This is a genomic window from Corynebacterium sp. HMSC05D08 (genome assembly GCF_001807215.1).
Taxonomy (GTDB): domain Bacteria; phylum Actinomycetota; class Actinomycetes; order Mycobacteriales; family Mycobacteriaceae; genus Corynebacterium; species Corynebacterium striatum.
Genome location: NZ_KV788328.1, coordinates 1 through 55,504 on the forward strand (window position 1 = coordinate 1; position 55,504 = coordinate 55,504).

Genomic DNA, 55,504 nt, shown 5'->3' on the forward strand with positions numbered 1-55,504 from the left:
GACTCCGTGTCCAAAAAGCCCATGGACATAACACCACTAGGCCAGTAACGAGCGAAAGGCGCCACCGCAGTGGCGCCCGAGAAGCCCAACTTCCCCTACTCCCAGCAATCTCGGAGACTGGGGACGGTTGTTCTTGATCGGAAGCCTCCACGCCTGGCGTGGGCTTCCTCAGAATCACGTTCTGTTCTCCCTAAGCACGTAACCGACGCCGCGCACGGTATGGATTAGGCGAGACTCACCGCCCCCTTCAGTCTTCTTACGCAAGTAGCCGATGTATACCTCGAGCGCATTTCCGGAGCTAGGGAAGTCATATCCCCACACCTCTTCGAGGATGGTGTTTCGTGAAAGAACCTTGCGGGGACTTTCCATCAACAGCTGCAGAAGCGCAAATTCCGTGCGGGTCAAAGAGATCGCACGCTCGCCACGTTTAACCTCGCGGGTATCTGCATTGAGATGCAGATCCTCAAAGGAGAGCTGGGTTTTGGATGCTGTCTTTACGCCAATCGAATTAGCAGCAGCGCGGCGAACCAAAGAACGCACGCGAGCCAAAAGCTCCTCAAGCGCAAAAGGCTTTGGCAGGTAATCATCAGCACCAGCATCGAGACCTGCGACACGGTCAGAGACACCATCGCGTGCTGTCAGAACCAAAATCGAACGGTCCCAGCCTTCGCTACGCAGCGTACGGCACACCTCGAGCCCGTCCATGTTGGGCATCATTACGTCGAGGATCAAGAGCTCAGGGTTTTCACTACGAACGGTCTCGACAGCTTCAACACCATCGCTAGCAATCAGGACATCGTAGCCATTAAATCTGAGAGAACGCCGAAGCGATTCACGCACGGCTTGCTCATCATCTACGACAAGAATTTTCATAGATTTAATTATGAACTATTTTGTGGGATTTTCGAAACGTAGGCCATATGCTCCCCATACACTCCCGCAAAGCAACGCAAGGTGATACCCCGCCTGAAGCGACGAAGAAAGGTCAGAGTAAATGGGCACAATAAAAGCCCGCACGATTTAGCATTTAATCTGCTAAATTGCGCGGGCTCGAAATTCAAAGTGTTCCTTTATATAGGATTACTCCAAATTAGAACTGCTCTACGTCAACCAGGCCGAGCTTTGCAGCCTTGACGAGACGACGCGGGATGCGCACGGTCTGGCCATCGATGGTGACTTCCTGGAGGGCGACGTTGTCAGCCTTCCACTGGGAGCGGCGTGCACGGGTGTTCGCACGGGACATCTTGAACTTAGGAGTTGCCATTTTCTTCTATCCTCCTTACGCGTTCTTCTTCTTGCGACGAGCCATGGCACCGAAGCGCTGGTTGAACTTCTCAACGCGGCCTGCGGTATCCATAACGCGCTGTGCACCAGTCCAGAACGGGTGGGACTCAGCGGTCACGTCAACGACGATCAGCGGGTACTCGTTGCCATCTTCCCACTCAACAGTGCGGTCGGAAGTAGCAGTGGACTTGGTCAAGAACGAGTGGCCGGTACCGGCATCCTTGAAGACCACCGGGTGGTAATCCGGGTGGATATCCTTCTTCATATTTATTCCCTCAGGGTTGAAACTACGGGTCGGTTCTACGCTCTTTTGCCTGGCAAAGCCCTAAAACTTGCAACTTACTTACAGTAATCGGCGGCGCAGATCGTGCCCGAGTTGGGATGTGCAGATTAATAAACGGCGTCAACTCCTCCGCCCCTGCTGGGCGCAGACGTCGACAACTCGGAACATATTACACCCGACCAGCAACTTTCCCAAACCCCGGATCGTGTCCCCAAAACCGTGTCCCAAAAAGATGAAAACCGTGTCCTAAAAGAGATGTTGAAACGAGTGGAAACGATTCGGTGCTAACAACTAGTGAGTGTTACAAAGCCGATTATTCACATCAACCACACCCGTTAACAATGCTAAAGCCCAAGCTCCGAGCCGAAAGAAACCTCCGGCGCACCGCAATCCGGTAGCCACAGGGGCGATTAGGTAATTCGCGCTTTGGGCTGTAAGATTTCCCCTTGCTGTTGTCAAAGTATACGTTTTACGCCCCGTCTACTGGTGTTTGACGGTCTTGCCCTCCAAGCTCAACCTCACTTTCCGAGCGCTGCGCCTCACCGCAGATAGGCATAACCGTCAGTAGCCACGATGTGGGCGGCTAGGAGAAAGAAGACCCATGTCGGCTATTTGCCAGGTAACGGGCCGCAAGCCGGAATTCGGCAAGCAGGTCTCGCACTCGCACCGCCGTACTTCGCGCCGTTGGAACCCCAATGTGCAGCGTCGTCGCTACTACCTGCCCTCCGAGGGCCGTACCATCACCCTGAATGTCTCTACAAAGGGCATCAAGATCATTGACCGCGATGGCATCGAGTCCGTCGTCGCCAAGATTCGCGCACGTGGGGAGAAGATCTAAAGATGGCACGTAATGACATCCGTCCAATCATCAAGCTGAAGTCCACAGCGGGCACCGGTTACACCTACGTGACCCGTAAGAACAAGCGCAACAATCCGGATCGCATCTCTTTGATGAAGTTCGATCCGATCGTCCGCAAGCACGTCGAATTCCGCGAGGAGCGATAATCTATGGCTAAGAAGTCGAAGATCGCCAAGAACGAGCAGCGCAAGGAAATCGTCGCCCGCTACGCGGAGCGTCGCGCTGAGCTCAAGGCCATCATCAAGAACCCGAACACCCCGGACGAGGAGCGTCTGGATGCACAGTTCGAGCTGAACCGTCAGCCGCGCGATGCTTCCCGCTCCCGCATCCGTAACCGCGACGCAGCCGACGGCCGCCCACGTGGTTACCTCCGTAAGTTCGGCCTGTCCCGTGTCCGTATGCGCGGCATGGCTCACCGTGGTGAGCTGCCAGGCGTTCGTAAGTCCAGCTGGTAAAGGGGTAATTGCACAATGGCTATCAAGCGCAATAACCAAAAGAAGTTCCGCATGGAACAGACTCGTCGCCCGAAGAAGAACCCGCTGAAGGCTGAGGGTATCGAGACTGTCGACTATAAAGATGTTAAGACCCTGCGTCTGTTCATCTCCGACCGTGGCAAGATCCGTTCCCGTCGCGTAACCGGTCTTACCCCACAGCAGCAGCGCCAAGTCGCTACCGCTGTGAAGAACGCACGCGAAATGGCTCTCCTGCCGTTCACCGCCCGCTAAATCAGTAGCTGGGTTTCTCAACAGCGCACTTTTGCCGCTGGCAAGTGTGACACGGTAAAAGAACCTACAAAGCCGCTTGGCTTTCAACAATTCTCGTTGAAGGCTAGGCGGTTTTGTTTGTTTTCATTTGTTCGTTTTAACCGGCACGCATTGAGGCCAATGCCTTACTTAGCACCATGCAAAAGGGCAATAATTACAGATTCTGCCATCAGCCCCTTTCGAGTGAGTGATAGATTGGTTCTATCCAACAACCGATTACATTGAAAGGGCTCTTCATCGCATGCCACTGCACCAATCACTGGCTGATCTCAGCGAGTTGGCTGCGCACTGCCAATCCCCTGCCACAGCCCGCGGTCTTCTAGCTGAGGCCCAGGACCTGTTGCGCAACTCGCTCGATCACCGCGCAGACGAGCTTGAGCTGGCTGCCTGGTTCTCGCGTGTTATTACTGACATCGTCCGCTCCCCTGGCGTTTCCAGCCCAGTCCGCCTATCTGGCCCGGCTGCTCGCGGTGACGCACTGCCCTCGATGGTTGTCACTTGGCTAGGTGATGATTCTGAACTAGAGTCCATCATCAGCGATGCCGGACTCAAAGGCTCTTCTGTAGCCGAATCAACGGCTAGTCGTGCCGACGCCGGTCTTCCACTAGGCGCGGGCAGCGAGGCCGAGCTCCTCAGCGCTGCACTGGACCAACGCCCGCCGGCACTGCGCCTCGTAGATGGTTTGCCCGACAGAAATGCACCTGTGGATGTGCAGGCAGGTCTACTCGCCCCCATTGCGGCCATCGCTCGCTGGGCAGCACCCGCCCCACGCCCCACCCCAGACCGCTTAGCAATCGGCGTGGAGCGAGAGTGGCTCGAAGCCTCCGAGGCTGAGGCCTTAAGTCTTTCCTGGGGCACAGGCATTGCATTGGAGCTGCGCAGGTGGCGCGACGGCGTCGACAGCCACAGCGCTGTCTTGGAAGATCTGCCGCCCTTGGACCGCACCGCCTATGGTTCGGCATGCCGAACTGTCTCCGCGATTTTTGAGTCCATCACTCAACGGCACCCCGAATATCACCCAATCACCAAATAATTAGTTGCTTCGCATACTAGCGAGTACACTTAACTGGCTTTATGAATTAACATTCATTCCAACGAAAGGAGGCGTCCTACCATATGGCTGGAACTGTAGGTAGGCCGCGCAAGAACAGCCCGCGCCGCCGTGGAGCGACTGCCCGTGAAGAAATCCTCGATGCATCATCCGAGCTCTTCACCACGCAGGGCTTTGCTACGACCTCGACGCACCAGATCGCTGATGCGGTCGGCATCCGTCAGGCCTCGTTGTATTATCATTTCCCATCCAAGACGGAAATCTTCTTGACCCTCCTGAACTCGACCATCGAACCTTCTTTGGAACTCGCTGAAGAACTCGCGGCTTCCGATGCATCCGCAGAACAACGCCTGTGGTCTCTGGTCGCTGCCGAGTCGCGACTGCTGTTGACCAGCGCTTGGAACGTCGGCCGCCTCTACCAGCTGCCGGTGGCAAATTCTCCGGAGTTCTCGGAGTATCACGAGCAACGTGACGCCCTCCAAGGCCACTTCCGCGCTATCGCCGCCTCCATCGTTGGCAAGGATGACCCCCGCATCGAGCTCCCCTTCCACATCGCACTCTCTGTGATCGAGATGCGCCCAAATAATGGCACGCCTCCTTTCGACGCATCGCAGCGGGTTCCAGAAACTGCCGCCATGCTTGCCGACGCCGCGCTAGCCGTTCTCGGTGCAAAGGTTCCGGACAACGCAGAAGAGACCACTCTTGAGCTGCTCAAGAACCGCCACGACTCCATCTCCTCTGCCGCTGCTGCTGCCGCGGATCGTAAGAAGAAGTCCAGCAATTAATTAGTGTGTGCAGCGTGGTGCTGCCAAGCAAGCACCTATCGCTGCCAGTAGTCGTTCCAGGTGACGCTTTCTACGGCCACGTTGTCTTGGTAGACGCGCAGACCGTCAGCATTGACCACGATGGAAGAAGGATAGGCATCAACCTGGTAGGTGCCTTCGTGACCTTCGGCGGGCAGCTCCAAGGTGCCACCGAACATATCGGAACGGTAGGTAGCGCCGCCCGAGTTGCCGCAGACAACGACCTTGCCGTCATCACTGGTGCCGGCAAGGATGAGGTCCTCGCCCGCGGTGCATGAGGCATAGCTTCCGGACCAGCCACGGTCAGTTAAAATGCCGCCACTAACCGTGGACTTATCGCGCCCGTGGTCGTAATGCTCTTCCGGGTTAGGCGCTGTTTCCGTCACGGTTACTACGGACGGGCTTGGGCTTTCTTTGGTGCTAGACGCTGCGGAAGTCGTCTCTGCCGTAGCGGCAGTTGATTCCACCGGCTTAAATTCCTGCTGCGCAGTCTGCTCAGTTTTCTCGCCGCCACGCCCGAGCAAGAAGAATGCAGCGGCGGCCACGATTGCGACGAGAATGACGATTCCGACGACGATAGGCACCACGCCAGACTTATCTTTTTGCTGCGGATACGGATAAGTCATAGTGTGCGCTTTCTTTTTCAGTGTCGATACGAGAAATACTCTAGATGCTAGGTGCGCTAGTCTTCCTAGCACTTAACGATAGCGCTGAACCGCATAGTGAGCCAAGCAGTTCTTATAGGGCTTATATACCGCTTCCCCATCTTCTTTCAGGTTCTCAATCAGACGGTCGATCTTCTGATTGGTCTTCTTCTCAGTCCAGCCAAGCGCCTGCGCTAGCTCGCGGATTGTGGGGATATTGGCATCCGTGGCGCCCGGCGCGCGAAGGCAACTTGCCAGTTGACGCAGCAACAGCTCCTGCTCGTCATTCGGTACGTGGCGGGTACGCGTCTGGCCCCTGCTTTCATCCAGTGGACGCGGGGTGCGACGAACCATGTCATTGTTTTGAACGTCGATGTGAATCTCATACACGCAATCTGGCGTGGTGAATGTTACGGCGGTCGGCCCTGGCGGAATGGGCGACAAGCCGCGCGGACCGACCTCGATGCGCGAATGCGAGCGAACATTGCGCTGGCTTATATAAAGAGGAATATGGCGGCCCACGTTGGCGAGCATCCAGCCTTGACCGGAGTACCACAGCTGGAATAGCTGGCGGTGCAGGTCCAAATCCTCAGCGCCTACTACAAAGTCACCAGCACGGCCTACTATGAGCTCGTCTCCCGGGCCCATCCGGTGTATCTGCCCGACCAAATCATTGATCTGAAGCCATGGTCCAGAGTTTGCCGGCGAGCTGGCATTGGGCTGCATAGATGAGACGCTTTCGAAGTTGAGGATAGATGGATAGGGGGATTTTTCAAAAGTCCATACTAATATCTACAAGCGCGAAAGTTAACTGGTTACTAGCGCAATCGTAGTGACGGCAATAGCAAGGATGATGAGAATCGTCGCTGTAATCATCAACGCATTGTTGTTGTCCTTCTGCGGCCGCGCGAGCTGCGCCGGCCGAGCAGGCTGTGCCGGCCGAGCAGATTGAACCTGCTGAGGCAGTTGCGCAGACTGAACGGGGCGCGCTGAGGGCATAGACGCGCCCGGATTGATTCCTGATCTAAACGGCGCATTACTAGAACCGCCATAAGAAGGCACCGAACCCATCGCGGGGTTGCTCCAATTCTGCGCACCTCCGGCGAGGTTATGCGCGCTGCCCATTCCAAAGCCCATGGCGGGAAGCTGGCCGCTTGCCGGATAGTTGGTTGCTTGGCTTTCTGGAACTGCGGATCGCGCATTAAGTTCGGCTCCACCTTTTCCACAGGCCTCCAATGCGTCAATGAACTGGCAGGCTTCTGGGAAACGCTTATACGGAGTGTTATCCAGTGCCCGTTCCATCACTGCATCAATCTGCTGAGTGACCATTGCCGCCTGTGGATCAAGCCGTGCCATGATAGCCGGGGTGCCCATCGCCGGGACTGTGCGTTTTGCACGCCAGGCAGAATCCGGCACCATCTCTTTAAGGTGATACATGGTCAGCATCTCAAACGCGATGAGTGCTAGCGCATAGTTATCACCTGAAAAGGATGTTTCTTGCCCGCTGTAGTCACGGGAGTTACTTTCCGGCGAGGAGTAGTTTTCGGTTCCGATGACGTTACCGATAGCAGTCAGGCGCGACTGCCCCTCCGAGATCGCGATACCGAAGTCGCTCAGAACGCTATAACCGCTATCGGTGGGCCGGCGGCGTAGCAAGATATTGGCCGGTTTTACATCCCTGTGAATCCACCCATCCGGGCGCATCGAATGCATCTGGTCCAGTGCTTTGGCCACGGGGCGCAAGTACTTGACGACGTCGCTGATGCTAAATCCCGGCTCGTTATTATGGCGACGTTCACGGATGAGCTCTTCCAACGTGCCGCCTTCGAAAAGCTCCATCTCGAAGCCAAGATTGCCCTCGTTATCGGCCAGCTTCTTATTTATGTGCGTGACATAGGAGCTATGGATGGCCGCCAGCGCCTTCATTTCATTGTAGAAGCGCTTGAGCCCTTCTTCGTTGTGTAGCTCCGGCAACACCGTCTTGATTGCAACGTTGCGCCCTAGATCAATATCGGTGGCTGCGAAGACGGTTCCCATGCCGCCGCCCCCGATGCGCCGGACGTTTACGTATCCTTGACGCTCCAGCCAACTCACTACACGGGAATCATTCACGCGTATATTTCATCACACCCGATGCAAATGCAGATCTTCAGAATCACCCTATCTACCCCGCTTATGGGGTAGCATATCCGCTCGTAGAAGACAGACGCTAGTGCTCACTGCTCAAGCATCGAATAGTTTCTGCCTGCAGTTATTTCCTATCGCCGATTACTTTGCCGAAGGATGCAATGACCAACCCTAACCAAGGCCCAAATCACTACCCTTCGCTGCCCCCGAATATGTACTCGGGCGCGCAGTCGCAATCCCGATTTGGCGAGCAGAATCCCTTTACCAACCCAAATGTCCGCTACCAGTCGACGCAGCCGAGGGGTTTTACAGCGCCCGCCGCGCAGCCCTCGCGAAACTGGGTTCCGATCCTATGCATCTTGGCAGTCATCCTGGCCATGCTGATTGGCGGCGGCGTGGTCTGGGTGGATAAGAAGAGCGACGAGGCTCAGCAGCCACCTGTCGCTCCAGCACCGCCGTCGACGGAGGTTGCGGAAGAACCCGTCACGAACTCGGAAGAAACCGAGTCTGGCCCAACGCCTACCCAGGTTTCTTCTTCCCCGGCGCAGAATAATTCGCCGCGCTATCAGCACAGGCAGCAGCCGCGCCAGAAAACCCACACCGCTACGCAGCGCGAGGATTATCCGGCAGGGCTTAGTGCCAATGGCTGGGACGGAATCCCCGGCGCGCAGTGCAACGGCGGCGAGGCCGTGTACGCAGCCAAGAAGTCCGCACCATCAGCACACATCGTCATCTGTGACGAAGGCTCCAGCTTGGTCTACCGCGGCAGTTGGTCCAGCGGCCCAGCCGTTGGCACTGCCTCGGGAAGCGGCACCTCCTACACCGCTACATTCAACAACGTCAGCCAGCTGCTGATTAATGGCAGCGAGTTCACAATCGTCCCAGACAGCACCTCTTCTGACTACAGCCAGCGAGACACCGGCCAGTTCAGCACCGTCTGGAGCGCCAACTAGCAAGCCGCTTTAGGCCACTTAACCTTTGCACCTGCGAATTCGGTGGCCAATGCACTGAGCATTTGTTGCGCCGAGCCATAGGCGCCGCTTGGCGACGTCGCGTAAATAGCAACTGCAATCTTCTCGCCACTGAGCTCTACCGTGCCCATCTGCCGTGCTTCATAGGCGCCCGAAGTATCTGGGCCCCAACCGCCCTTAAAAGATGAATTATCGAGACTGCCTAAGCCATAGCTTTGGGCAGGATCAGAGGAAGCCATAGCAGTGAGCACCCCGCTGCCCTGTGCGATACAACCCAACTGCCCCATAAAGCGCGCTTGATCAGCAACTGTCCATTGGGTCTGTCCGAAAGCGGAGAACCCCGGACGCGTAATCGTGGGCTGTACCTGTACGTCTAGCCCCGTTTCAGCCAGAACCGCGCTCGCAGCACTAGCTGCGGACTGTCCTCCACCAAGGGATTGCCAGAGATTTTCTGCGGCTGCATTATCGGAATAGGTAATGGCCTGAGAAATCATCGAAGGATCTGCCGAACCAGCGCGCTCTGCGGCAATGGCCACCGGCACCTTCGAGGTAGACCATGCGGCTCGCGGTTCAGAAATACCAGCGCTATAGACCTTGTCTTGACCAGCAACGGCGATTCCTGCGGTACCGCCGTACTTGCTTTCCACGTCTTGGACGATCTTCTGCAGTGCTTCCTGGACGTTCTCCCCCGCTGGAGCAGGAACTGGGTCCTTGTCAGACTGTCCATCATCGCCTTTAGCATCTGCATCGGGCACCATCGTCTGCCCGCTCAAAGTGGGGCGTGGGTCCACATCCGTGCTGGTAGTCATGCTCACTTCCGTTCTTTCCTCCACATCACCGATAGTGCAAGCGCTTGCAGTCAAAGCCACGCATAGAAGGCCTAGGCCGCACAGGTTCTTTTTCTTCATCTAGTTGGGTCCTGTCTCTCTGCCGAAGCTGATTAAACGATGTACACAATGGCGTTGTTGCCGCCCGTGCAGGTGACATATTCGCCGTTGTCACGGCAATCCATCGTGTAGGTGATGCCAGTAACCGGGCTATACGCGGTGATGACCGCGTTATATTCCTTGGTAGATAGGTAATGCTCTACGTATGCATCGCGGACGGCGCGCGCGAACTCAGGAGAGGTCATCGTGGAATCACGGTAGACGTTGTTCAGGTCTCCGCCCGCAGCTCCAGACATAGCTGCCTCGTTTGCGGCCACCGCACCGGCCGGAAGCGAGGGATACGCTGGGCGTTTCGGAACCTTGGCCGCTTCTTCGGTTGGTGGCGCCTCGGTGGTTGTTGCTGCAGAGGTTGTCAGCATCGGGCTGGTGTTCTTCTCATCGCTGCCGCTCTTAAGAAGGAAAAATGCCAAAGCAGCGCAGAGCGCGATGACGGCAAGCACAATGAGAGCAATGATTGCCCACCTCGTACCGCTCGACTGCTTTTCTTGGTACACCGGCGCCGCCTGGCTGTAATCCGCAGGACCATACTCAAGACCATACTGCTGACCGTATCCGCCTTGCGCATAGTACGGCGCGGAGTCACCAACAAATGGTGAACCCATGTTGGACTGCCCGTACTGGCCGTTGTCCTGCGGCGGGTACCCCTGCTCTGAGTAGCCTTGCGGGAATTGCTGTTGTGGTTGATCCGCCGCGTTCTGCCCGTCTGACTGTATTGCCCAAGGGTTGGTATTGGGTGCTTCGTTTGCGCCTTGGTGGGGGCCAAAGCCATTGTTTTCGCCAGACAAAACGGTCTCCTCTATGCAGGGATACGGTAATTACTTAGATTTCTGATTATGACACACGCGTGCCCTTCGACCAGCTAATTTTTGTGCCGAACTCCCCCGAAGTAGGCGGATCTGGGGAAATTTCCTTGGCAGTAGGTGAAGTAGCCAAATCTTCGGTTACATTGTCACTATTGCTATCACTTCTTATGTGATTCGCCACCGTCTTTGTTGAGGAAAGGCCGTTTTAGAATTCCCTATGACGAACTATCCAGGTTTCGGCTCGCAGCCTAATAACTCGCGTCCTAATTCATCGCCCCAGTTTGGCTACCCACAGTTTTCTGCGCCACAATCATCGCCACAATTTGGTTGCGGATCTTTTGTCCCCGGTACAAACCCCACGCACCCACCATCGGCTACGCAACCTAATAACTTCGGCGCGCAAATGCCAGCGCACAACGGCAAAGGATTGATTAGCGGCGCAATCATAGGTCTGATTGCCTCCTTCCTCTTCCTCTCCATTGTCTTAGGCGCCGCGGCATATTTTCTGCTGTCAAAAGACGCTCCAGACGCCCCAGCAGACACGGTGTCGACGCCAACCTCAACTGCGTCAACGACCATGAGCGACGTTCCATCCGAAAACGTCTAAAGGGGCCCAGCAACCATAAACTGCCAGGCCCCTCAGCTAATTAGCGCTGCGCCTAATTAGCGGCGCAACCTACTAATTCGCGATAGCGAATTAGTGGAAGAAGTGACGGGTACCGGTGAGGTACATCGTTACACCAGCCTTCTTAGCGGCCTCGATGACTTCTTCGTCACGGATGGAACCGCCTGGCTGCACAACAGCCTTGACACCAGCGTTGAGGAGAACCTCCAGGCCATCTGCGAACGGGAAGAATGCGTCGGAGGCGGCAAACGAGCCGCGTGCGCGCTCGGCGCCATCCTCGGCTAGGGCGTTAGCGCGCTCGACGGCGAGCTTGGCGGAGTCAACGCGGTTGACCTGGCCCATGCCCACGCCCACGGAGGCGTTGTTCTTGGACAGCAGGATGGCGTTGGACTTCACAGAGCGGACGGAGCGCCATGCGAACTCAAGCTCAGCGAGGTCAGCGTCGTTGAGCGGCTCGCCGCAGGCCAGCGTCCAGTTCTCCGGATTATCGCCCTCGGCCTGGTAAGTATCCGGCTCCTGGCACAGAACGCCGCCGGAGATGTGCTTGATTTCCTCTGCCGGAGCCTCGTGCTCGGCAACGAGGATACGGAGGTTCTTCTTCTCCTTGAGGATATCCACGGCACCATCCTCGTAGGACGGAGCGACGATGACCTCGGTGAAGATGTCCCTGACCTGCTTGGCCATCTCGACGGAGACCTCGCGGTTGACGGCGATGACGCCACCGAATGCGGAGAGCGGGTCGCACGCATGCGCAGCGCGGTGTGCCGCAGCGATGGACTCATCAGACACGGCGATACCGCACGGGTTGGCGTGCTTGATGATGGCAACACACGGACGCTCATGATCCCAGGCGGCGCGCCACGCGGCGTCAGCATCCTGGTAATTGTTGTAGGACATCTCCTTGCCGTTCAGTTGCTGCGCGTTAGCCAGGCCCTTACCGGAGCCATCGCGGGTAACGGTGGCCTTTTGGTGGGAGTTCTCGCCGTAGCGCAGCGTCGTGGTGGCGCCGCCCTCGGTGAGCTGGTCCACGAACCATGCGGAGACGGCCGCGTCGTAGTCAGCGGTATGCAGGAAGGCGTCGCGAGCAAGAGCGCGGCGCTCCTCGAGGGAGAAGCCACCGTTCTTGGCAGCTTCAGCGACGTCGCCGTAACGAGCCGGGTCCACAACGATGGCCACGGATGGGTGGTTCTTCGCAGCAGCGCGGACCATGGATGGGCCTCCGATGTCGATCTGCTCAACGCAACCATCGAAGTCAGCGCCGGAGGCAACGGTCTCACGGAATGGGTACAGGTTTACAACAACCAACTGGAAAGCCTCGACGCCCAGCTCCTCGAGCTGCGCGAGGTGATCCGACTTGCGGGTATCAGCCAGGATTCCAGCGTGGACCTTCGGGTGCAGCGTCTTCACGCGGCCTTCGAGGCACTCTGGGAAGCCGGTGAGCTTCTCCACTGGGGTGACGTTGATGCCAAGGTCTGCGATCTTGGCAGCGGTGGAACCGGTGGAAACAATCTCAACGCCAGCTGCGTCGAGGGAACGAGCAAGGTCCTCGAGTCCGGTCTTGTCGTAGACGCTGATCAGGGCGCGCTTGATTTGCTTACGGTCATCGCTCATAGTGCGGAGAAAGCCTTCCTAAAAGTTTTAGAGCTGAATCGAAATGGTTTTGTCGGATTCCTGGGAAACCTGGGCGGAACGCAGGACCTTAACAATGAGTTGGCGTTCGACCACCTTGATGCGTTCGTGCAGGCTGGCCTCATCATCGTCAGCGCGGACCGCTACGGGTTCCTGCGCGATGATGCGACCGGTGTCTACGCCGGCATCGACAAAGTGGACGGTGGAACCTGTGACCTTCACTCCGTATGCCAATGCGTCGCGGACGCCGTGGGCGCCCTTGAAGGATGGCAACAGTGCTGGGTGGGTGTTGATGGTGCGACCCTCAAAGCGGGACAGGAAGTCTGCGCCCAGGATCTTCATGAAACCAGCTGAAACAACAATGTCTGGTTGCGCAGCATCCACTGCGGCAACCAGACGCTTATTCCATTCGGCGCGGTCTTGGCCCATCTCCACTACTTCTGCGGCAATGCCTGCGGCTTGGGCGCGCTCGATTCCCTGGCAAAGCACGTCAGCGACGACCTTGACCACACGATAGTTCTCATCCTGTGCATCGATGATGGCTTGCAGGAGTGAGCCGGTTCCGGAAACCAGAACCACGATTTCATTCGGACGGGAGTTACGGGCGTTTTCACCTTGTGGCTGATGCTGTGAAGTCACGGCACTTAGCCTAGTCCTTTGACCCCTTTTGCGGGAATTCTTCGACGATTTCTCCCTCCACTACTTCAAGATCTTCCTCTACGGCTTCGGCGCCTTCCTTGCTTACGCCCACGTCGCCCTGGGCTTGGTTCGGCTGCTCGTCTGCCGGCTCCTCCGCAGCCTCTTCCACAGGTTCCCCCGCAGCCTCTTCAGTCTCCGAGGAGGGAGCTCCCGCTTCGCCAACCGTGCTTTCCTCTATATCTTCTGTTTCTTCAGCATCGTCAGCACCTTCGGCTTTCCCTGCATCACCGGTATCACTGGCATCAGATTCCTCTATCTCTGCGTCCACTACGTCCGCATTCACGACGTCGTCGGGCGCTGCACTGGCCGCAGCTTCAGCCCCAGCGTCAGCCCCAGCGTCGACCCCAGTGGTGTCACCATCAGTCAGGGCCGCTTCCCCTGCAACCTCTTCTGCTTCATCAGCAGCTGCGGCTGCAGAAGCAGAAGCGCTGCGGGAAGCATGCCATGCGCCGATCGCAAAGGCACAAGCAAAGGCGAACGCAATGGCCGCGAACCACAGTGCCACCAGCCCGGTAGTGGACCAGATGTTCAGACCGGTCGCACCATATGTACCGAGGGTGCCAGTCACAAAGTAGCTTGCAATCAGAGTAAAGAAAGCAACGAACACAGTCGCTGCAGCCGCGAAAGCAAAGCTCACATGACGGCGTGCCCGCCAGACCACCACAATGGCCGCGCAGATGGGCAGCGTCAACAAACCGATTGCCCACGAGGACACAGCCCCCGGAACCACGCCGACGATAGGCAGCGGTGGCAAAGGCACCATGTGAATACTAAACAAGCTCACGCTGCTCTCAGGGCCAAACTGGAATTCGGAGCCAGCAAGGACGCCACTAGTCCCCACGATCGCATTGGGCAAGTAAAGCAGGCTCAGGCAATACAGAAGGAACGTTCCCACACCGTCGATTGCCGGGTAAGAATCCATCAACTGCCCTTGGCGGGACCAACCCAGGATCCCCACGATGACAAAAACTAACGCGGCGACCGCACTTAGCGCGCCAAGGTAACGCAGGGCGGTAACCGCGGCGTCGACAAGCATGCGCGGAAAACCGAATCGCTTCGCCAGCGCCTTCCACAAGCGTGGGCCCATGCCGCCCGCCAAGGCCACAAGGTGTAGCAGCAACATGCGTGGCAGAACGGCGAAGAAGTTCGGCGGGGAAACGTCATAAACCTTGCCCGCGTCCCACAGCATCAGCCACGCGATGATCGTCAGAACCAATGGGACCGCCACCACGCACGCCAGCAGCACAAGGAGATCGTTGATGCTCACCTTATGCTTGATGGCCTGGCGCACCCTATGCCCCACCACAAAAGCGAGAAGCCCCGCGGGCAGCAAAGGCATGACAGAGAGCTCAATGCCCCCTGCCGATACAGGCGCGAGATTAAAGACCATCAACGATTCCGCGACGATGGTGGGCAGCCACGCCAGCGGCGAGCTGGTCAACAACAACGCAGCCAGTGTTACCGAAAGCACGATGAGGACAACGACGACATTGGGGATAGCCACGGTCCAGAGCATGCGGCGAATGCGCCCGGCCATCGTGGTCGGTGCAGTGGCGCGGCGTGCTCGTGCCTGCGAGCCGACCTTGCTGGCAACGCGCGCAGCGGATTTAGAACTAGCGGTTCCACCCCGCTCGCGCACTTGCGCGCGCGAGCGGGAGGCCGACCGCGTTTGAGGGCTGGTGTTTTTGTTCATCGGCTCCACTTTGCCACGGCACCAGGCGGTTATAAGGTTGGCACGACGACAAGGTACGCAAATCCTTTAACCCTCTACAAGAAGGCAGCGCTTTCGCCTGGTTTTAAGACGCCAAAACTCTCATGAAAATCATGAGATGCGCAATAGGCCTATATATAAGGAAAGGAAAGAAGAGACACACAGTGCGACTCTTCCAAGTGACGATTTATTTCCACCCCCGACAAATAGCAGCTGATGGAGCCAAATGTGATCCAAAATTTTTCTGCTATTTCCTGCGAATTTCACCGACTTTCCCGAAAAATCCAAAGAACGGGTTGCTGTTACTTTTTCGAGACGCTACTCTTACATCTCGTTGGTAACAGGAAGGTCACAATCGCATAACCAACCTCCCAAAGCTGTAACGCGAAACTTTGACTGATTTTATTGCGGGTGCGATTGGGTGATTGTGAAGATAATGGAAGAAGAATTCATGCGAAGCAAGACTCAGCGGAGCGCAGGCCGTCACCGCAAGATCACCACCTCGCAGACGGCGAAGGGTCGCCTAGCCCTGGTGACCATCGCTGCAGGAGCAGTGTCCACCGCAGGCGTTGGTGGCGCAGCAGCTGCAAACCTTCAGGCAGAAGATGCTGGCACCAAGGCACAGACTGTTGACTACAACTTGGCTAACGAGTCTGACGCCCTCGAGAACGTTCAGAACGGTGCCAAAGCGGCAGCTGATGCCGTGGCAGCCGCTACCCCACAGATCCTCGCTGTAGCTGAGGCTAAACCGGTCACTGACCTCACCGAGCAGCTCAACAAGGCAATTCAGGCTTCCGAGGCTCGCACCGCCGCTGACGAGGCTTCTCGCGCTCCGTCCGTAGCCCGCCCAGCAGAAGGCGCTTTCACCTCCGGCTTCGGCCCACGTTGGGGCTCTTTCCACTCTGGCATCGACATCGCTAACGCTGTCGGTACCCCAATCCTCGCCGCTATGGACGGCACCGTCATCGATTCCGGCCCAGCTTCCGGCTACGGCCAGTGGATCCGCATTCAGCACGACGATGGCTCCATGACCGTTTACGGCCACATGCAGACCCTCGACGTTGCTGTTGGTGAGCGCGTCCACGCTGGCCAGAAGATCGCCGGCATGGGCTCCCTCGGTTTCTCCACCGGTTCCCACCTGCACTTCGAAATCCACCCTGCAGGCCAGGGCGCAGTTGACCCAATCTCTTGGTTCGCTGAGCGCGGCATCGTTATCTCCTAAGACCGCTCAAGCCCCCAAAGTTTCTTCTTTTCCCACCCCTTCCCTTAATCTCGCAATGGCAATGAGGCACTTAGCTTCATTGCCATTTTTAAGCTTTCAGCCGCTTTCTTTGCCTTTTCTCTGCCATGAAATAGATCTCTTTTAGAGAATGTCTTTCAACTACAGCGAAATACTTGGAAAAAGCCCCCTTCCACCTTCGTTTCAAAAATTCTAAAACCCGAGTTTGTGGGATCGTCCCCAAACGGAGACCGCTACCCTAATGATTGCCCCAAGAAGGCCGGACCATTGCCCCTTTAAAGCTTACCCGGTAAGCTCCAAAGTGATTACCCGGTAACCATCGAGTTTTTCAGATATCGCATACCAGCGCCCTCACTGTCCTTCCCAAAACTCTCCCAAGAACGGGCACCGACCATGTCAATGAAACATTCTTTGCTATCGCTTCTCAGCGCCAGGCCAGCCACGGCCAGCCAATTACAGCACGAGTTTGCCGATGCCATGGAGGGCCTGTGGCCCCTCAATATCGGCCAAGTTTCCCAAACCCTCAAACGTTTGGAACGTGACAGCTTCATCGTAGAAAGCGGCGAGGTTACCGGCCCCACGGGCAGAAAGGCCGTTGAATACTCCATCACTGAGGAGGGCCGGAGCGAGCTTGCAGCGTGGTGGACACGCAGCGTCGACAAGCAGCCCATCGAGCGCGACGAGCTCGTGCTCAAGATTGCACTCGCCGCCGGCCGCAGCGACGTTGATGCCCTAAGAATCTTGGATTCGCAGCGCTTTGCCACGATGAAGCAGCTTCGCATCCTCAATCAACAAGCCTCCGAAATGCCAGAAGAGCGCAGCGCACGAAGGTTGGCTCTAGAGAGGGAGATTTTCGACCTCGAAGCGCTCTCCCGTTGGCTCGATCGCGCAGAGTCTTTAGCCACTCCAAGATCTTTGTCCCCCACTACCAAGCCGGAAGAGGATTAACAATGAACGCCACCACCAACGCTCATGCACCGTTCCCCCTGGAGTTGCAGGAGGTCACCCGCGTCTTCGGCACGGGCGCCCGGCAGGTTACGGCCTTGGACAACATCGATCTCCAGCTGCGCCCCGGCGAGCTTGTGGCAGTCATGGGGCCATCGGGTTCCGGTAAATCCACTCTGCTCAACGTTGCCGGGCTCCTACTCCCGCCGACCTCGGGCAGGGTGCTTATCGACGGCGCGGATGCCGCCGATCTCTCCAAGTCAGCGTCTGCCACCATGCGCCGCCGCCATTTGGGTTTCGTATTTCAGAACTTCAACCTGGTATCCACGCTGACGGTCGGTGAGAACGTGACACTGCCTCTAGAGCTCGACGGCGTATCCCGCGAGAAGTGCCGAGAGGCCGCCGAGGAAGCGCTCGCAGAGGTCGGCCTCGAGGGCGTTGCTGACCGCTTTCCCGAAGAGATTTCCGGCGGCCAAGCCCAACGAGTGGCTATCGCACGCGCACTCATCGGGCCCCGCAAAGTGCTTCTGGCAGATGAGCCCACGGGCGCACTCGATACGAGTACGAGCGATTCGATCATGAAATTGCTGCGCTCGCGCATCGACGCCGGAGCGTCCGGACTGCTGGTCACACACGAACCACGCTTTGCCGGCTGGGCCGACTCCGTGGTCATGGTCCGCGACGGCAAACTCAGCAAGGAGGGCAACTAGTCATGTCTTCGTTCTCGGCTGTCACGCGCCCCACGAGGCGCGACATGGTCAAACACCCGTGGCGCTCGCTCGCGGGTCTGTTACTGGTGGCTCTTCCGGTCGCGGCACTCATCGCGTTCGGAATCGGTACATCCTCTGAAAGCCAGTTCAGCTCGCTGATGTACAGCATGGATCGCACCATTAGCCCAGCTTCACCAGAATTCGACAACGGTTCGGAGCGAAACTTCCGCGACGTTGCGAACGAGGCCCTTCCTGGTGACCTGCAGGCTAGCCCTGTGGTCAATTTCTTCCATGGTCCTGTTCGCTTTGGCTCTAAGAGTGCTGGAACGACCTTTTCTCAGTTCGACGTAGACAATCCGCCCGCTGAGGCTGCGGTGCTTCTGGAGCACTATAAATTGCAACCTGGGCAAGTACTTCTTTCTGCTGATACGGCCAAGAAGATCGGCGCCGACGTTGGCGACGTGGTGGAGGTCAGTGGAGGAAAAGAAGCTAAGGTTGCGGGCATCGTTCCCGGCGTTGATAGCTACGCCACGGCACCGGCTTTGGTAAGCGACGAAGACTTGGACCACAATCCTGGCCAAGCCATGTGGGCGATCGTGGGCAGCCACCAGCTCACTGAGGATGACGCAGAAGCCCTAGCCAAGAAGGGCCTGGCGCTGTACGACAGCCACCTTGATTCCAACAGCGATGTGACACCCAGCCTAACCGGAGATGAGATCCTCTTCTTGCTTTTCGTTGCGAGCGTTTATTCCTTCGCAGCGTTTCTCGTTCTGGTCCTCGTTGCGCCAGTCTTCAGCTTTGCGTTGGGTAAGAACCTACGCCTTTATGCGCTCATGGCCTCGCAGGGTGCCTCACCGAAGCACATCGCCGCTGCCGTGCTGGCATATGGCTTCCTCACCGGAGTAGTGGGCGCGACGATTGGTGCAGTCTTGGGCTTTGCCATCGGTATCGCGGCCTGGTGCATTCGCTTCCCAAGTCTACCCCTCGATATCCCCTGGCTGATGAGCGCGGAAATCTGGGCGATTGCGGTCCTTGGCTCTACGTGCGCTGCAGCAATTCCAGCTTGGTTGGCGGCACGCTCGGCGCTGACGACCGCAATCCAAGGCGGCAGACCTGACCGCATAGTGCACTGGCGTAAAGAGATGGCGTACGGGCCAATGGCCCTGCCAATCTTGGTTCTCCTTTCCCTAACACCAGCAGGACAAAAGCTCTTCGGCCCTTTGGGGCTTTTGGCCTTCATCGCCGTCGGGGCAAGTGCGCCCGCCCTCATTTTTGCGGCTTCCCGGCTATGCAGCCACGGCGGCCTCGCTCTCCGCCTTGCCGGGCGAGGTCTACTGCGACGTGGCATGCGCACCATTCCCACTGCGGTGGCGCTCCTAGCAATCACGTTCACCGCAGCGGCGGGCTCTGTGATTTCCTTCCTCGATGCCGCCAAGTGGGAGGAGCAATCCACCTTGGTCAACCCAGGTTCAACGGCGATCATCGCCACCGATGACTATTCAAACGCCGTTGATAACCCCAACTCAAGTGCTGAAACAGCCGCCGCCGATGCCGCGCTTGCTCAGAAACCCGGCCACGCGATGGAGTTGCGCGGCTACGTGGACCCTTATTCCGCGCATCTGCCGGACTCGCAGGTACCCAGCGTCAAACTCACGATGGAATATGACTTCGTCTGCGAGCAGACGGATCCAACAGACAACGTCGAAGAAGCGACCTTCATCGATAGGCAAGGTCGAACAACTGATACTTCAGCTGAGGCTCGCGAGGCCTGTGCGCATGAAATGATGACATGGCTTCCCACCAGCGATCTGATGAAGTACGGAAGAACCCTTGAGGCAACGCCGGAGACACTCGATCTCTTCAACTTCGACAGTCCGGCAGACAAGGACAAGGCAGCTGCCACCCTTGAACAGGGCGGCATCGTCTTAGCCCACGGTCGCCACTTGGAAGGCCGCAGCGAAGCACGCTTCACCGCAGAACGCGCCGAGCAAAGAAATGGCAGCGTCATCGGCAGCGCTACTGCAAAGCTTCCGGCAGTTGAGGCATTGCCTATTTTTGCGCGCGACGTAACACTGATTAGCCCTGGCGCCGCGGAAAAGCTGAATATTAAAGCAGCTCGACTAGGAACCGCAGTAGCTTTTAACGAGACCCCTACGCCAAAGGAGCGGGAGGGCATCTCCTTTGCTGTCGAGCAAGCATCAGGTGGAACCCACACTATTTCCTTCACCGGCACTCCGCAGAGTGATGAATGGGCCCCAGCTGCAATCCTCGCTGTGCTCAGCGTGCTGGCCTTGGTCTTCATCATTGCGAATACCGCCGTTGCCATGCGGCGCGAAGCAGATACCTATAACTCGCTGGGTGCGCCGCTGAGCTTGATGGCCAAGGTTAGTGCGTGGCAGACATGGATCATCGCCGGAGTCAGCATGCTGACGGGATATGTGTTGGGCCAAGCTGTCGGCGTGTTCCTCAGCGAAGCTCCCCGGAATCTCTATAACTCCAATCCGTATTCAATTAACGGTATCGAGTACTTCCAACCGGACCGGTGGATGCTTCTGGTGGTTATTGCAGTGCCCTTGGCCGGTGCCGCAATTTCTGCGCTGAGCCAGGCACGGGGACGTGGCGGTGACATCACTGCCCGTGATCGCGACGAGCAGCGAGCCCTCGCCTAGAAAGCGGTCTAGGCACCAGCCTTGTCGCAGCTCATCCAGCGTTTCTCAGCACGTAGGAGGATTCACCCCCACAACACACCCCCACACATTAAACCCAAACTTCACAGTCATAACTTCTTTCACATCAGTAACACGCGCAACATGCTGGCATGTTCGAATGATTTTCGAAAAATTCCGGCGTTTACCTGCAATTTCAGATATTGCAGTTCACGGAAAAGACCGATAGCTTTATCTCGTTGCCACAAACAGGCCGCCAAGCCGGGATTGAACTTTCCCGGCGTGTCGGACTTGAAATCAATGGCATCCCGCAGGCTTAACCGAGCCACCCCGAACATGCTCCGTCATGAAAAGGACTTGAAGTTATGAAGCGCAATTCCCGCGCACGCAAGATTGTGACGCTCACGGCTCTATCCTTGAGCACTGCACTTGCTACCACCATGGGCGCTAACGCCTCCGCCGCGCAGCCGGCAGCCAGCGTTGACGTCTCTGATGGCTCGTCAAAGCCAGAAGTTACAACTAATGCAGATAACACCACGCTTATCGACGCCTTCGTTGGACTCACCAAGTCCACCGCCGGCGTCTTGGCGGGCGCAGTCTCACCTGAGATTTCTAACAACGGCGGCGCCCTGAACATCGTTCTTGACCCATCCAGCATCCCAGGCCTCGCTGAGGCTTATGCCCCAGCGGGTGACCACTCCGGACTGACCCCAGTCAAGGGCCAGGATAGCTCCGGAAACACCGTTGTGTTCCCAACCTCCGGTACCTTCACCTCCGGCTTCGGCCCGCGTTGGGGCACCTTCCACAACGGTATCGATATTGCCAACCCGATTGGCACGCCGATTTACTCCATCATGGACGGTGAAGTTATCTCCTCTGGTCCGGCGCAAGGCTTTGGCCACTGGATCCGCATCCGGCACGACGATGGAACCATCTCCGTCTATGGCCACATGCCAGGTGACCAGCTCCTCGTAAACGTCGGCGACCGAGTCTCTGCTGGACAGCAGATCTCCGTCATCGGCAACGAGGGCCACTCCACCGGCCCGCACCTCCACTTCGAGGTGCACCCAGGTGGCGGCGCAGCCGTCGACCCGGTTCCGTGGTTCGCTCAGCGTGGAATCATCATCTAAGCGAGCTCCCCCTAGCGCCTAAAGCTTTTCCATCGGAACACCGCCGATAAGCATGAGGCGCACCTTGCCTGCCGATCCGAAGTCCACCGTCACGGTGGCGCGTGGACCGGAGCCGGAGGCATCGATGACCGTGCCCAGTCCGTATTTAGCGTGATTGACACGGTCCCCCACAACTAAATTCAACTGGTTGTTCTTTGGCATTGAGGTCGAAGAGGCAGGTTTCCGCGTGCGTTGCGAAGGGGAAGACGTAGCGCGCGGGGAGGTCCTGCCCCACCCAGACCAATCCGAACCATAAGAACGACCGTATTGGTAGGAGTCATCTCCACCCCATGCACTGGACAGCGAGCTGTCTGGTTCTTCACGGCGCCAGTCGATGAGGTCCTCTGGGACCTCGGCGAGGAAGCGGCTGGCCGGATTCGTCATCGGATTGCCCCACGACGAGCGAAGAATCGCACGGGTGAAATACAGCTGCTCACGAGCACGCGTGATGCCTACGTACGCCAGGCGGCGTTCTTCACTGAGTTCCTTGGGGTCCCCCAAAGAACGCATGTGCGGGAATTGGCCGTCCTCCCAGCCGGTGAGGAAGACGACTGGGAACTCCAAGCCCTTGGCGGTATGCAGCGTCATCAGCGTGACCACTCCGGACTCATTGTCTGGGATTTGGTCAGCGTCAGCTACCAACGACACCTTTTCCAGGAACGCCTGGAGCGAGCCGGGCAGGGCCTCCCCCTCGGCGAGCTCCGGGCTTATGTCGTTTTCAACATCGGCACCAGTGAATGCCAATTGGTTCGCGGCCTCGGAGCTAAACTCGCGTGCTACAGAAACCAACTCATTGAGGTTGTCCAAGCGGGCGCCATCTTGCGGGTCGTTGGAGTTTTCCAGCTCTGCGCGGTATCCGGTGGCGTCCAGTACTGCGCTCAACAGCTCGCCTAGGTCTGGCTGGTGCGTAACTTCATTGGTCATGCCCGGAATCTGGGCCCGGATACCTTCCATCATCTCGTTGAACTTCGACACCGAATTGACCGCGCGGGTACCCAGGCCCGCAACGTTGCCAGCTGCGGCATCATAAAGCGCCTTGCCAAAGCTGATGCCGAGGTTCTCCGCATGCAGTGCTATCTGGGCCTGGGCTTTGTCACCAATAGCACGCTTCGGCACGTTGATGATGCGGCGCAGGCTCACCGTGTCATCCGGATTATCGATGATGCGCAGGTAAGCCACCATGTCACGAATCTCCCGGCGCTCGTAGAAGCGCGTACCGCCAACCACCTTGTACGGAATGCCGGAGCGAACGAAGATGTCTTCCAGTGCGCGGGACGCGTTGTTGGTGCGGTACATGATCGCGATGTCCGAATAGTCGCGGCCCTTGTCAGACAAGGAATCGATCTCTGAGGCAATAAAGCGCGCCTCATCGTGCTCGTTGTCCGCAACGTAGCCGACGATCTTGGCGCCCTCCCCGTGAGCGGTCCACAGGTTCTTCTCGCGCCGGCCCTCATTCTTAGCAATCACCGCATTCGCGGCATTCAGAATGGTCTGCGTCGAGCGATAGTTCTGCTCAAGCAAGATGGTGTGCGCCTGCGGATAGTCGCGTTCGAACTCCTGGATATTGCGGATGGTGGCGCCACGGAATGCATAAATGGACTGATCAGAGTCACCCACCACGCACAGCTCCGGCGCGTCCGGCCCCAGTTCTCCCCTACCGACCAGCGCAGACACCAAAGCGTACTGTGCATGGTTGGTGTCCTGGTACTCATCGATCAGCACGTGCTTGAAGCGACGACGGTAGAAGTCCACCACCTGGGGATGCTGATTGAAGATGCGGACGACCTCACCAATCAGATCATCAAAGTCCACCGAATTAGCCGCGCGCAGGCGCCGCTGGTACTCGTCGAATACGCGAGCCACCGTAATGTCGAAAGGATTCTTGGTCTTCTCCGCCTCAGCCAAGGCATAGTCAGGGGAAACCAGCTCGTTCTTGTGATTCGAGATTTGGTTAGCCAGCACGCGTGCCGTGTACTTCTTCAAGTCCAGCTGCATGTCCTTGGCAATCATGGTCAGCAGGCGGCGCGCATCGTCCCCGTCATAGATGGTGAAGTTGGTATTCAGCCCTGGGACTAGCTGAGCGTTTTGGCGCAGGATGCGCACACAAATGGAGTGAAAGGTCGAGACCCACATGCGCTCAGCCACCGGACCCACGAGCTGGCCGACGCGCTCCTTCATTTCGGCCGCAGCCTTGTTGGTAAAGGTAATCGCCAGGATCTCCCACGGCGCCACGCCTCGGTTACGCATGAGATAAGCAATGCGGCGCGTGAGCACGGCAGTCTTACCTGAACCCGCGCCCGCCACGATCAGCAGCGGCGATCCTGCGTGCGTGACGGCCTCTATTTGTTGCGGGTTAAGCCCCTCCGTCAGCGGATCTGGGCCAGCTGGTCTCTGATCGGCTGCCGCGTGACTAGCGAGCCTCTGGCTGGCCGAGGCTGGTGGAGTGGCGGCGCGGGCAGGCTGCCCAAAGCCGCCGAAGAGATCCGGCTGCTGGCCAGCACCGAATCCACCGGCTGAATCGCCGGGGGCACCAGCACTGCCATGGCCTTCGGGGCGCGGGGCGGGAGAAAATGGAGACGCATCATTCATAATGCCTACCAACCTACTAGTCCCTCCGGACATTGCCCCATAACACGCCATACCCAGCACTTTCGAACACAACGGGAACGCTGCGTTGAAAGTTTCATTTTTAGTTTCCGAGTGGCACAATCAGTGTCTATGTCCACTGCACACGAAACTCCCGATCAGCACGGCGACACCACCGCTGGTGTCGACGCTCATGACGTCAACGTCGTTGATAACGGCATGGAGATCCGCATGCCTTCCGGCACTGACGATCCCCTCACCGACGCGGAGATTCAAAATTATCGCCTCGAGATCAACCGTCTCGACCGAGTCATCCTCGATGCAGTAAAGCGCCGCTCCGAGATCTCACGCACCATTGGCCGCACCCGCATGAGCTCGGGCGGAACCAAGCTAGTACACACCCGCGAAATCGCCATCCTCAACGAATTCCGCGACGAGCTCGGCGAAGAAGGGCCCGCAATCGCCTCTGCCCTGCTGCGCATGGGCCGCGGCAAGCTCGGCTAATCACAATCAATAAATTTCAGTTTTCTGGATAAAATACCGTAATCTCATCAGCATGAATGCTGTTCTCATCGCGGTTATCGTCATGCTGGCCCTCGCGCTCCTGCGCGTCCACGTGGTCGTCGCGCTCTTTCTCGGAGCCCTCACCGGCGGCCTCCTCTCAGGCATGGGCCTCGATGCCACAATGCTTGCTTTCCAGGACGGTCTCGGCGGCGGTGCCAAGATCGCGCTAAGCTACGCACTCCTCGGCGCCTTCGCCATGGGCGTTGCCGCAACGGGCCTGCCCCAGCTGCTAGCTAACTTCCTTATCCGCCGCATCAGCCCGGCGACAGCCGGTACCGCGAATGGGGCGTCGCCAAGCGCGGCGTCTGCCACCAAATGGATCCTGGTGGTGGGTCTCATCGCCATGGCCGTGATGAGCCAGAACGTCATTCCCGTCCACATTGCATTCATCCCGCTCATCGTGCCGCCGCTACTTAAGGTGATGAACGCGCTGTGCATCGACCGCCGACTTATCACCTGCTGCCTGACCTTCGGCCTAGTCACCACCTACATGTTCCTGCCGGTGGGCTTCGGCTCCATCTTCTTGAACGACATCTTGCTGTTCAACATCAACGAGGCCGGCCTCGACACCGATGGCATCTCCATCATGAAGGTCATGGGCATCCCGGCACTGGGCATGCTGTCCGGCCTGCTCATCGCCATCTTCATCAGTTACCGCAAACCACGCGACTACGCCGACGCCCCAATCTCTGACGAAGAGCCCACCGAGGAAGCGCCCGCACCGTACAAGATTTGGGTCAGCATTATCGCAATTGTGGCAACATTCGCCGTGCAGATCATCATGCAATCGCTGGACTTCGAATCCGACGGCCTGATGGTCGGCGCACTGACCGGCCTGGGCATCCTACTCATCACCGGTGCGGTGAACTGGCGCAAGGCAGACAATGTCTTCTCCGATGGCATGCGCATGATGGCGCTCATCGGATTCATCATGATTACGGCCCAAGGATTCGCGTCAGTCATGAGCGCAACAGGTGAGGTCGAGGAGCTCGTCACCGCCACTGCGGATGCCTTCGGCAGCAACAAGATGCTGGCGGCCGGAGCCATGCTCTTGGTGGGTCTCATCGTCACGATGGGCATCGGTTCCTCCTTCTCCACCCTTCCCATCATTACGGTCATTTACGTCCCGCTGTGCATGTCCTTGGGCTTTAGCCTGGCTGCCACGGTGGCAATCGTGGGTACAGCAGGCGCGCTGGGCGATGCTGGCTCCCCCGCCTCCGACTCCACGCTGGGACCGACTGCGGGCTTGGGCGCTGACGGCCAGCATGATCACATCCGTGACTCGGTCATCCCGACCTTCCTCCACTTCAACATCCCGCTGCTGATCGCCGGCTGGATTGGCGCGATGGTTCTGTAATTTCTTGTCTTTGGGACAGCCGGCTAGCGACGGCGAAAGTCGCGGCAGTGGACTACGGTGGATTGGGTAAAAACTCATGTCTAACTAATGCCAGAAAGGCCCTTGTAATGGACATCACCGCACAGCCCCAGTGGACCGCACTTGAGCAGCTGTTCCAAGAGAAGAAGAACCTCAACCTGCGTGAGCTTTTCGCCGCCGACGCGTCCCGCGCCACCACCCTGACTTTTGATGCTGCGGGCCTGCACGTCGATCTTTCCAAGAACCTTGTGGATGCTGACGTTCTCGCAGCGCTTGTCGACGTCGCCCGCGCCGCCGACGTTGAGGGCCGCCGCGACGCTATGTTCGCCGGCGAGCACCTCAACAACACCGAGGACCGCGCCGTCTTGCACACCGCGCTGCGCAAGCCTGCCGACGCCGAGCTCAACGTCGATGGCCAGAACGTCATCGCTGACGTCCACGAGGTTTTGGACCGCATGAGCACTTTTGCCGACGCCCTCCGCTCCGGCAAGTGGCTCGGCCACACCGGTGAGCGCATCACCACTGTGGTCAACATCGGCATCGGTGGCTCTGACCTTGGCCCGGCCATGGCGTCCAAGGCGTTGCGCGCCTACGAAGACGCTGGTGTCAAGGCCAAGTTCGTCTCTAACGTAGACCCGGCAGATATGGCTGCAGCACTCGATGGCCTCGACGCTGCCAAGACCCTCTTCATAGTTGCCTCCAAGACCTTTACCACCCAGGAGACCCTGACCAATGCGCACGCTGCTCGCGCATGGCTCATTGAGCAGCTGGGCAGCGAAGCCGCAGTGGCCAAGCACTTTGTTGCAGTTTCCACCAACGCTGAGAAGGTCGCCGCCTTCGGCATCGACACCGAGAATATGTTTGGTTTCTGGAACTGGGTGGGCGGCCGCTACTCCATGGACTCCGCGATTGGTCTATCCCTGATGTGCACCATCGGCCCGGATAACTTCAAGGCTCTGTTCGCGGGCTTCCACGCCATGGACGAGCACTTCCGCACCACCCCGCTGGAGAGCAATGTCCCGGTTCTGATGGGCATGCTCGGTGTCTGGTACTCCAACTTCCACGGCGCACAGACCCACGCGGTCCTGCCTTATTCCCAGGACTTGGGCCGCTTCCCGGCTTATCTCCAGCAGCTGACCATGGAGTCCAACGGCAAGTCGGTGCGCCGCGACGGCACCGCCGTGACCACCGGCACCGGTGAGATCTTCTGGGGCGAGCCAGGCACCAATGGCCAGCACGCTTTCTTCCAGCTGATGCACCAAGGCACCCGCCTCATTCCGGCTGACTTCATCGGTTTCGCTCGCCCGAAGCAGGACTTCCCTGCTTCCGACGGCACCGGCTCCATGCATGACCTTCTGATGGGCAACTTCTTCGCGCAGACTAAGGTCCTGGCATTCGGCAAGACTGCCGAGGAGATCGCCGCTGAAGGCGTGGACGAGGCAGTGGTTCCGCACAAGGTCATGCCGGGTAACCGCCCCACCACCACGATCCTCGCGGAGGAACTGACCCCGGAGATTCTCGGTGCGCTGATTGCGCTCTACGAGCACATCGTCTTCACTGAGGGCATCATCTGGGACATCAACTCCTTCGACCAGTGGGGCGTGGAGCTGGGCAAGCAGCAGGCGAACGACCTCGCTCCTGCCGTCTCCGGCAAAGAAGCCGCCAACTCCGGTGACTCCTCCACCGACGAGCTCGTGCGCTGGTACCGCCAGAACCGCTAAGACCACATCGCGCGTCCCGGCCTCGCCGGTAGCGCGCTACGGAGAAACTCTCAGTTCACCATCGCGGTGGAACTGAGAGTTTCTTTTTAGGACTGGGACGCGTCCTGCTGCTTCTTATCCCACACGTGCCTGCGGACCAAGTAGATAGGCAGCACGAGGACGAAGGAGAACGCCAAGAACCCCACGACGTTGAGAATCACTCCGTCCGAAGTCACCTCGCTCAACGGCACGCCTTCCTCATCGGAGGAGGCCACCCCGCCCCAGCCTATCCCCTGGCTTACATAAGACGTCGCAATGACCAGCAAAGGAAGGATGCGAGCTCCTCAAGCCTTTCTAGATCACTGACGGGAACGGTTGCCGCAACGCGTTTCCCAGTGCGGGTAACGATCGTCCGCTTCCCGGTACAGCGACTTTCATCAATAGTAACGCCCAATTCTTCGCGTCGGTGACGCAGCGAAATGGAGCTTTCGCGTTCACGTGGCGTCATATCGCCAGCCAAAGTAGTGCCAGTAGGTACAGAGTTTACAAAAATACTGTGTGTACCATTTCTGATTGTTCTTCATTCTGTGGTCTTCGAGATAACCTTTAGGACGCTCGCCGAACGACAGTGGCGCATAATTCGTCGCCATGATCCCGCTGCGTACTCCGCCATGCAGGGTGCCATCGATGCTCTCGAGACCGATCCATTCCCCACGGGCTACGAGAAACTCCAAGGGCGAGAGGGCTATCGCATCCGCGTGGGAAGGTACCACGTGGGGTACACCGTTGACCAAGGACTACTCGTCATCAAGATTTTTACCCTCGGTGCGCGCGGAGGTGTCTATAAGAAATAGGGACGCCCACATCAACCGTGGCGTCCCTATATTTCCAGTGTGGTCTGCGTTTACGCTGCGCTCGATCCCTCATTCTTCGAGCTCAACGCAAAGCCGTCCACAGTGACCTTCTTCTGTGCGACGCCGGTCTCCGGTGCGGTCGCGCTGGCGGTGGCCGTGCCAGCCGGGCAGTCGAAGGTCACGTCCACGGTGGTGCCGGCTGGGGCGTCGAAGCCCACGGTGCCATTCTCCGCGGTGAATTTGAGTTCCTTGGTCTGGATCTCCGGCCACGTGCTCGTGTAGGAACACCGCATGGGAAGGCCGACGCGGTCCACGACGGTGAAGATGACGGTGCCCTTCGTCTCGGTCGGGGCGCTTGACCCGAGTCCCGGCACGAGGGAGGCGATCAGCGTGATGATGAGCGCGACCACCGCGGCGGCAGGGCCGGCGAGCTGTTGCAGTTTATCCAGGCTAAAACCAGGCATGACGAACTCCTTGTAAAAAATGAGAACCAGGTTATCGTCAGCCTATCCCATGTCCGCTGCCGATAACCGGTTTCTGGAGAAAACTCTTAGAGCTTGATCATGGGCTCCCAGCCGTGCGGGATGACATCCGAGTCCACGATCTTGCGGCCGAACGGGAAGCAGGTCACCGGGATCATCTTGAGGTTAGCCAGGGCCACCGGGATACCCACGATGGTCACGGTCTGCGCGAGCGCGGTGGCGACGTGGCCGATGGCCAGCCAGAGACCTGCAACGATAAACCACAACACGTTGGAGACGGCCGACATGCCGCCGGTGCCTCGGGCAGGCTGCACGACGGTCTTGCCAAAGGGCCACAGGGCAAAGCGTGCCATGCGGAACGAGGCCACGCCCATGGGGATGGTGACCACGAAGATGCAGGCGAGGATACCTGCCAGGAAGTAGCCCAAGGCGAGGAAGAAGCCGCCGGAGATAAACCACATCACGTTGAGAACCGTCTTCATGAGCCCCAGCCTAGCCGCACAGACCTGCGGGGCGCGGGGCGGAACGCTCGGATCGCCGCCAGCGTCACCAGCGCCTAAGATTAAGCACCGTCATGAGCACACCGACCCCGCCCAAGAACATCCGCTATCCGCGCATCACTGCACTTATCGCTATCATCCTGGCCGCGGTGAATTTGCGCTCCGTCATCACGGCGATCTCCCCACTCATTCCGGAGATCCAAGCCTCCACCGGCATGAGCGGAACCATGGTTGGCATCATCGGCACGGTGCCCACGGCGATGTTCGCGGTCTCGGCATTCGTGCTCCCCCGCATCAAGGAACGCTTCACGCTCAGCGAGATGATGCTCCTCGCGCTCGGACTTACCGCCGTGGGCCAGCTGCTGCGCGTCGTCTATCCCAACGAGTGGCTATTGCTCGTCGGCTCACTCATCGCGCTGTTTGCCATCGGCATCCTCAACGCGACCATGCCGCTTGTCGTGCGCGAATACTTCCCGCGTCACGTGCCCAGCATGTCGCTCACCTTCATGATGTCGAGTCAGATCATGCTCGCCGCAGCACCCATTGTAGCCGTGCCCATGATGGACTGGGCGGAGAACATGGGCCTGCCCGGCTGGCAGATTTCGCTTGGCTCCTGGAGTGTGCTCGCCGCCATCGCGGCAGTGAGTTGGATGCCTCTGCTCATCCGCCGCGGCCCGAACCCCATCAACACCGCGCCCGAGCCCAACTTCCGTCTGCCGGTGTGGCGCACCACCATCGGCGTCGGCTTGGCCTTCATGTTCGGCTCCAATTCGCTCGTGGCCTACACGATGATGACGTTCATCCCGCAGATCTTCACCGACGCGGGCCAAACCGCGCAGTATGGGGCGAATATGCTCGCCATCTTCAGCGCACTGGGCATTCCTGTCACGATCGTCGGCCCGTGGCTGGCAGGTCGTTTGGCCAACGTCTTCCCCGTCGTCATCATGTCCGCGGTCTTCTTTTCTGCCGCGCTGTTGGGCCTTGCTTTCGCCCCGCTCGCAGCGCCGTGGCTCTGGGTCACGCTCGCCGCCGTAGGTACAGTCATCTTCCCCATGGGCATGGTGCTCGTCAATATCAGGGCACGCACCCTCGAGGGTGCCACCGCACTCACCTCTTTCGGCCAAGGTGTGGGCTACACCTTTGCCTCGCTCGGTCCCCTGCTCACCGGCGCCGCGCACGAGGCGACCGACTCCTTCTTCATTCCCCTCACGGTGATGGCCGCCATCGGCCCCGTTACCCTCGTCGCCGGCTACTTCGCATCCCGCCAGACCTACGTCGAGGATCAACTCCCCGCATAACGCGCGACCTCGCGCGCCATCACCCCGGTAATGAGCGCAATGTCCCGCTCCTCCAGCGGCCGCGACAAGCTAAAGCGCAGGGCTTCCTCCCCGTTTAGGCCCAAGGCCGTCAGCACCGGCGAGGTCCCCCGCCCGCACGCTGAGCCTGCCGATGCCGCCACTCCCGCCGCGTCCAGCGCCACCAGCAGCGCGTCGCCGGAGACGCCGTCGACGACAAACGAGGCATGTCCAGGCAGACGTTCCTCCGGGTGCCCCGTGAGCCGCGCACTCGGCACCCGCTCCAGCACCGCAGCGATGAGCGCATCCCGGCTGTTCATGAGCACCACCGCGCGCTGTGCGACGTCACGCCGCTGCGCTGCCACGGCCGCCGCAAATCCTGCAATGCCTGCGACATTCTCCGTCCCGGCGCGCCGCCCGCCTTCCTGAGCGCCGCCGTGGAGCAACGGCTCAAGCTCCACCGCCCGCTGCAGAAGCAGCGCGCCCACGCCCTGCGGGCCGCCAAATTTATGGGAGGCCAGCGCCACCGCATCCGGCCCCGGTCCCGGCCACCCGTCTGCCGCAAGGCTCAAGGGCAACGCGACCGCGGCTTGAACCGCATCGAGGTGGACCAGCGCCCCCACCGCATGAGCGCGCTCCACCACCGCAGCGACGTCCTGCACGGTTCCGATATCCGAGTTCGCCGCGCCCATCGCAACGAGCGTCGTCTCCGGCGCCAGCTCCCCCATCTCCACGCGTCCCGTCGCGTCGACGTCCGCGTAGTCGACCGCGAAGCCATGCATGCGCTCCAGGTAGGCGACCGACTGCGCCACTGCGGAATGCTCAATGCGCGTCGTCACAATCCGGCGCCCGCGTGGGTGCGCCAGCGCCAGACCGAAGACGCCTAAGTTATTCGATTCAGTCCCGCCCGAGGTAAAGACCACGCCTTCCGGAGCCACGCCGAAAGTTGCGGCGACCGTCTCCCGCGCATACTCGAGTTCCCGGCGCGCCGCCGCGCCCGCGGCATGCAGGCTCGAGGCATTCGCCTGCCCTGCGTCCCACACGCGCTCCATCGCGGCACGCGCCTCGGGGCGCAGCGGCGCCGTCGCTGCGGCATCGAGGTACATCACAGCTCGTCGAGCCCCAAGTCGAGCACGCCCGCGCTGTGAGTGATTGCGCCGACGGAGATGACGTCCACGCCCGTCGCCGCGATCTCTGCGACCGTCTCGAGATTGACGTTACCGCTCGCCTCCACGGTCACACGGCCTGCGATGAGCTCCACCGCCGCCCGTAGATCCTCGAGCGAGAAGTTATCAAGCAAGATCGTGTCGACGCCCGCGTTCACAACGGCCTCGACCTGGCCCAGTCGGTCGACCTCCACGATGATCGACGTTGTATGCCCCACTCGCTCGCGCAGTCCGCGCAGCGCCGCCGTGAGTGCCGTGGCCGGGGCCTGCGCCACGCCGAGCGCCGCCAGATGGTTATCCTTCACCATCACCGCGTCCGAGAGCCCGAAGCGGTGGTTCGTCCCGCCGCCCACGCCCACCGCGTGCTTTTCGAATGCGCGCAGGCCCGGCGTCGTCTTGCGGGTATCCGCAATGCGTGCAGGCCCCGCGAGCTCCACGAAGCGCGCGGTGAGGGTCGCAATAGCGCTCATGCGTTGTGCGAAGTTGAGCGCCGTGCGCTCCGCCGTGAGAATTGCCCGCGCCGGGCCCTCCACCACGGCCAGGCGCTCGCCCGCGGCAAAGCGCGTGCCCTCGGGCGCGAGCTCCGCCACGGCGACGCTCACCTGGCGGAAGGCTTCTTCGATGACGGCGCCGCCGGCGAAGACGCCGGGCTCACGCGCGACGACGGCCACGCGCAGCGTTGCCTCCGCCGGGATCGCGGCCTCGGCCGTGATATCGCCCCACGGCGCATCCTCGCGCAGGGCCGCGGAGACCGCAGTACGGATGGTCTCGGAAGTTAGCATGCGGTGACCTCAGCTTTCAATCGCTGCGCGCGGGCGTGTGCCTGGCGCGGGTCGGTGTGCGGATAATCGGTGCGTTGATGGGCGCCGCGCGACTCGGTGCGCTCCAGTGCGCCCGCGGCGATGAGCTTTCCGATGCCCACCACGTCCGCCGCCGCCTCATCCGTCACGGTCGCCAAGGTGGCGGCGGCGTCGCGAATGCCCGCCCCATCGCGCTCGATGCCAAGGCCTGCCGCGATGGCGTGCTGGGCGTCAGCCAGCGTGCCGTTGCCGGCCCGTGCGGCCGGGGCGATGTCCATGAGGGCACCGTGCAGTCGCGAATCGTCGAAGCGCCACTCTCCGTTTGCGGCCGCGGTGGGATCTGCGGCGGCCGCGTGGCCTGCTGCGTCGCCAAAGACGAGGCCTTCGAGCAACGAATTCGAGGCCAAGCGGTTAGCACCGTGCACGCCGGTATTCGCGGCCTCGCCAGCGGCGTAGAGTCCCGGCACGCTCGTGCGTCCATGGATATCCGTGGCGACGCCGCCCATTGAATAGTGCGCGGCCGGCGCGACGGGCACGGGTTCGCGCGTCCAGTCGTAGCCTTCGGCAGCGAGCATGCAGGAGATGCCGGGAAATTCAGCCGCGAGGCGACCAGGCTCGTTGCCCTCGACGGCCGTGGCATCGAGCCAGATATGCCCGCCCGTCGCATTCTGCGCACGAAAGTTGGCAGCCGCCACGACGTCACGCGGCGCGAGCTCCCCGCGCGGATCCACGTCGAGCATAAAGCGCCGGCCCGCGTCGTCGCGAAGCACGGCACCGGCGCCGCGCACGGCTTCGGAGATGAGGTGGCGCGTGCCTTCGAGCACCGTGGGATGGAACTGCACGAATTCCATGTCCGCGACGAGCGCACCGGCCCGCGCAGCGGCGAGAATGCCCTGGCCGGTGGCTCCGGGCGCGCCGGTCGAGCGCGGGTATACCCCGCAATATCCGCCGGTGGCGAGGACGACGGCATCGGCAAGCAGGATGCCCCGGTTCGTTTCCGCGCCGGTCACGACGCCGTCGCGCAGGACGAGCGAATGTAGCGCGTGCTCCGGTAGCTGAGTGATCCCAGGGGTCCGCGCGACCTCGCCGCGCAGGAACTCATGGAGCTCCGCGCCCGTGCGGTCACCGCTCGCGTGGACGATGCGCGAGAAGGCGTGCGCGGCTTCCAGCCCTTGGTCCAGTGTTCCGTCACTGCGGCGGTCGGCCGGGAAACCTGCGTCGAGCAGCGCGCGGACGCGCTCCCGGCCGCGGCGCACGAGCTCGCGGGCGGCGCGCTCGTCGACGAGACCTGCACCCGCGGCCAAGGTATCGGCGAGGTGCGACTGCCAGGTATCCGACGGGGCGAGGGCCGCTGCAATTCCGCCTTGGGCAAGCTGCGTGCTGCCCGCGCTTCCCTGAATGGAGGGGCCAGGATAGGCGAGCGTGACGTGTGCGCCCGCAGCGTGGGCGGCGAGGGCCGCGCTTATGCCTGCAACGCCGGAGCCGGCAACGAGAACGTGACGCATCTAAGCCACCTTCGGATGGGCGGCGAGCATGCGTTCGAGAGCGACGCGGGCATCGGCTGCCACCGCGTCGTCGACCATGATGCGGTTGGGTATCTCGCCAGCGACGAGGGACTCGAGCGTCCACGCGAGGTAGGCCGGGTGGATGCGGTACATCGTCGAGCACGGGCAGACCACCGGGTCGAGGCAGAAGATGGTGCGGTCCGGGTACTGCGCGGCGAGGCGATTAACGAGGTTGATCTCCGTGCCGATGGCGAGCACGTCGCCCGGCCGGGAGGCTGCGACCTCGCGGCGAATGAGCTCGGTGGAACCGGCGGCATCGGCAGCCTGCACAACGGGTGCCGGGCACTCGGGGTGGACGATGACGCGCACGCCGGGGAACTCGGCGCGGGCGCGCTCAATCTGAGCGACGGTAAAGCGCTTGTGCACGGAGCAGAAGCCATCCCACACGATGACGCGAGCGCGCTCGAGTTCCTCCGGGGTGAGGCCCTTCCGCGGGTTCCACAGCACGATCTCCTCGTCCGGGATGCCCATGGCGTGCGCGGTATTGCGGCCCAGGTGCTGATCCGGCAGGAAGAGCACGCGCTGTCCCTGCTCAAAGGCCCACTCGAGGACCGTCGTGGCGTTCGAGGAGGTGCACACGATGCCTTCGTTGCGGCCGCAGAAGGCCTTGATATTCGCCGCCGAGTTCATGTACGTCACCGGGACGGGTGCCTCGATGGCCGCCGTGATGTCAGCCCACGCGCGCTCGACCTGCGCGAGCGTTGCCATATCCGCCATGGAACAACCCGCAGCGAGATTAGGCAGGATGACAGCCTGGTCCGCGCCCGAGAGGATATCTGCGGTCTCCGCCATGAAGTGCACGCCGCAGAAGACGAAGGCGTCTGCTTCCGGATGCGCCTTCGCGGCTTTCGCCAGGTTGAAGGAGTCGCCCACGAAGTCCGCGTATGTCACGACCTCGTCGCGCTGGTAGAAGTGACCGAGGATCTTCACGCGTTCGCCCAAAGTGTCCTTCGCCGCGGTGATCATGGCGTCGAGTTCCTCGGGGCTGGCTTGGGTGTAGCGCTCCGGAAGCGCGCTCTGGTGGGGCGCATGTTCAGGGAACGGGTCCGCGATGGAGGCGCCCGGGCCGTAGCTCGAGTTCTGATTAAGCGCCCATGGGTCTTGGGCAAGATCGCTGCCGCAGGCTTCGTCCTTTGCAGCAAGCCTGATGAGTTCGCGCACGCTGGGCATGGTGGTCTTCTTTCTAGTCTTCTTCGGGGCGGTACCTGTAGGTTTTTGCGGGTCGATGCTTCACGCCCGCCAGGGAGTGGCCGGTTTCTTCCAACGTCTTCGACGCCAGCATCTGTCTTCGGAAATTCGCCGGATCCAACGGGTGGCCGAGGATGATCTCGTGGACTTCGCGCAGTTGCGCGAGCGTGAACTCGGGGTCGAGGAAGCGGTGCGCCACGGCGGCATACGCCGTGCGCGAGCGCAGCCTTGTGAGCGCCGTCGCGATGATCTCCCCGTGGTCGAAGGCGAGATCCGGCAGGGCGTCGGCGCGGAACCACGCGACGTTGGTGTCCTCCCCAGCCGCGGCGGTGGCGCCTGCGGCATCGCGCGCGCTGTACTGCGCCCAATAGGCGATGGTGACAAGGCGCTCGGCATCCGCGCTGCGTTCGACCGAACCGAAAGAGTAGAGCTGCTCCAGATAGCTAGGCTCGATGCGCGTGGCCGCCACTAAGGTCGCGTGCGCGGTCTGCGTCAGCGTCTGGTTCCAGGCGGTGGGCCCGCCGGGCAGCGCCCACGCATCTTTAAAGGGTGCACGCACGCGGCGCACGAGGGGCAGCCACAGGCCCTGCTCCTCGTCTTTGGCGTGGACACGCGCATGCGCCGGGGGCCGCAGCGCAAAGGCCACGGTGGACACGGCGACGCGCGGCGACTGCCGCCGCCTCTCCGCGACGTTGAGTTTCTGCCAGCCGCTCATGGGCCGCTCACCTCCACTTTTAGTTAAGGTCATTATGACTTTAAGTGAAAAGTAGTGTGGTCCCCCTCACGATGTCAAGCATTTTCTGTGGGCGGGGCTAGCGCCTACGCGCCGCGCGGGCCCGGCTGACAGTGCGGGCACCACCAGATAATGCGCTCCAACTCCCCTTCGTCGCCACCGGCATCGACGCCGCCCAGCACCCCTTTTTCAATGGGTGTTCCGCACCGCCGACAACGTGCGTTAGTGCGTCCGAAAACGTACGTCGTCTCCCCGGCGCGGCGTACCCCCGTGGTGACGCGAATGAGCGAGAACCGATTGGCCCACATGATTGTCCGCGAGACGTCCACGATCTTCTCGACGTCGACGTCGCCAACACGCTCCGCGGGATGCATGCCCGCGATAAAGCAGGCCTCTGCACGGTACTCGTTGCCGATGCCCGCGACATTCTTCTGATCGAGCAGCGCCGCACCGATGGCGCGTTCCGGGCGCGCTTCGATGCGCCAAATCGCCTCCTCGCGCCCGCCATTTATCTCCCAGTCCGGGTCGAGGATGTCTGGGCCCAGATGCTCGATGCGCCCTAGGTAATCCGACTCCGGATAGACCTCCACGAACCCGAGAGTATGACCGACGATCTCGATATCGCGCGGTTCATTAGCAAGCTGCAACACCACGCGTGCGGTATGCCCCGGCGCGCGCCACCTGTCCCCGGCGTAATGGATGTGCCACTGGCCTTCCATCTTCAGGTGCGTATGCAGAATGAGCGGCTCGTCCTCGTCGCCCGCGAATTCCATGAAGAGATGCTTGCCATAGGGCCACACAGCCACGCACTCCATCCCGTCAAAGCGTGCGAGCGCATAGCGCGGTACCCGCACCGAGGTCTTAGTCACCTCGTGGCCCACCATGAACTGCATGCGTTCGGCCAACTGCAGGACGGAATCACCCTCAGGCATGCAGCACCACTCCTTCTTTAACGACTGGCGATTCTACGCCAGCCCCAAACTGAAACCGTAAGGAGTCATCATGACATTCAACTGGCTCAACGCCTACGGCGCCGGCCGACTCGTGATGTTGCTCGTGCCGAATATCATCGGGCGCTCGCCGGCGGCAACAGCGACGCGCAACCGCCGGTGGACGTCCCCGTCGCGCTCACGGTGGCTGAGAATATCGCCCGCTGTGCGTGCATAATCCTCGTGGTTCTCCCGCTCGGCGTGGGCAGAGTTGAGCTCCGCACGCGCGGCGCACGCTGGACCTATTTCGGTCTGAGCGCCGCCGCTCTCACAGTCTATTGCGCAACGTGGGTTCCGTACCTGCACACGCCGACCTTCGTCACCGGTCTGGAACTCGCACTGCTCCCCGCTGTCATGTTCATCAGTTGCAGCGCGGCGCTGCGTCACCACCTACTCACCGCCGCGGGCCTGCTCTTTGCTGCGGCGCACATCTGGATTACGGCGCTCGCCCACAACGGGCTTGCAAGCTAACTCGAAATCGCAGAACGCTCCAACATCCCTGGCGCGTTGTGGATAATCGCAACGGAGCAGAATCCGTGCGTCGTAGTGGGAATTTTAATGAGTCTCGTCGGGTGATTGAATTTTATAAACAACATCGTTAGTATCGTTCTTACGAAGCCGCTCAGCGGCAAATAGGCAACGGGCCCCGCACTTGATGCGACGGCCCGCCCTTTATTTTTCTTTCCCTAACCGTGGATCCTTTTCCAATGCAAGAAGGATCCATCGTTCGCTCTTAATCCACGCCCCCATTCCCGGATTCATCATTCTTGCGGTCTCGATGCACGCCTGATGCACATTGGCGATGGCCTTAAGATCAAAAATCAATGGCCGATGATGGGAGGCCCGATTCCTCCACCTAAGGATCTCAGCGCACCTTTTGGTAAAACCACCCAATCATCTTGGTATAGGTGAGGTGCAATCGCTTCCTCCCAAAGAACGTGGCGTGGATTTTCAGGATTGCTGGCAGCTGCCTTATTTGGCAGCAACCGCACCCACGAACCAAAAAAGTCCCGCGACTAAATCATCATGGGTAGGGATACCCCGCACAGACGACACATCCGAATAACTAGCAAGTCCTCTGCTCCGGTTCCGTCTCCCCAGCACGATTTTCGCCAATTCCGCCTCGGGATATTCAATCCACTCCGAGGAACCACAGCGAGGCTCGCCAGAATTCCATTGCGCGAATGAAGTATCAATGACATTCCGCAGAAGCACCTCAACTATTCCGGTCGTGCGTTGAACCGTGGCAGCTAGGTACGAGTTCCATAGATACAAACGAGCCGCCAGCCTCATGTCGCCACGATCAACAATGTCCATATACCTACGCGTGCGTACTGCCGGAATGCTATCGAACAATAGTTGCGCTGTTCTTAGAGTCACTGGGAACGTAGAAACGTCCACAATGTGTACCCCCGAGTCAAAAGTGAGTCATGTACATTGACATGCCCACCTTAACCCATGTAGGTCTCGAAGCGTCGAGACATATTTTCCATAATTGTGCAGGAGACTGGCTGCACATAACGCGCCGCACTGCGCCTAGGAGCGTTGCGGTGTGACTCCCGGCACCGACGCCCCACGCTCCCACGGCGTGATGACATGCTCGCGCTTGAGGTCACGCACCGAGGACACGCCAAGCAGCGTGCAGGCAGTCTCCAGTTCAGAGGTGAGCAGCTCGATGATGCGGTCGACGCCCTCGCGGCCACCGGCCATGAGACCGTAGAGGTAGGCGCGGCCGATGAGCACGAAGTTCGCGCCGAGTGCCAGGGCAATCGCGATATCGGTGCCGGACATAATGCCGGAGTCGTAGACGATCTCGGCGTCAGGGCCGAGCTCCGCACGGATGGCTTCGAGAGCGCGCAGCGTATTGACCACGCGGTCGAGCTGGCGGCCGCCGTGCGAGGAGACCACCACGCCATCGGCGCCGAGCTCGATCACCGTGCGGGCGTCAGCAGGATTGACGATGCCCTTGACGAGCATCTTTCCGTCCCACTGCTCGCGAATCCACTCGAGGTCATCGAAGTTGAGACCCGGGTCGAACATCGTGTTGACGAGTTCGCCCAAAGTACCCGTCGTCGAGGTCAGCGACGCGAAGGTGACCGGGTCCGTCGTGAGGAAGTTGAACCACCACTCCGGACGCCACGCGGCGTCAAGAACGGTGCCAGCGGTGAGCCGCGGCGGGATGCGCATGCCGTTGCGCGTATCGCGCAGGCGCTGGCCCGCGACCGGGGTATCGACGGTGACGACGAGTGTGTCGTAGCCACTCGCTGCCGCGCGACGCAGCAACTCCGCGCTGGCCGCGCGGTCCTTCCACAGGTAGAGCTGAAACCAGCGGCGGCCGCGTCCGGAGGCCCGCTCGACCTCCTCCACGGAGCGAGTACCCATTGTCGACAGCGTGAACGGGATACCCGCCGCCGTTGCTGCCGATGCCCCCGCATCCTCGCCCTCGGCATGCATAAAGCGCGTAAACCCGGTCGGCGCAATGCCGAACGGCAGCGCGGAACGCCCACCCGCAATGTCGACGGACAGGTCGAGCTCCGTGGCACCCGTGAGCACGTTAGGCAGCAGGCGAATGGAACGGAAGGTCTCCCGCGATTCGTCATAGGTAACCTCGTCGCGCGCGGCGCCGTCCACATAGTCGAAGGCCGCCTTAGGGATGCGACGCTTGGCGATTTTCCGGAGATCCCACACGTCCGCGGCCTCCGCAAGGCGCGCGGCGCGACGGTCGAGGGTCGGCCTCTCAAAGCGCATGAGGTTCTTTAGTTCTGAGACTTGGGGCAGTTGGCGCTTGAGACGCATGGTGGGTACTCCTCTTCGTGGTTCGTAGTGCGGCCGCAGAAAGCGGTCCCGCTTTCCATTCCTACTCTTCTACAGAAATAGCGCCAAACTGGGGTCCTCCCCAGACAGTACGAAACCCCAGCGCCACCGAAGTGACACTGGGGCGCATGCGAGGAAGCCTAGTGGCGGATATTCACGCGCTTGTGGTTGTTGGAGCCAGCCTCGATGAGCGCGACCATGCCCACGGCGTAGTCAGCGTAGGAAATCTCATTGTTGCCGTTGGCGTCAACAGTAAACGCGTCGGACTCAATGATCTCGAACGCGCCGGTGCGCTCGCCCTCGGCATCGAACTCGGCAGCCAGGGACACGAAGGTCCAATTGAAGTCGTCGCGCGTACGCAGGTAGTAGAGTTGCTCCGACTGTTGGGAGTTCTCCTTCAGCAGGTTCAACTTTAACGTCGAAGCCAGCCTTACGCACATGCGGTAGCTTTACGGAAGTAGGACCAAAAAGTAACCATCGAGGTCACAGCCATAAAACAGCCGATTACTTCTTTGCCCGCCTGCCCCGTCGAGACGACACTCACGCTTCTGTCCAATCGCTGGCGCGCCATGATCCTGCGCGATCTGCTTGACGGCACCATGCGTTTTAACGAGCTGCGCCGCTCCGTGACCGGCATTAGCCAGAAGGTTCTCACGTCGAACCTGCGCGAGATGGAAGACACGGGCCTCGTCCACCGCGAGGTCTTCGCCGAAGTCCCGCCCCGCGTCGAGTACTCGCTCACCCCGCTCGGCCAGTCCATGCGCCCCATCCTTGACGCCATGGACGAATGGGGAAAGCACTACCAGCAGCAGGTTGCCAAGGAGATCGTCTAGCACTGGTATCCACGCTCCGCCGCTCACCCAGCTTTGGGTTTATGGCGCTTCACGCCGCCACACCAGCCCCAAAACGCAACAAAACCAAAGCCAGGATGTGCTGCGGCACCAGTCGTATCCCTAGCGCCGATACCCACGCGGCCGGAATCCACCCGGCGCGGACCGCCAGCCTTCACGCCCCGCGTCGGCAGCACCATCAGAGGGTTCAGGCTCCGGCACGGACTCCAGCGCATCGGACAGCGACCGGCCCCGTCGGCTCGGCGCCACGGAGGTCGAAAGCTTGCCAGAAATCCGCACGCCCTTCGGAGTAATCCCTGCGCCGTGCTCGCGCAGCTGATTCGCCAACGGGGTCTCAAAGACCGAGGCCCCGTCGGCCTTTTCGATGGTGAGCGGCGAGAGGCGCCCAGATGCGACGGCCTCAGTGAGCGCCGCCACGATATAGCCCACGACCTCGCCGCCATCGATGCCTGCGGGCACCGGGAACGTCGTCAGCGTCTTGCCGCCACGCGTGAGGTGCGCGACGGGCAGGCCGTCCACGAGCACGACCAAAGCACCCGCCGCGCGCGTGGGCGAGCCCTCCGTCTCCGGCCACGGCAACGCCGCACCGTAGGGGTTCGCCGGATCCGCCGCGGCGAGCAGGTAAGTCTGCGGCTCCTGCGTGCCCGACGGCCAGCCGGTCACGTCCGGTGAATCCGCGAGCCCGCGCAGGCGGTCGATGACAGCAGGCGTCGAGAACTGCGCCGCACCCAGGCCTTCAATGACGTAGCCACGCATGGCCTTGCCGGACTCCTCGAAGCCGGAAAGCACCTTATACGCCAGCGCGAAGCCGCCCAGCACATCTTCAGCGACGACGCTCCCGCGCGTGACCACGCCGTAGCGGTCAAGCCAGGCCTCGCCGTGTGCCAAAGAGCGAGCCGTTGCTTCCGATGCCGCCGGCACTGCCAGCGCCCAACGCCCCGCCACGTCCGGCGGGGTCAAGGTTGCACGCTGCGACTGGGCAAAAGACGTGCGGCCCATGCGCAGGCGGGAACGGGTGGGGCGTCGCTTAGCGCGGTGTGCAGTAGCCCCTGACCGCGAGCCCGCCGTGGCCACGTGCGTGCGAATCGGCGCAAAGGAATCCGGGCTGACCAGGCCCATCTCCACCAGCGACCACAACGCTTCGCGCAGCTCATCCGCGGTGCCGGGCACCTGAGAGAGAATGTCACCGAACAGGAAGCTACCGCCGCGCTGCAGGACCTCCAGCGTTGCAGACTGCAGCATGCTGAGCCCCAGCTCCTCTGGTTCGAGCTGCGGAGCCAGCTGCGCCGCGTAGTCGGCAGGCAGCAGCATGATCCACGGGTCATTCGCACCAGCCTTACCTGCACCGACGATGAGCACCTCGCCGTTTGCGGTGAGCTCATCGAGCATCGTCGGCGAATAGTCCCCCACTCGCGCGGGCAAGATGAGCGACTCCCACGCCGAGGCCGGCAAACGCACGCCCGCGAGCTGCTCAATCACGCTAAAGACTCCATCAGCACCGCGCAGGACTGGGCGCTTGCCCACGGGGGCCACCTGCTGCCAGTCCGGCAAGAAGCGGCCAAAGGTCGCCGCACTGACAGGTTCCGTCGCGGCGCGCGCGGCGGCCAGGGAACGGGAGCGAATCGTACGCAGCACCTCAGCCGCGCAATACTCTGCTTCCTCGATGCCTTGACGGTAGCGGCCTTCTACGATGGTGTCGATGGACTGCAACGCTGTGTGCGCAGTCGATGCTGACAGGCCGAAAGCATCCTGCAGATCCCGCAGCACGAATGGGCCGCGGGTGCGTGCCCAACGCGAGACAAGCTGCTGCAGGGCATCTGTGATGGTGGCTTGCTGCGCCGGGACGCCGGGCGGGACGGGGACGCCGAGGGCGTCGCGAAGCAGCGGGGCGTCGAGTGGCTGCGCGAAGTGCTCGCGGCCGCCAATGCGTACCCGCATCACGCGCGCACCCAAGGATTCGATGGCGCTGAGCGGGACATTCGTGTGCTCGGCCATCTCCTCGACAGGAATGGGGCCAAGCAACCGCAGCAGGTCCGCGACCTCCTCCGTGGTGCGGGCGCGGCGGTCCTCGGCTGTACGCTGCAGCTGTGCGTGGACCTGAGCGATGATTTCTGGGTCGAGGAGCTCCCGCAGCTCCACCGTTCCCAGCAGCTTTGACAGCAAAGCTGGGTCGAGGGCTAGGGCAGCCGCGCGCTTTTCTGCCAGCGGGGAATCGCCCTCGTACATAAACGCGCCGGTGTAATTAAACAGCAGCGTGGAGGCAAAAGGCGAAGGCTGCTCCGTAGTGACCTCCGCAATGCGCACGCGTCGGTGCCCCAACTCCCGCATGGTCTCTGTCAGCGCGGGAAGATCGTAGACGTCTTGCAGACACTCGCGGACTGTCTCCAGGATGATGGGGAACGAGGGATACTTGCGGGCGACGTCGAGAAGCTGCTCCGCACGCTGGCGCTGCTGCCACAAGGGGGCGCGCTTGCCGGGGTTGCGCCGCGGCAACAGAAGCGCACGCGCGGCACACTCGCGGAAGCGCGAAGCAAAGAGCGCGGAACCGCCCACCTGCTCCGTCACGATGTCGGTGATCTCATCTGCGTCAAAGACGAACAACGAGCCATCCGGCTCCTTCTCCCCTTCGGGAAGGCGCAGGACGATGCCGTCATCGCCGGCCACCGCCTGTGGGTCCATGCCGGTCAGCTCCGCCACGCGCTGCCCCACGGCCAGCGCCCACGCGGCATTAACGCCGCGGCCAAACGGGCTGTGCAGGACCACGCGCCAGTCCCCTAGTTCGTCCTTGAATCGCTCGAGCACCAGCGTCTTTTCATCCGGGATGATGCCTGTGGCCTCGTATTGTTCTTGGAGGTAGGCCGCGATATTTCGCGCGGCGTTCTCATCGGCGTCCTGCACGACGGACGGGTCCTGGTGGACTTCGCGGCGGTACGCACCCAGTGCTTGGCCCAGTTCATACGGGCGCCCGGCTTGATCGCCATTCCAGAAGGGCAAGCGCCCGGTGTGCCCCGGTGCGGGAGTCACGATGACTTGGTCGCGGGTGATCTCCTCGATGCGCCAGCTCGTGGCGCCCAGAGTAAAGATGTCTCCCACGCGGGACTCGTAGACCATTTCCTCGTCGAGCTCACCCACGCGGCGCGGGCCGCTGTTCTCCCCACCCGCAGGCAGGAAGACACCGAACATGCCGCGGTCAGGGATGGTTCCACCGTTGGTCACGGCCACTCGCTGCGCGCCTGGGCGCGGGCTCAGCATCCCCGTGATGCGGTCATAGACCACGCGGGGTTTGAGCTCAGAGAAGTCAGTCGAGGGATAAACCCCAGAGACCAAGTCGATGACCGAGTCGAAGACCTCCCGGGCCAGGTCACAATAAGGCCAGGCGCGGCGCACCATGGAGTACCAGGCATCAGCATCAAGGCCGCCCACGCTGTCGGCTTCCCCGAAGCCCTCAGCACCCGGCTGCACACCGCGCACAGTCACCGGCGCAACCTCGGCAGCAGCCACCGCCGCCACCGTCTGCTGCGCCAAAACGTCCAGAGGATTACGCGGCGAATGCATCTCCTCAATGAGGCCTTCGCGCATGCGGGAGACCGTCAGCGTCGATTGGACCAGGTCCGCCCGGTGCTTGGGATAGAAGGAGCCCTGCGAAACCGCACCGACGGAGTGCCCGGCGCGGCCCACGCGCTGCAGGCCAGAAGCCACTGAAGGAGGTGATTCTACTTGCACCACCAGCTCCACCGCGCCCATGTCGATACCGAGCTCCAACGAGCTCGTGGCCACCACAGCACGCAGGGAGCCTTCCTTGAGCATCGTCTCCGTAAGCAGGCGCTCGTCCTTGGACACCGATCCATGGTGTGCACGGGCGATAACGGCAGGCGCTGTGCCGGCGACGTCGACCTGCTTCATCAGCTGCGCCGGGTCCCGGCGCGTGGCCGGCGACAAGCTTTCCGGATCGTGCTCCTGCGCGTAGAGCTCGTTGAGCCGGGAGGTAAGACGCTCGGCAGTGCGCCGCGAATTCACAAAGACGAGGGTCGAGCGATGCTCCATGATTTCGGAGTAGAGGTCCTCCTCGATGAAGGGCCAGATGGACTTGGCCGTGGGCAAGGCGGAGTCCGAAGCCTGCAGGCGAGCCCCGTCGAAGGTGCCGGTGATACCCAGCGGATCGTCAACGGTCATCTCCCCAATGGTGGAACCTTGCTCCGGCGTCGGTAGGTCAGACATGTCCTCCACGGGCACATGGACATCGAGTTGCCAGCGCTTTAGCGCTGGTGGGGCCACAATGTCCACGGGGCGATCCCCACCCAAGAAGTTAGAGACCGCCGAAAGCGGACGCACCGTAGCCGAAAGTCCGATGCGCTGGAACTCGCCAGCCACCGCGGCCAGACGTTCCAGAGTCAACGCCAAGTGGACGCCGCGCTTGGTTCCGGCAAGCGCATGGATCTCGTCGATGATGACCGTATCCACGCTGGCCAGGATGCCCGCCGCCTTGGAGGTGAGCATGAGGTAGGCCGATTCCGGCGTGGTGATGAGGATGTCCGGGGGTTTTCGGATCTGCCGTGCGCGTTCGGCCGAAGGCGTATCCCCGGAGCGCACGCCCACGGTGATGTCCGGCACGTCGAGCCCCAAGCGCTCTGCCGTGCGCGCGATGCCCTTGAGCGGCGCGCGCAGGTTGTTCTCCACGTCCACGCCGAGCGCCTTCAGCGGGGAGATATACAGCACCTTCACGCCCTGCGCCCCGCCCCGTACTGCCGGGCCCACGGGCAAGGCGGTTTGCCCTTCCTTTTCCACCAAGGAATTTAGTGCCCACAGAAAGGCCGCCAAGGTTTTACCAGAACCAGTCGGGGCTACCACGAGCGCGTGCGCGCCTTGGGAAATCTTGTCCCAGGCTTGTTCCTGAACAGGCGTGGGCGCTGCGAAAACATCCTCAAACCACTGCCCTACTTGCGGGCGGAAACGGCCAAGAATATTTTTTGACATGCCCTACTTTAACGCGCGCGGTAATCTGGCATACATGACCGTCGAGATTTCAGATTCCCGCCTTACCAATTCATTAGCCAACGGCTGTGGTGAGATCCTCAAGGGCGTGCGCAATGGTGGCCTGTTGCGCGGGCTTGCGCTTGGCGACGCCGGCGATGAAGCCGCCCAAGAATGGATCACCCGCGTCATCGCCCAGCACCGTCCGGCTGATGGCGTCCTCTCCGAAGAAGCGGCTGATGACCTCAGCCGCTTGAAGAAGGACCGCGTGTGGATCGTTGACCCACTCGACGGCACCAAGGAGTTCGCCACCGGCCGCCAGGACTGGGCCGTGCACATTGCGCTCGTCATCAACGGCATTCCGGAGCACGCCGCCGTGGCGATGCCGGACTTGGGCGTTACCTTCCGTTCGTCCGACGCCCGCGCGGTGACCGGCCCGCTGGCCAAGAAGTTCGTGGTCTCCCGTAACCGTCCGCCGCAGGTGGCCTCCCACATCGCTGAGAAGATGGGCTTTGAGACCGTCGGCATCGGCTCCGCTGGTGCGAAGGCCATGCACGTCCTTCTTGGCGACTTCGATGGCTACATTCACTCTGGTGGCCAGTACGAGTGGGACCAGGCTGCACCAGTAGGCGTGGCGATGGCAGCAGGCCTGCACTGCTCCCGCCTGGACGGCTCTCCGATCCGCTTCAACAACGAGGACACCTTCATCCCCGACCTTCTCATCTGCCGCCCTGAGCTGGCCGATGAGATCTTGGAGCACGCTAATGCCTACGCGGAGGCAAACGGCAGCTTCTAGCCTGCCAGCAGAAGTTAAAAACTTCGCGCGAGAGTTGCTACACTCGACACCATGATCCAGACCCCATATGAGGACCTCCTCCGCAAAGTTTTGGAAGAAGGCACAGAAAAAGGTGACCGTACTGGCACCGGCACGCGCTCTATTTTCGGAGCGCAGCTGCGCTATAACCTGGCCGAGTCATTCCCGCTGCTGACTACCAAGAAGGTCTACTTCCACGGTGTTATCGGCGAGCTGCTGTGGTTCCTCAAGGGCGACTCCAACGTGAAGTGGCTGCAGGACAACAACGTCCGTATCTGGAATGAGTGGGCTGACGCCGATGGCGAGCTGGGCCCTGTCTACGGCGTCCAGTGGCGCTCGTGGCCTACCCCGGATGGCACGCATGTTGACCAGATCCAGCAGGCTCTGGACACACTGCAGAATAATCCGGATTCTCGTCGCAACTTGGTCTCCGCCTGGAACGTGGCAGAACTAGACAAGATGGCGCTTATGCCCTGCCACCTGCTATTCCAGCTTTACGTGGCAGACGGCAAGCTCTCCCTGCAGGTCTATCAGCGTTCGGCGGACATGTTCCTAGGCGTGCCTTTCAACTTGGCTTCCTATGCCGCGTTGGCCCACATGTTTGCCCAACAGGCTGGTCTGGAGGTCGGCGAGCTCATCTGGACTGGCGGCGACTGCCACATCTACAACGACCACATTGAGCAGGTCAAGGAGCAGCTCTCCCGCGAGCCACGCCCCTACCCGCAGCTCAAGCTGCACAAGGCTGACTCATTGTTCGACTACACCTTCGACGATTTCGAGGTCGTAGGCTACGATCCCCACCCCACCATCAAAGCGCAGGTTTCCGTCTAATGCTGGGGGCTATTTGGGCGCAGTCCTTGGACGGCGTCATCGGCGATGGCGTGGCGATGCCGTGGCATGTTCCGGAGGATCTCAAGCACTTCAAAGAGGTCACCATCGGCTCGCCGGTGGGGATGGGCCGGCGCACGTGGGAGTCGCTGAACCCGAAGTTCCGCCCGTTGCCGGGCCGCGATAACTACGTTTTGTCCCGCAAGGCACCTGGCGCTTGGTCCGCTGGCGCCCAGGTCACCGCTAACATTTCACAACTTACGCACACGCTTGACGACGCCTGGTTCCTCGGCGGCGGGCAGATCTATTCCTCCACTATCGATGATGTGGACATCATTGAGATAACCCTCATGGGAGTCAACATTGGGAATATTTACGGCGACGCCGCCGTTTATGCTCCTGAAGTGCCTGATTCTTTTGGATTGTCGGCAAGCACCGACTGGCTGACATCTGAGAAGGGCCACTTGACAATTCCGGGCCAACCGCCGAGTGAGTTGCCTATGAAGTACCGATTCTTAACCTACGAGCGAAAGGACGCCGCTTAAATGACCGTGGCAGCACCTGAGACTACCGAGCACGTCACCATCTTCTACGCCGACTGGTGCCCATTCTGCGCCAAGCTGCTCAAGGGCTTGAACCGCACTGAGACGCCTTATGCGCTTGTCGACGCCGAGGCCGAAGGCACCGAGGATATCAACGAGTGGATCAAGTCGGTTAACGACGGCAACCGCATCGTGCCCACGGTCCTCTACTCTGACGGCACCTACGAGACCAACCCGCCTGCTTCCGCAGTACGCGCCAAGCTCGCTGAGCTCGACGGCTCCACCAAGTAGAAGCCAGCTAGTCGCTATCGGCGAGCGACCACGGATTAGTCGTCGTCCTCGCCGAAAAGCTCAACCATGTCCGCTGGTGAGAGCGTGCCACCCATCCCGGAGATTTCCTTCGAGTAGATGGTGTTGAGGTACTCGTCCAACGCTGCTTTAAGCTTCTGTGCATCATACTTGTTGAGCAGCAGCAAGCGCTTGGAGGCCCCACCCGGGACGGCCTTCTCGATGGCAAGTGTTTCCACCCCGTCTTTGCTAATGGTCTCGGCGAATACCTCGCGTCGCTGCACGTCAGTGAAATGGACGATATTGTCATGATGATTTCCCATGGCTAACAAGTTATCCGATTTAACGCCAACTCGGGCGGTACTGGTAACCTAGTTTCGTTGCGTTAAGCACCCCCGCCCCAGTAGCTCAGGGGATAGAGCACGGCTCTCCTAAAGCCGGTGTCGGAGGTTCGAATCCTCTCTGGGGCACAATGTGAAGTCTCGAGACATCGTTCCTACGGTGTCTCGAGTTTTTCGTTTTGCTACTTAGCCCCCGGCTGATCTGCGTAACTGACGAGGAAGCCGCGTCCAGAGCAGAACCGGTGGGCTTCGTTGTCAGTTGTGCACGTTTCAGCTTCTGTCATCGGCCCTCGGCGCGATGCTCAGGGCCTTGCGTCGTGTTTGTGGTCGGTGCCGGTTCCGCGGCGTCCTGCTTTGCCCGCTGGATCTACGTAACTGACGAGGAAGCCGCGTCCAGAGCGTGTCTGATGGTTTGTGTGTGGGAGGATAGAATCAAATTTTTATGGAGGTTCGAGCATGGGACCCTTTACGGGAGCATCGAAAATTCATCTGTAGACTACTGAACCAGTGATAAATGCATTTCTTCAGCAAGGACTATGCTTTTACAAAACCCCGTCGGCCCATCTCCCGAATCTGAGTACATTGATGCAGATCAGCTTGCAGCCGAATGGAACCCAGACGAGTTTCCGCTGGTTGATTTGAATGACCCAGTTTCCCTAGAGGGCATTCCAGAAACTGTGCTTCTTCAGCTGCAACAAGAACAAGCTAATCGAGATTCATCTACCCCCCTGGAAAACCAGTGATACTAGTAGCCGTTCCCGCCTTGGCGGCAGGACTCATTTGGGGCCTAATTACAGGAATTATTTTCACCATAATAAACCACCGTCGCTACTTTAGAGGAAATGAAAAGACTCTGGACTCCAAAGTGAAGCTTGGCGCTTTTAGTTTATTCTGTTCCATTGTTTTCTTTATATGGATTAGGCCGGGAGGGTTTGAAAACTACCTATTAAGCGCAGCGCTTGTATCCCTCACTTTCGGCGTGGGAACATTCATTTCAGCAAAAACTATAATGTCAATATGGGGCCCGGAAAAATTTCCACGACCAGGCACTGATAAACCCTCCACTTGAGCAAATTAAAAATAAGAAGGACTCTTCCCGAACCCAGTTGATAAATTCAGCATATGATTAGCCAAATTGGCGAGCTTCTCGAAGAGGCACAGAGGTCTGGCTTAGCTACAAGCGAATTAGGGCTATGTACACAATCACGCTTTTCGAAACCAGTCTGCTGAGTTGGCTTGAACAACATAGCTTTTCAGCCGCTGAAAAATCGGTCAAATGAGGGGCCGATTTTTGAACTAACACCTCAAACAGGCGAAATTGCCAGTCCACTCTCACTAAGTATCGCCACCGGCCTTAACCAACAGCCGATGCATGCAGACGGAGCTCATCTGCGGACCACACCAGACTTTGTGCAGCTACTTGCCACGACGCTTCGACGCTTGAGGCAGTGCGCTGCCGGCGGCCTTCTTCGCAGCCGCACTATAACTCTTGCCGCGCAGCACCTTACTGGACGCCTTCGCTGTAGACCTGCTGGTCTGCTTGGGGTTGCGAGCCACTCTCCCCTCCCTCCCTAACAGGCGGATGATTCCCAGGACGAGGCAGCTAGCGACCCAGCTTGTGCAACTTGATCGTAGCGGTCCAGATCTTGACGGTGGTGGTGGCCTTGACGGTCACTGACCCCTTGCGGACCGTGTGCGCCTAGCATCGAATGGTTGCCATTCCCTCTCCTTTCGAGTCAATCAGCCCGAGGGGAGAGATACTCCGCACGGCTTAGCGACGTCGAGGTCGGCTTCACCCTTCGCTTCCCCGACACACCCGAAGGCCGCCAAGCGCAGTCGATGGTGGACAACCTAATTCACATCTCCCATGAAAAGGACTGCACGGTATCCCGCACGGTTGAGCACCCGACGAATGTTAGGTTTCTCAATCAGTCCTAATCAGGTCACGCCTTGATTCCACGCCAAATCCTTAAACCCCCTACCCGAACGGCTTCTCGTCGTTTCAGTCGCGGACGACCTCAAGCGGTATTGCTTAATCCTAGATCTCTAATCTGCTGTGCGCTGCGGATCTGCATGCATCCATGCACGAGACACGCCACATACTACGGTACATTTGTTAACTAAAGTGATAAAAGTTAATTAGCTTGCGTAATCTCGCGCTCAACTCCGCTCTCGCTTTCAAAGTTCATGTACAAGGAGTAAGTCACCGTGTCTGCAACCTTCAACCGCCGTTCCCTGTTTAAGGCAGGCGCTGTGGTCCTTACCGCGGGCGTCGTCAGTGCCCAAGCCCCCTCCGCGCTCGCGTTGGGCCCGGTTCTCGGCACCATCATCGACTTCGCCGTGGGTGTTCCTTCCCCACAGGCAATCAAGAACGCCGGCCACCTGGGCGCCATTCGTTACGTGTCCCAGCGCCGCCCTGGCACTGAGACCTGGATGACCGGCAAGCCTGTGACATTGAAGGAAACCAAGGCCAACGCCGCCCTTGGCTTGGCCACGGCCTCCATCTATCAGTTCGGCCGCGCAGAAACCGCCGACTGGAAGCAAGGCGCTGCGGGCGCTGCTGTGCACGCACCGCAGGCAATCGCCATCCACAAAGCTGCGGGCGGCCCAACCAACCGCCCGATCTACATCGCCATCGATGACAACCCCACCCGCGCGCAGTACGACCAGCAGATCAAGCCCTACCTGCAGGCTTTCTCCAAGCTGCTTTCCGCGGCGGGCTACCAGACCGGCGTTTACGGAAACTACAACACCATCGAGTGGTGCGTGCAGGACCGCATCGGCTCCTTCTACTGGATGCACGATTGGGGTTCAGGTGGAAAGATCCACCCACGCACCACCATCCACCAGCTGCCGGGCTCCGCGCAGCGCGTGGTAGATGGCGTGACCGTGGATATCAACCACGTCTACGCACGCGACTGGGGTCAGTGGACGCCCGGCCAGGCAGCGCCAGCACCGGCTGCGCCATCCAAGCCAGGAACTGCTACCCCGGCACCCGCGCCGTCGATTCCGGCAGGCTCCTCAGACGCACTAGGTGCGTTGAGCTCCCAGGTGGAGTCGATGGCCCCGGGCGTTACGATGCCGCGCGTTGACGCCAACGGCATCCGCATTGGAGGCTCGTCCGTATCCCAAGAACAGGTCAAGGGAGCCGTTGACCTGATTGCTACTTTGCAGAACGCGATGAAATAGAAGTCTGCGAGGTTGACGACGTCGCTTTAGCCCGTGCCGATGGCGCGGGCTTTTTCTTATCAACCCCACTTTGCTTTGCAGAGGTTTCCTTCTTCGATTCGGAAGGCTCCTGCTTAGCGCTCGAGGACTTATCCGCTTTGTCAGAGTCCTTCTTCGCGGTGGAGGTTACGGTGATCGTCGTCTTCGATGCCGTGGTCGTCTCCACTTCTTCCCCACTCAGGGACTTATGGAAACGGGTGGTGCCCTCGCGAAGGTTTTCCGCGGTGACCTCAGACTTCACAAACTTGGTGAGATCATCGGCGCTGCCGGTGACAGAGGCCGCCACCACGAAGTTCCTGCCGAAGGAAACTGAGGAGTGCAGAGTCTTATCATTCGACCAGCCCCACTTTGTTCCCACCACGTTCTGCAGCTTGGCGGTGCCGTAGTCTTGCTCGTAACCGTCCTCCGAGACGGGATCGGCGTGGGCCATCGCCACAAGAACAGGGTGTGTAGGGTCGTCTTCCAACAGCTGCACAACAAAGCGCACGACGTCATAGGTCGACGTCACCGAGGTACCCCACTTATCCCCGGCCTTGGTGTTCAAAAGGCCGTATTCCTTGGCAATGGCATCAATGGACTTCGGGTACTTGTTAAAGAGGTCTTCCGCGCTGGTATCGGAAGAGTTCGCAATCATGTCCAGGGCTTCGTACTTGTCATTGAAGGAGCCCTCTTCCAACACATAGGTAGCGATGTAGAGCTTGATGAGGCTGAGCGCAGGACGCGGCTCATGCTCGTTCTTGGTGGCCATCCGCATGCCGTCCCCCACGCGGTAGTAGCTCAGTTGCTGGTGGTCTTCGCCACCTAGGAATTGGCTCACCGAATCAGGCTGCCCATTCAGGTCCGCGTCACCCTTCTCGTGCTCGGTGGCACGTGCTGCAGCAGCGCTTGACGACGCCCCCTTCTCCTGCGCTGTGCGCTCATCTGCGGGTGTGCAGGCGACGAGCAGCGAGCCGGCGACTGAAAACGCGGCGAGGGCGGCCCCGAACCTCATCGGAGCCGCCTTCGTTTCTAGAAAAGAACTAAGCACGGTCTAGATAGTACTGCAGTCCCTTGTGTGCTTTAGTGGTCGACTGGCGCCTCAACGCCAACGCCGGTCAGGGAGCGAACTTCCATCTCAGCGGAGAGCTCTTCGAAGTTGTCCGGCGGGGTCATCAGGGAGACAATCCAGCCAGCCAGGAAGGACAGCGGGATGGAGACGATGCCTGGCGAGGACAGCGGGAACAGTGCCCAATCTGCGTTCGGGAACATCGAGGTCTCGGTACCGGATACTGCCGGGGAGAAGAAGATGAGGAGCAAGCAGGAGATAACACCGGTGTACATGGAGGCCACAGCACCTGCGGTGTTGAAGCGGCGCCAGTACAGGGAGTACAGGATGGTCGGCAAGTTTGCAGACGCAGCCACTGCGAAGGCAAGGGAGACCAGGAAGGCGACGTTCTGAGTCATGGCGAGGATGCCCAGGATGATAGACACGATGCCGAGGACCACAACGGTGATCTGGGAGACGCGAACCTGCTCAGCCTCGGTGGACTCGCCGTTACGGATGACGGAGTGGTAGACGTCGTGTGCAATGGACGCGGAAGCGGTGATGGCAAGACCTGCAACGACGGCCAGAACGGTAGCGAAGGCCACTGCGGAGATGACTGCCATGAATACAGAGCCACCCAGCTCCAGCGCCAGCAGCGGTGCCGCGGCGTTTGCGCCGCCCGGTGCGGCGAGGATGCGGTCCGGACCAACCAGTGCAGCAGCGCCGTAGCCCAGGATGAGGGTCATCAGGTAGAAAGCACCGATGATGACGATGGCCCAGGTAACGGAACGACGAGCCTCAGTTGCGGTAGGCACGGTGTAGAAGCGCATCAGAACGTGTGGCAGGCCGCCAACACCGAGGACCAGAGCGATACCCAGGGAGATGAAGTCAAGCTTGGTGGTGAGGGACTTGCCATACTTCAGGCCTGGCTCCATGATCTGGGAGGCCTCGTAGCCCTTCTCCTTGATGTAGTCAGAGCCAGCGTGCATGTCGATAGCGTCAGAGAACAGGGTGCTGAAGCCGCCCTTGATGGCGAAGAAGGTCATGGCGCACATTGCCACGACGCCGGTAACCAGCAGGACAGCCTTGATCATCTGGACGTAGGTGGTGCCCTTCATACCGCCAACGAGAACGTAGACGATCATGAGGATGCCGACGATGCCGACGACGACTGCCTGCCAGGTGAAGTCATGAATGTCCAGCAGAACGGAAACCAGGGAGCCTGCACCGGCCATCTGAGCGATGAGGTAGAACAGAGAAACAAACAGCGTGGAGATAGCCGCAGCCACGCGAACTGGGCGCTGCTTCAGGCGGAAGGACAAAACGTCCGCCATGGTGAAGCGGCCAACGTTACGCATTGGCTCGGCCACGAGCATCAGCGCGACCAGCCAGGCCACGAAGAAGCCTACGGAGTAGAGGAATCCGTCGTAACCGGTCAGCGCCACAGCGCCGACGATGCCGAGGAAGGAAGCCGCGGAGAGGTAGTCACCGGAGATTGCCAGGCCGTTCTGGCGTCCGGAGAAGGAACCACCGCCGGTGTAGAAGTCAGAGGCTTCCTTAGTGGACTTGCCTGCTCGCAGAACCACCCACATGGTGATAACGAGGAAGGCACCGAACACAGCGATGTTGAGTACCGGGTTGCCGGCAGCCGAGTCTGCAGTTTCTGCAGCGAGGTTGTAAGTCAGCATCTTTAGCCCTCCAATGCTTCACGGATAGCGGCCGAACGCGGCTCGATGTTCTTGTTTGCGTATTTAACGTAAATCCAGGTAATCGCGAAGGTGGTCACGAACTGGGCGATACCGAAGACGAGGCCTACGTTCCAGCCGCCGCCGAGCTCGGTGCCCATAAGGTCTGGGGCGAAGACTGCAGCGAGGACGTAGACGACGTACCACACGAAAAAGGCGATGGTCATCGGGAAGGTGAAGTTGCGGTAAGCTCCGCGCAACTCTTTAAACTGCGCACTGTCGCGCATCTCGATGAACTCCTGCGCCGTCGGCTCGCGACGGGTAGGAATCGAGGCAGGTGAGTTACTCATGGCGCTCTCCTTGTGGGTTGTCCTATTTCACAAAATGTCAT

At 60.2% G+C, this 55,504-nt stretch carries 55 protein-coding genes and 1 tRNA gene; 27 read left to right on the forward strand and 29 right to left on the reverse strand.

What is annotated here, in order from left to right; genetic code table 11:
- Positions 1-174: 174 nt before the first annotated feature.
- From HMPREF3148_RS05855 to HMPREF3148_RS05865, 3 genes are all read right to left on the reverse strand, one after another.
- Complete coding sequence (locus HMPREF3148_RS05855; protein WP_005530146.1) at positions 175-873, reverse strand: response regulator transcription factor; 699 nt, start codon at positions 871-873, stop codon at positions 175-177.
- A 217-nt stretch (positions 874-1,090) separates the two neighbouring features.
- Positions 1,091-1,264, reverse strand: coding sequence for a 50S ribosomal protein L32 (rpmF, locus tag HMPREF3148_RS05860; RefSeq protein WP_005530148.1), 174 nt, complete (start codon positions 1,262-1,264; stop codon positions 1,091-1,093).
- A 15-nt stretch (positions 1,265-1,279) separates the two neighbouring features.
- Positions 1,280-1,549, reverse strand: a complete 270-nt coding sequence (locus HMPREF3148_RS05865) for a type B 50S ribosomal protein L31 (RefSeq protein ID WP_005530151.1) — start codon at positions 1,547-1,549, stop codon at positions 1,280-1,282.
- Between the two features lie 619 nt (positions 1,550-2,168).
- Here HMPREF3148_RS05865 and rpmB point away from each other — a divergent pair.
- From rpmB to HMPREF3148_RS05895, 6 genes are all read left to right on the forward strand, one after another.
- Entirely contained in the window at positions 2,169-2,405 is a 237-nt protein-coding gene (rpmB, locus tag HMPREF3148_RS05870) for a 50S ribosomal protein L28 (protein ID WP_005530153.1), read from the forward strand.
- Between the two features lie 2 nt (positions 2,406-2,407).
- Positions 2,408-2,572 (forward strand): 50S ribosomal protein L33, encoded by a 165-nt coding sequence (rpmG, locus tag HMPREF3148_RS05875; RefSeq protein ID WP_005530156.1) that lies wholly within the window; start codon positions 2,408-2,410, stop codon positions 2,570-2,572.
- 3 nt (positions 2,573-2,575) lie between these two features.
- Positions 2,576-2,881, forward strand: coding sequence for a 30S ribosomal protein S14 (gene rpsN / locus HMPREF3148_RS05880; protein WP_005530158.1), 306 nt, complete (start codon positions 2,576-2,578; stop codon positions 2,879-2,881).
- A gap of 21 nt (positions 2,882-2,902) precedes the next feature.
- The gene (gene rpsR / locus HMPREF3148_RS05885; RefSeq protein WP_034657238.1) at positions 2,903-3,151 is read left to right on the forward strand and encodes a 30S ribosomal protein S18; all 249 of its coding nucleotides are present in this window, start codon (positions 2,903-2,905) and stop codon (positions 3,149-3,151) included.
- Between the two features lie 280 nt (positions 3,152-3,431).
- Complete coding sequence (locus tag HMPREF3148_RS05890) at positions 3,432-4,223, forward strand: hypothetical protein (protein WP_046646347.1); 792 nt, start codon at positions 3,432-3,434, stop codon at positions 4,221-4,223.
- Between the two features lie 83 nt (positions 4,224-4,306).
- Positions 4,307-5,026 (forward strand): TetR/AcrR family transcriptional regulator, encoded by a 720-nt coding sequence (locus tag HMPREF3148_RS05895; RefSeq protein WP_005530165.1) that lies wholly within the window; start codon positions 4,307-4,309, stop codon positions 5,024-5,026.
- A gap of 35 nt (positions 5,027-5,061) precedes the next feature.
- Here the strand turns inward: HMPREF3148_RS05895 and HMPREF3148_RS05900 are convergent, their stop codons facing one another.
- The 3 genes from HMPREF3148_RS05900 to HMPREF3148_RS05910 all read right to left on the reverse strand — a co-directional run bounded on the left by HMPREF3148_RS05900 (position 5,062) and on the right by HMPREF3148_RS05910 (position 7,800).
- A complete protein-coding gene (locus HMPREF3148_RS05900) occupies positions 5,062-5,670 on the reverse strand; it encodes a hypothetical protein (protein ID WP_049062802.1) in 609 nt (202 codons plus the stop codon).
- A 72-nt stretch (positions 5,671-5,742) separates the two neighbouring features.
- Positions 5,743-6,414, reverse strand: coding sequence for a hypothetical protein (locus tag HMPREF3148_RS05905; RefSeq protein ID WP_049062801.1), 672 nt, complete (start codon positions 6,412-6,414; stop codon positions 5,743-5,745).
- Between the two features lie 81 nt (positions 6,415-6,495).
- Positions 6,496-7,800: a serine/threonine-protein kinase gene (locus tag HMPREF3148_RS05910; protein ID WP_070508885.1), complete on the reverse strand. Its 1,305-nt coding sequence runs from the start codon at positions 7,798-7,800 to the stop codon at positions 6,496-6,498.
- A gap of 176 nt (positions 7,801-7,976) precedes the next feature.
- Here HMPREF3148_RS05910 and HMPREF3148_RS05915 point away from each other — a divergent pair, with 176 nt between their 5' ends.
- The gene (locus tag HMPREF3148_RS05915) at positions 7,977-8,768 is read left to right on the forward strand and encodes a hypothetical protein (protein ID WP_070508887.1); all 792 of its coding nucleotides are present in this window, start codon (positions 7,977-7,979) and stop codon (positions 8,766-8,768) included.
- Here HMPREF3148_RS05915 and HMPREF3148_RS05920 read toward each other — a convergent pair.
- Both HMPREF3148_RS05920 and HMPREF3148_RS13175 read right to left on the reverse strand, forming a co-directional pair.
- Positions 8,765-9,595: a serine hydrolase gene (locus HMPREF3148_RS05920; RefSeq protein ID WP_239662672.1), complete on the reverse strand. Its 831-nt coding sequence runs from the start codon at positions 9,593-9,595 to the stop codon at positions 8,765-8,767. The genes HMPREF3148_RS05915 and HMPREF3148_RS05920 overlap by 4 nt on opposite strands.
- Positions 9,596-9,726: 131 nt before the next feature.
- Positions 9,727-10,518, reverse strand: coding sequence for a hypothetical protein (locus HMPREF3148_RS13175; RefSeq protein ID WP_053087989.1), 792 nt, complete (start codon positions 10,516-10,518; stop codon positions 9,727-9,729).
- A gap of 421 nt (positions 10,519-10,939) precedes the next feature.
- Between HMPREF3148_RS13175 and HMPREF3148_RS13505 the strand changes: the two genes are divergently transcribed.
- Positions 10,940-11,143 carry a hypothetical protein gene (locus HMPREF3148_RS13505; RefSeq protein WP_141741071.1) on the forward strand — a complete coding sequence of 68 codons (204 nt, stop codon included), beginning with the start codon at positions 10,940-10,942 and terminating at the stop codon, positions 11,141-11,143.
- A gap of 90 nt (positions 11,144-11,233) precedes the next feature.
- Here HMPREF3148_RS13505 and purH read toward each other — a convergent pair whose 3' ends face one another.
- From purH to HMPREF3148_RS05940, 3 genes are read right to left on the reverse strand one after another with little or no spacing between them, the layout of a single operon-like run.
- Positions 11,234-12,772 (reverse strand): bifunctional phosphoribosylaminoimidazolecarboxamide formyltransferase/IMP cyclohydrolase, encoded by a 1,539-nt coding sequence (gene purH, locus HMPREF3148_RS05930; protein WP_070508888.1) that lies wholly within the window; start codon positions 12,770-12,772, stop codon positions 11,234-11,236.
- Positions 12,773-12,799: 27 nt separating this feature from the next.
- Positions 12,800-13,429, reverse strand: a complete 630-nt coding sequence (gene purN, locus HMPREF3148_RS05935) for a phosphoribosylglycinamide formyltransferase (protein ID WP_005530186.1) — start codon at positions 13,427-13,429, stop codon at positions 12,800-12,802.
- 10 nt (positions 13,430-13,439) lie between these two features.
- Positions 13,440-15,182 (reverse strand): cell division protein PerM, encoded by a 1,743-nt coding sequence (locus HMPREF3148_RS05940; RefSeq protein WP_070508890.1) that lies wholly within the window; start codon positions 15,180-15,182, stop codon positions 13,440-13,442.
- Positions 15,183-15,651: 469 nt separating this feature from the next.
- On the opposite strand from HMPREF3148_RS05940, the gene HMPREF3148_RS05945 reads away from it, so the two are divergent.
- The 4 genes from HMPREF3148_RS05945 (at position 15,652) to HMPREF3148_RS05960 (ending at position 20,764) form a co-directional block, all read left to right on the forward strand.
- A complete protein-coding gene (locus HMPREF3148_RS05945) occupies positions 15,652-16,422 on the forward strand; it encodes a M23 family metallopeptidase (protein ID WP_034657240.1) in 771 nt (256 codons plus the stop codon).
- Between the two features lie 411 nt (positions 16,423-16,833).
- Positions 16,834-17,388 carry a PadR family transcriptional regulator gene (locus HMPREF3148_RS05950; protein WP_034657203.1) on the forward strand — a complete coding sequence of 185 codons (555 nt, stop codon included), beginning with the start codon at positions 16,834-16,836 and terminating at the stop codon, positions 17,386-17,388.
- Between the two features lie 2 nt (positions 17,389-17,390).
- Positions 17,391-18,095 carry an ABC transporter ATP-binding protein gene (locus HMPREF3148_RS05955; RefSeq protein WP_049147539.1) on the forward strand — a complete coding sequence of 235 codons (705 nt, stop codon included), beginning with the start codon at positions 17,391-17,393 and terminating at the stop codon, positions 18,093-18,095.
- 2 nt (positions 18,096-18,097) lie between these two features.
- On the forward strand, positions 18,098-20,764 hold the full coding sequence (locus HMPREF3148_RS05960; RefSeq protein WP_049062797.1) for an ABC transporter permease: 2,667 nt from the start codon (positions 18,098-18,100) through the stop codon (positions 20,762-20,764).
- Between the two features lie 119 nt (positions 20,765-20,883).
- Here the strand turns inward: HMPREF3148_RS05960 and HMPREF3148_RS05965 are convergent, their stop codons facing one another.
- Entirely contained in the window at positions 20,884-21,099 is a 216-nt protein-coding gene (locus tag HMPREF3148_RS05965; protein WP_005530197.1) for a hypothetical protein, read from the reverse strand.
- 27 nt (positions 21,100-21,126) lie between these two features.
- Here HMPREF3148_RS05965 and HMPREF3148_RS05970 point away from each other — a divergent pair, with 27 nt between their 5' ends.
- Complete coding sequence (locus tag HMPREF3148_RS05970) at positions 21,127-21,891, forward strand: M23 family metallopeptidase (protein ID WP_005530200.1); 765 nt, start codon at positions 21,127-21,129, stop codon at positions 21,889-21,891.
- Between the two features lie 18 nt (positions 21,892-21,909).
- Here HMPREF3148_RS05970 and pcrA read toward each other — a convergent pair whose 3' ends face one another.
- On the reverse strand, positions 21,910-24,519 hold the full coding sequence (pcrA, locus tag HMPREF3148_RS05975; RefSeq protein ID WP_005530201.1) for a DNA helicase PcrA: 2,610 nt from the start codon (positions 24,517-24,519) through the stop codon (positions 21,910-21,912).
- A 129-nt stretch (positions 24,520-24,648) separates the two neighbouring features.
- On the opposite strand from pcrA, the gene HMPREF3148_RS05980 reads away from it, so the two are divergent.
- From HMPREF3148_RS05980 to pgi, 3 genes are all read left to right on the forward strand, one after another.
- A complete protein-coding gene (locus tag HMPREF3148_RS05980; RefSeq protein WP_049062796.1) occupies positions 24,649-25,020 on the forward strand; it encodes a chorismate mutase in 372 nt (123 codons plus the stop codon).
- A gap of 52 nt (positions 25,021-25,072) precedes the next feature.
- Positions 25,073-26,437: a Na+/H+ antiporter family protein gene (locus HMPREF3148_RS05985; protein ID WP_070508892.1), complete on the forward strand. Its 1,365-nt coding sequence runs from the start codon at positions 25,073-25,075 to the stop codon at positions 26,435-26,437.
- A gap of 107 nt (positions 26,438-26,544) precedes the next feature.
- The gene (gene pgi / locus HMPREF3148_RS05990) at positions 26,545-28,176 is read left to right on the forward strand and encodes a glucose-6-phosphate isomerase (protein WP_070508894.1); all 1,632 of its coding nucleotides are present in this window, start codon (positions 26,545-26,547) and stop codon (positions 28,174-28,176) included.
- Positions 28,177-28,262: 86 nt separating this feature from the next.
- On the opposite strand, the gene HMPREF3148_RS05995 is transcribed toward pgi, so the two are convergent.
- A complete protein-coding gene (locus HMPREF3148_RS05995; protein ID WP_005530208.1) occupies positions 28,263-28,481 on the reverse strand; it encodes a hypothetical protein in 219 nt (72 codons plus the stop codon).
- Positions 28,482-28,742: 261 nt separating this feature from the next.
- Here HMPREF3148_RS05995 and HMPREF3148_RS06000 point away from each other — a divergent pair, with 261 nt between their 5' ends.
- The gene (locus tag HMPREF3148_RS06000) at positions 28,743-29,009 is read left to right on the forward strand and encodes a type II toxin-antitoxin system RelE family toxin (protein WP_053085481.1); all 267 of its coding nucleotides are present in this window, start codon (positions 28,743-28,745) and stop codon (positions 29,007-29,009) included.
- Between the two features lie 50 nt (positions 29,010-29,059).
- Here HMPREF3148_RS06000 and HMPREF3148_RS06005 read toward each other — a convergent pair whose 3' ends face one another.
- Positions 29,060-29,473: a hypothetical protein gene (locus tag HMPREF3148_RS06005; protein ID WP_005530212.1), complete on the reverse strand. Its 414-nt coding sequence runs from the start codon at positions 29,471-29,473 to the stop codon at positions 29,060-29,062.
- A gap of 86 nt (positions 29,474-29,559) precedes the next feature.
- Positions 29,560-29,973, reverse strand: coding sequence for a YccF domain-containing protein (locus HMPREF3148_RS06010; protein WP_049152329.1), 414 nt, complete (start codon positions 29,971-29,973; stop codon positions 29,560-29,562).
- A 92-nt stretch (positions 29,974-30,065) separates the two neighbouring features.
- Between HMPREF3148_RS06010 and HMPREF3148_RS06015 the strand changes: the two genes are divergently transcribed.
- A complete protein-coding gene (locus HMPREF3148_RS06015) occupies positions 30,066-31,289 on the forward strand; it encodes an MFS transporter (RefSeq protein ID WP_049159258.1) in 1,224 nt (407 codons plus the stop codon).
- Here the strand turns inward: HMPREF3148_RS06015 and HMPREF3148_RS06020 are convergent.
- The 6 genes from HMPREF3148_RS06020 to HMPREF3148_RS06045 form a co-directional block, all read right to left on the reverse strand.
- A complete protein-coding gene (locus HMPREF3148_RS06020) occupies positions 31,274-32,392 on the reverse strand; it encodes a cysteine desulfurase family protein (RefSeq protein WP_049152335.1) in 1,119 nt (372 codons plus the stop codon). The two genes, HMPREF3148_RS06015 and HMPREF3148_RS06020, sit on opposite strands and share 16 nt — an antisense overlap.
- Positions 32,392-33,234 (reverse strand): carboxylating nicotinate-nucleotide diphosphorylase, encoded by an 843-nt coding sequence (gene nadC, locus HMPREF3148_RS06025; RefSeq protein ID WP_005530220.1) that lies wholly within the window; start codon positions 33,232-33,234, stop codon positions 32,392-32,394. Before nadC ends, HMPREF3148_RS06020 begins: the two co-directional genes overlap by 1 nt.
- On the reverse strand, positions 33,228-34,757 hold the full coding sequence (locus HMPREF3148_RS06030; RefSeq protein WP_049062789.1) for an L-aspartate oxidase: 1,530 nt from the start codon (positions 34,755-34,757) through the stop codon (positions 33,228-33,230). Before HMPREF3148_RS06030 ends, nadC begins: the two co-directional genes overlap by 7 nt.
- Positions 34,758-35,987 (reverse strand): quinolinate synthase NadA, encoded by a 1,230-nt coding sequence (gene nadA, locus HMPREF3148_RS06035; protein WP_070508896.1) that lies wholly within the window; start codon positions 35,985-35,987, stop codon positions 34,758-34,760.
- Between the two features lie 13 nt (positions 35,988-36,000).
- Positions 36,001-36,720 carry an NUDIX hydrolase gene (locus HMPREF3148_RS06040; RefSeq protein WP_049062787.1) on the reverse strand — a complete coding sequence of 240 codons (720 nt, stop codon included), beginning with the start codon at positions 36,718-36,720 and terminating at the stop codon, positions 36,001-36,003.
- Positions 36,721-36,824: 104 nt separating this feature from the next.
- A complete protein-coding gene (locus tag HMPREF3148_RS06045) occupies positions 36,825-37,670 on the reverse strand; it encodes a DNA-formamidopyrimidine glycosylase family protein (RefSeq protein WP_049062786.1) in 846 nt (281 codons plus the stop codon).
- Positions 37,671-37,847: 177 nt separating this feature from the next.
- Between HMPREF3148_RS06045 and HMPREF3148_RS06050 the strand changes: the two genes are divergently transcribed.
- Positions 37,848-38,198, forward strand: coding sequence for a hypothetical protein (locus HMPREF3148_RS06050; RefSeq protein ID WP_046646878.1), 351 nt, complete (start codon positions 37,848-37,850; stop codon positions 38,196-38,198).
- A 1,065-nt stretch (positions 38,199-39,263) separates the two neighbouring features.
- Here HMPREF3148_RS06050 and HMPREF3148_RS06060 read toward each other — a convergent pair.
- On the reverse strand, positions 39,264-40,523 hold the full coding sequence (locus HMPREF3148_RS06060; RefSeq protein WP_005530237.1) for an alpha-hydroxy acid oxidase: 1,260 nt from the start codon (positions 40,521-40,523) through the stop codon (positions 39,264-39,266).
- Between the two features lie 158 nt (positions 40,524-40,681).
- Entirely contained in the window at positions 40,682-40,981 is a 300-nt protein-coding gene (locus HMPREF3148_RS06065; protein WP_005530239.1) for an NAD(P)-dependent oxidoreductase, read from the reverse strand.
- A gap of 72 nt (positions 40,982-41,053) precedes the next feature.
- On the opposite strand from HMPREF3148_RS06065, the gene HMPREF3148_RS06070 reads away from it, so the two are divergent.
- Positions 41,054-41,374 carry a winged helix-turn-helix transcriptional regulator gene (locus HMPREF3148_RS06070; protein ID WP_256364828.1) on the forward strand — a complete coding sequence of 107 codons (321 nt, stop codon included), beginning with the start codon at positions 41,054-41,056 and terminating at the stop codon, positions 41,372-41,374.
- Positions 41,375-41,494: 120 nt separating this feature from the next.
- On the opposite strand, the gene HMPREF3148_RS06075 is transcribed toward HMPREF3148_RS06070, so the two are convergent.
- Positions 41,495-46,366: an Lhr family ATP-dependent helicase gene (locus HMPREF3148_RS06075; RefSeq protein WP_070508898.1), complete on the reverse strand. Its 4,872-nt coding sequence runs from the start codon at positions 46,364-46,366 to the stop codon at positions 41,495-41,497.
- Between the two features lie 34 nt (positions 46,367-46,400).
- Here HMPREF3148_RS06075 and HMPREF3148_RS06080 point away from each other — a divergent pair, with 34 nt between their 5' ends.
- From HMPREF3148_RS06080 to HMPREF3148_RS06095, 4 genes are read left to right on the forward strand one after another with little or no spacing between them, the layout of a single operon-like run.
- The gene (locus tag HMPREF3148_RS06080) at positions 46,401-47,159 is read left to right on the forward strand and encodes a 3'(2'),5'-bisphosphate nucleotidase CysQ (protein WP_034657244.1); all 759 of its coding nucleotides are present in this window, start codon (positions 46,401-46,403) and stop codon (positions 47,157-47,159) included.
- 51 nt (positions 47,160-47,210) lie between these two features.
- Complete coding sequence (locus tag HMPREF3148_RS06085; RefSeq protein WP_049062782.1) at positions 47,211-48,008, forward strand: thymidylate synthase; 798 nt, start codon at positions 47,211-47,213, stop codon at positions 48,006-48,008.
- Entirely contained in the window at positions 48,008-48,550 is a 543-nt protein-coding gene (locus HMPREF3148_RS06090) for a dihydrofolate reductase (RefSeq protein ID WP_070508900.1), read from the forward strand. Before HMPREF3148_RS06085 ends, HMPREF3148_RS06090 begins: the two co-directional genes overlap by 1 nt.
- Positions 48,551-48,838: a glutaredoxin domain-containing protein gene (locus tag HMPREF3148_RS06095; protein WP_005530251.1), complete on the forward strand. Its 288-nt coding sequence runs from the start codon at positions 48,551-48,553 to the stop codon at positions 48,836-48,838.
- A gap of 35 nt (positions 48,839-48,873) precedes the next feature.
- Here HMPREF3148_RS06095 and HMPREF3148_RS06100 read toward each other — a convergent pair whose 3' ends face one another.
- Entirely contained in the window at positions 48,874-49,158 is a 285-nt protein-coding gene (locus HMPREF3148_RS06100) for a cg0963 family protein (protein WP_049062779.1), read from the reverse strand.
- A 74-nt stretch (positions 49,159-49,232) separates the two neighbouring features.
- On the opposite strand from HMPREF3148_RS06100, the gene HMPREF3148_RS06105 reads away from it, so the two are divergent.
- The 3 genes from HMPREF3148_RS06105 to HMPREF3148_RS06115 all read left to right on the forward strand — a co-directional run bounded on the left by HMPREF3148_RS06105 (position 49,233) and on the right by HMPREF3148_RS06115 (position 52,365).
- Positions 49,233-49,305 (forward strand) — tRNA-Arg (locus HMPREF3148_RS06105).
- Positions 49,306-49,712: 407 nt separating this feature from the next.
- Positions 49,713-49,919 carry a hypothetical protein gene (locus HMPREF3148_RS06110; protein WP_046645055.1) on the forward strand — a complete coding sequence of 69 codons (207 nt, stop codon included), beginning with the start codon at positions 49,713-49,715 and terminating at the stop codon, positions 49,917-49,919.
- Positions 49,920-51,384: 1,465 nt separating this feature from the next.
- Positions 51,385-52,365, forward strand: a complete 981-nt coding sequence (locus tag HMPREF3148_RS06115) for a DUF1906 domain-containing protein (protein ID WP_034657208.1) — start codon at positions 51,385-51,387, stop codon at positions 52,363-52,365.
- Here the strand turns inward: HMPREF3148_RS06115 and HMPREF3148_RS06120 are convergent.
- The 3 genes from HMPREF3148_RS06120 to HMPREF3148_RS06130 form a co-directional block, all read right to left on the reverse strand.
- On the reverse strand, positions 52,340-53,395 hold the full coding sequence (locus tag HMPREF3148_RS06120; RefSeq protein WP_049063629.1) for a hypothetical protein: 1,056 nt from the start codon (positions 53,393-53,395) through the stop codon (positions 52,340-52,342). The genes HMPREF3148_RS06115 and HMPREF3148_RS06120 overlap by 26 nt on opposite strands.
- A gap of 68 nt (positions 53,396-53,463) precedes the next feature.
- Entirely contained in the window at positions 53,464-55,116 is a 1,653-nt protein-coding gene (locus HMPREF3148_RS06125; RefSeq protein WP_005530262.1) for a solute symporter family protein, read from the reverse strand.
- Between the two features lie 2 nt (positions 55,117-55,118).
- A complete protein-coding gene (locus HMPREF3148_RS06130) occupies positions 55,119-55,463 on the reverse strand; it encodes a DUF485 domain-containing protein (RefSeq protein WP_005530263.1) in 345 nt (114 codons plus the stop codon).
- Positions 55,464-55,504 lie beyond the last annotated feature (41 nt).

What these genes read in the sequence shown, in the direction of transcription:
- HMPREF3148_RS05855 (WP_005530146.1), bottom strand. Translation starts at nt 873, where the DNA reads ATGAAAATTCTTGTCGTAGATGATGAGCAAGCCGTGCGTGAATCGCTT.
- rpmF (WP_005530148.1), bottom strand. Translation starts at nt 1,264, where the DNA reads ATGGCAACTCCTAAGTTCAAGATGTCCCGTGCGAACACCCGTGCACGC.
- HMPREF3148_RS05865 (WP_005530151.1), bottom strand. Translation starts at nt 1,549, where the DNA reads ATGAAGAAGGATATCCACCCGGATTACCACCCGGTGGTCTTCAAGGAT.
- rpmB (WP_005530153.1), top strand. Translation starts at nt 2,169, where the DNA reads ATGTCGGCTATTTGCCAGGTAACGGGCCGCAAGCCGGAATTCGGCAAG.
- rpmG (WP_005530156.1), top strand. Translation starts at nt 2,408, where the DNA reads ATGGCACGTAATGACATCCGTCCAATCATCAAGCTGAAGTCCACAGCG.
- rpsN (WP_005530158.1), top strand. Translation starts at nt 2,576, where the DNA reads ATGGCTAAGAAGTCGAAGATCGCCAAGAACGAGCAGCGCAAGGAAATC.
- HMPREF3148_RS05890 (WP_046646347.1), top strand. Translation starts at nt 3,432, where the DNA reads ATGCCACTGCACCAATCACTGGCTGATCTCAGCGAGTTGGCTGCGCAC.
- HMPREF3148_RS05895 (WP_005530165.1), top strand. Translation starts at nt 4,307, where the DNA reads ATGGCTGGAACTGTAGGTAGGCCGCGCAAGAACAGCCCGCGCCGCCGT.
- HMPREF3148_RS05900 (WP_049062802.1), bottom strand. Translation starts at nt 5,670, where the DNA reads ATGACTTATCCGTATCCGCAGCAAAAAGATAAGTCTGGCGTGGTGCCT.
- HMPREF3148_RS05905 (WP_049062801.1), bottom strand. Translation starts at nt 6,414, where the DNA reads ATGCAGCCCAATGCCAGCTCGCCGGCAAACTCTGGACCATGGCTTCAG.
- HMPREF3148_RS05915 (WP_070508887.1), top strand. Translation starts at nt 7,977, where the DNA reads ATGACCAACCCTAACCAAGGCCCAAATCACTACCCTTCGCTGCCCCCG.
- HMPREF3148_RS05920 (WP_239662672.1), bottom strand. Translation starts at nt 9,595, where the DNA reads ATGACTACCAGCACGGATGTGGACCCACGCCCCACTTTGAGCGGGCAG.
- HMPREF3148_RS13505 (WP_141741071.1), top strand. Translation starts at nt 10,940, where the DNA reads ATGCCAGCGCACAACGGCAAAGGATTGATTAGCGGCGCAATCATAGGT.
- purH (WP_070508888.1), bottom strand. Translation starts at nt 12,772, where the DNA reads ATGAGCGATGACCGTAAGCAAATCAAGCGCGCCCTGATCAGCGTCTAC.
- HMPREF3148_RS05940 (WP_070508890.1), bottom strand. Translation starts at nt 15,182, where the DNA reads ATGAACAAAAACACCAGCCCTCAAACGCGGTCGGCCTCCCGCTCGCGC.
- HMPREF3148_RS05945 (WP_034657240.1), top strand. Translation starts at nt 15,652, where the DNA reads ATGCGAAGCAAGACTCAGCGGAGCGCAGGCCGTCACCGCAAGATCACC.
- HMPREF3148_RS05950 (WP_034657203.1), top strand. Translation starts at nt 16,834, where the DNA reads ATGTCAATGAAACATTCTTTGCTATCGCTTCTCAGCGCCAGGCCAGCC.
- HMPREF3148_RS05955 (WP_049147539.1), top strand. Translation starts at nt 17,391, where the DNA reads ATGAACGCCACCACCAACGCTCATGCACCGTTCCCCCTGGAGTTGCAG.
- HMPREF3148_RS05960 (WP_049062797.1), top strand. Translation starts at nt 18,098, where the DNA reads ATGTCTTCGTTCTCGGCTGTCACGCGCCCCACGAGGCGCGACATGGTC.
- HMPREF3148_RS05965 (WP_005530197.1), bottom strand. Translation starts at nt 21,099, where the DNA reads ATGTTCGGGGTGGCTCGGTTAAGCCTGCGGGATGCCATTGATTTCAAG.
- HMPREF3148_RS05970 (WP_005530200.1), top strand. Translation starts at nt 21,127, where the DNA reads ATGAAGCGCAATTCCCGCGCACGCAAGATTGTGACGCTCACGGCTCTA.
- pcrA (WP_005530201.1), bottom strand. Translation starts at nt 24,519, where the DNA reads ATGAATGATGCGTCTCCATTTTCTCCCGCCCCGCGCCCCGAAGGCCAT.
- HMPREF3148_RS05980 (WP_049062796.1), top strand. Translation starts at nt 24,649, where the DNA reads ATGTCCACTGCACACGAAACTCCCGATCAGCACGGCGACACCACCGCT.
- HMPREF3148_RS05985 (WP_070508892.1), top strand. Translation starts at nt 25,073, where the DNA reads ATGAATGCTGTTCTCATCGCGGTTATCGTCATGCTGGCCCTCGCGCTC.
- pgi (WP_070508894.1), top strand. Translation starts at nt 26,545, where the DNA reads ATGGACATCACCGCACAGCCCCAGTGGACCGCACTTGAGCAGCTGTTC.
- HMPREF3148_RS06005 (WP_005530212.1), bottom strand. Translation starts at nt 29,473, where the DNA reads ATGCCTGGTTTTAGCCTGGATAAACTGCAACAGCTCGCCGGCCCTGCC.
- HMPREF3148_RS06010 (WP_049152329.1), bottom strand. Translation starts at nt 29,973, where the DNA reads ATGAAGACGGTTCTCAACGTGATGTGGTTTATCTCCGGCGGCTTCTTC.
- HMPREF3148_RS06015 (WP_049159258.1), top strand. Translation starts at nt 30,066, where the DNA reads ATGAGCACACCGACCCCGCCCAAGAACATCCGCTATCCGCGCATCACT.
- HMPREF3148_RS06020 (WP_049152335.1), bottom strand. Translation starts at nt 32,392, where the DNA reads ATGTACCTCGATGCCGCAGCGACGGCGCCGCTGCGCCCCGAGGCGCGT.
- nadC (WP_005530220.1), bottom strand. Translation starts at nt 33,234, where the DNA reads ATGCTAACTTCCGAGACCATCCGTACTGCGGTCTCCGCGGCCCTGCGC.
- HMPREF3148_RS06030 (WP_049062789.1), bottom strand. Translation starts at nt 34,757, where the DNA reads ATGCGTCACGTTCTCGTTGCCGGCTCCGGCGTTGCAGGCATAAGCGCG.
- nadA (WP_070508896.1), bottom strand. Translation starts at nt 35,987, where the DNA reads ATGCCCAGCGTGCGCGAACTCATCAGGCTTGCTGCAAAGGACGAAGCC.
- HMPREF3148_RS06040 (WP_049062787.1), bottom strand. Translation starts at nt 36,720, where the DNA reads ATGAGCGGCTGGCAGAAACTCAACGTCGCGGAGAGGCGGCGGCAGTCG.
- HMPREF3148_RS06045 (WP_049062786.1), bottom strand. Translation starts at nt 37,670, where the DNA reads ATGCCTGAGGGTGATTCCGTCCTGCAGTTGGCCGAACGCATGCAGTTC.
- HMPREF3148_RS06060 (WP_005530237.1), bottom strand. Translation starts at nt 40,523, where the DNA reads ATGCGTCTCAAGCGCCAACTGCCCCAAGTCTCAGAACTAAAGAACCTC.
- HMPREF3148_RS06065 (WP_005530239.1), bottom strand. Translation starts at nt 40,981, where the DNA reads ATGTGCGTAAGGCTGGCTTCGACGTTAAAGTTGAACCTGCTGAAGGAG.
- HMPREF3148_RS06075 (WP_070508898.1), bottom strand. Translation starts at nt 46,366, where the DNA reads ATGTCAAAAAATATTCTTGGCCGTTTCCGCCCGCAAGTAGGGCAGTGG.
- HMPREF3148_RS06080 (WP_034657244.1), top strand. Translation starts at nt 46,401, where the DNA reads ATGACCGTCGAGATTTCAGATTCCCGCCTTACCAATTCATTAGCCAAC.
- HMPREF3148_RS06085 (WP_049062782.1), top strand. Translation starts at nt 47,211, where the DNA reads ATGATCCAGACCCCATATGAGGACCTCCTCCGCAAAGTTTTGGAAGAA.
- HMPREF3148_RS06090 (WP_070508900.1), top strand. Translation starts at nt 48,008, where the DNA reads ATGCTGGGGGCTATTTGGGCGCAGTCCTTGGACGGCGTCATCGGCGAT.
- HMPREF3148_RS06095 (WP_005530251.1), top strand. Translation starts at nt 48,551, where the DNA reads ATGACCGTGGCAGCACCTGAGACTACCGAGCACGTCACCATCTTCTAC.
- HMPREF3148_RS06100 (WP_049062779.1), bottom strand. Translation starts at nt 49,158, where the DNA reads ATGGGAAATCATCATGACAATATCGTCCATTTCACTGACGTGCAGCGA.
- HMPREF3148_RS06110 (WP_046645055.1), top strand. Translation starts at nt 49,713, where the DNA reads ATGCTTTTACAAAACCCCGTCGGCCCATCTCCCGAATCTGAGTACATT.
- HMPREF3148_RS06120 (WP_049063629.1), bottom strand. Translation starts at nt 53,395, where the DNA reads ATGAGGTTCGGGGCCGCCCTCGCCGCGTTTTCAGTCGCCGGCTCGCTG.
- HMPREF3148_RS06125 (WP_005530262.1), bottom strand. Translation starts at nt 55,116, where the DNA reads ATGCTGACTTACAACCTCGCTGCAGAAACTGCAGACTCGGCTGCCGGC.
- HMPREF3148_RS06130 (WP_005530263.1), bottom strand. Translation starts at nt 55,463, where the DNA reads ATGAGTAACTCACCTGCCTCGATTCCTACCCGTCGCGAGCCGACGGCG.